General features: G+C 69.3%; 51 protein-coding genes and 4 pseudogenes (2 of these 55 running past the window's edge). 27 read left to right on the top strand and 28 right to left on the bottom strand.

Features of this window, described 5'->3' with window-relative positions; translation table 11 throughout:
• From AB0D34_RS34825 to AB0D34_RS34850, 6 genes and pseudogenes are all read right to left on the bottom strand, one after another.
• Positions 1-163: pseudogene (locus tag AB0D34_RS34825) on the bottom strand (transposase) (its annotated part extends 223 nt beyond the left edge of the window); the annotation flags it as partial.
• Complete coding sequence (locus AB0D34_RS34830; protein ID WP_362669044.1) at positions 126-437, bottom strand: hypothetical protein; 312 nt, start codon at positions 435-437, stop codon at positions 126-128. The pseudogene AB0D34_RS34825 and the gene AB0D34_RS34830, both read right to left, overlap by 38 nt.
• Positions 438-739: 302 nt before the next feature.
• Positions 740-2,365: a CocE/NonD family hydrolase gene (locus AB0D34_RS34835; RefSeq protein ID WP_362669245.1), complete on the bottom strand. Its 1,626-nt coding sequence runs from the start codon at positions 2,363-2,365 to the stop codon at positions 740-742.
• A gap of 70 nt (positions 2,366-2,435) precedes the next feature.
• The gene (locus tag AB0D34_RS34840; RefSeq protein WP_362669047.1) at positions 2,436-3,314 is read right to left on the bottom strand and encodes an alpha/beta hydrolase; all 879 of its coding nucleotides are present in this window, start codon (positions 3,312-3,314) and stop codon (positions 2,436-2,438) included.
• Positions 3,315-3,847: 533 nt separating this feature from the next.
• A pseudogene (locus AB0D34_RS34845) lies at positions 3,848-4,418 on the bottom strand (TetR/AcrR family transcriptional regulator).
• Between the two features lie 497 nt (positions 4,419-4,915).
• Positions 4,916-6,133 carry an acetyl-CoA C-acetyltransferase gene (locus AB0D34_RS34850; protein WP_362669050.1) on the bottom strand — a complete coding sequence of 406 codons (1,218 nt, stop codon included), beginning with the start codon at positions 6,131-6,133 and terminating at the stop codon, positions 4,916-4,918.
• 485 nt (positions 6,134-6,618) lie between these two features.
• Here AB0D34_RS34850 and AB0D34_RS34855 point away from each other — a divergent pair, with 485 nt between their 5' ends.
• Genes AB0D34_RS34855 through AB0D34_RS34870 form a run of 4 tightly spaced genes read left to right on the top strand, consistent with a single transcriptional unit; the run spans position 6,619 to position 9,982 of the window.
• On the top strand, positions 6,619-7,764 hold the full coding sequence (locus tag AB0D34_RS34855) for an acyl-CoA dehydrogenase family protein (protein WP_362669053.1): 1,146 nt from the start codon (positions 6,619-6,621) through the stop codon (positions 7,762-7,764).
• A 42-nt stretch (positions 7,765-7,806) separates the two neighbouring features.
• Positions 7,807-8,544, top strand: coding sequence for an SDR family oxidoreductase (locus AB0D34_RS34860; protein WP_362669056.1), 738 nt, complete (start codon positions 7,807-7,809; stop codon positions 8,542-8,544).
• Positions 8,545-8,561: 17 nt separating this feature from the next.
• Positions 8,562-9,320, top strand: coding sequence for a glucose 1-dehydrogenase (locus AB0D34_RS34865; protein ID WP_362669058.1), 759 nt, complete (start codon positions 8,562-8,564; stop codon positions 9,318-9,320).
• Between the two features lie 35 nt (positions 9,321-9,355).
• On the top strand, positions 9,356-9,982 hold the full coding sequence (locus AB0D34_RS34870; RefSeq protein ID WP_362669060.1) for a TetR family transcriptional regulator: 627 nt from the start codon (positions 9,356-9,358) through the stop codon (positions 9,980-9,982).
• Between the two features lie 458 nt (positions 9,983-10,440).
• Here the strand turns inward: AB0D34_RS34870 and AB0D34_RS34875 are convergent.
• The 7 genes and pseudogenes from AB0D34_RS34875 to AB0D34_RS34905 all read right to left on the bottom strand — a co-directional run.
• Positions 10,441-10,844: pseudogene (locus AB0D34_RS34875) on the bottom strand (MFS transporter); the annotation flags it as partial.
• 342 nt (positions 10,845-11,186) lie between these two features.
• Positions 11,187-12,653 carry an AMP-binding protein gene (locus AB0D34_RS34880; protein ID WP_362669062.1) on the bottom strand — a complete coding sequence of 489 codons (1,467 nt, stop codon included), beginning with the start codon at positions 12,651-12,653 and terminating at the stop codon, positions 11,187-11,189.
• Between the two features lie 74 nt (positions 12,654-12,727).
• On the bottom strand, positions 12,728-13,612 hold the full coding sequence (locus AB0D34_RS34885) for an MBL fold metallo-hydrolase (RefSeq protein ID WP_362669064.1): 885 nt from the start codon (positions 13,610-13,612) through the stop codon (positions 12,728-12,730).
• A 477-nt stretch (positions 13,613-14,089) separates the two neighbouring features.
• A complete protein-coding gene (locus AB0D34_RS34890) occupies positions 14,090-14,704 on the bottom strand; it encodes a hypothetical protein (protein WP_362669067.1) in 615 nt (204 codons plus the stop codon).
• 98 nt (positions 14,705-14,802) lie between these two features.
• The gene (locus AB0D34_RS34895; protein WP_362669069.1) at positions 14,803-15,243 is read right to left on the bottom strand and encodes a tautomerase family protein; all 441 of its coding nucleotides are present in this window, start codon (positions 15,241-15,243) and stop codon (positions 14,803-14,805) included.
• 67 nt (positions 15,244-15,310) lie between these two features.
• Positions 15,311-16,372 (bottom strand): alpha/beta hydrolase, encoded by a 1,062-nt coding sequence (locus AB0D34_RS34900; protein WP_362669073.1) that lies wholly within the window; start codon positions 16,370-16,372, stop codon positions 15,311-15,313.
• Positions 16,373-16,389: 17 nt separating this feature from the next.
• Positions 16,390-17,343: an AraC family transcriptional regulator gene (locus AB0D34_RS34905; RefSeq protein WP_362669076.1), complete on the bottom strand. Its 954-nt coding sequence runs from the start codon at positions 17,341-17,343 to the stop codon at positions 16,390-16,392.
• A gap of 100 nt (positions 17,344-17,443) precedes the next feature.
• On the opposite strand from AB0D34_RS34905, the gene AB0D34_RS34910 reads away from it, so the two are divergent.
• Positions 17,444-18,490 (top strand): AraC family transcriptional regulator, encoded by a 1,047-nt coding sequence (locus AB0D34_RS34910; protein WP_362669078.1) that lies wholly within the window; start codon positions 17,444-17,446, stop codon positions 18,488-18,490.
• Positions 18,491-18,536: 46 nt separating this feature from the next.
• Here the strand turns inward: AB0D34_RS34910 and AB0D34_RS34915 are convergent.
• Positions 18,537-19,370, bottom strand: a pseudogene (locus AB0D34_RS34915) (ATP-binding SpoIIE family protein phosphatase); the annotation flags it as partial.
• Here AB0D34_RS34915 and AB0D34_RS34920 point away from each other — a divergent pair.
• Positions 19,269-19,538 (top strand): hypothetical protein, encoded by a 270-nt coding sequence (locus AB0D34_RS34920; protein WP_362669249.1) that lies wholly within the window; start codon positions 19,269-19,271, stop codon positions 19,536-19,538. The pseudogene AB0D34_RS34915 and the gene AB0D34_RS34920 sit on opposite strands and share 102 nt — an antisense overlap.
• A gap of 348 nt (positions 19,539-19,886) precedes the next feature.
• Here AB0D34_RS34920 and AB0D34_RS34925 read toward each other — a convergent pair whose 3' ends face one another.
• The 4 genes from AB0D34_RS34925 to AB0D34_RS34940 form a co-directional block, all read right to left on the bottom strand.
• Positions 19,887-20,678 (bottom strand): ATP-binding cassette domain-containing protein, encoded by a 792-nt coding sequence (locus AB0D34_RS34925; protein WP_319178225.1) that lies wholly within the window; start codon positions 20,676-20,678, stop codon positions 19,887-19,889.
• A gap of 2 nt (positions 20,679-20,680) precedes the next feature.
• Entirely contained in the window at positions 20,681-21,742 is a 1,062-nt protein-coding gene (locus AB0D34_RS34930) for an ABC transporter permease (RefSeq protein ID WP_030044647.1), read from the bottom strand.
• Positions 21,743-21,838: 96 nt separating this feature from the next.
• Positions 21,839-22,930, bottom strand: coding sequence for a sugar ABC transporter substrate-binding protein (locus AB0D34_RS34935; protein ID WP_362669081.1), 1,092 nt, complete (start codon positions 22,928-22,930; stop codon positions 21,839-21,841).
• A 405-nt stretch (positions 22,931-23,335) separates the two neighbouring features.
• Entirely contained in the window at positions 23,336-24,373 is a 1,038-nt protein-coding gene (locus AB0D34_RS34940) for a LacI family DNA-binding transcriptional regulator (RefSeq protein WP_362669083.1), read from the bottom strand.
• A gap of 265 nt (positions 24,374-24,638) precedes the next feature.
• Here AB0D34_RS34940 and AB0D34_RS34945 point away from each other — a divergent pair, with 265 nt between their 5' ends.
• Positions 24,639-25,376, top strand: coding sequence for a hypothetical protein (locus tag AB0D34_RS34945; protein ID WP_362669086.1), 738 nt, complete (start codon positions 24,639-24,641; stop codon positions 25,374-25,376).
• Positions 25,377-25,412: 36 nt separating this feature from the next.
• On the opposite strand, the gene AB0D34_RS34950 is transcribed toward AB0D34_RS34945, so the two are convergent.
• On the bottom strand, positions 25,413-26,444 hold the full coding sequence (locus tag AB0D34_RS34950) for a LacI family DNA-binding transcriptional regulator (RefSeq protein WP_362669089.1): 1,032 nt from the start codon (positions 26,442-26,444) through the stop codon (positions 25,413-25,415).
• A gap of 284 nt (positions 26,445-26,728) precedes the next feature.
• Between AB0D34_RS34950 and AB0D34_RS34955 the strand changes: the two genes are divergently transcribed.
• The 12 genes from AB0D34_RS34955 (at position 26,729) to AB0D34_RS35010 (ending at position 40,784) form a co-directional block, all read left to right on the top strand.
• Positions 26,729-27,748 carry a sugar ABC transporter substrate-binding protein gene (locus AB0D34_RS34955; RefSeq protein WP_319178229.1) on the top strand — a complete coding sequence of 340 codons (1,020 nt, stop codon included), beginning with the start codon at positions 26,729-26,731 and terminating at the stop codon, positions 27,746-27,748.
• Positions 27,748-28,827, top strand: a complete 1,080-nt coding sequence (locus tag AB0D34_RS34960; RefSeq protein ID WP_362669091.1) for an ABC transporter permease — start codon at positions 27,748-27,750, stop codon at positions 28,825-28,827. Before AB0D34_RS34955 ends, AB0D34_RS34960 begins: the two co-directional genes overlap by 1 nt.
• Positions 28,828-28,835: 8 nt before the next feature.
• Positions 28,836-29,735, top strand: coding sequence for an ATP-binding cassette domain-containing protein (locus tag AB0D34_RS34965; protein WP_362669093.1), 900 nt, complete (start codon positions 28,836-28,838; stop codon positions 29,733-29,735).
• Positions 29,736-29,782: 47 nt separating this feature from the next.
• Positions 29,783-30,634, top strand: coding sequence for a sugar phosphate isomerase/epimerase (locus tag AB0D34_RS34970; protein WP_030044655.1), 852 nt, complete (start codon positions 29,783-29,785; stop codon positions 30,632-30,634).
• Between the two features lie 155 nt (positions 30,635-30,789).
• Entirely contained in the window at positions 30,790-31,794 is a 1,005-nt protein-coding gene (iolC, locus tag AB0D34_RS34975) for a 5-dehydro-2-deoxygluconokinase (RefSeq protein WP_053191773.1), read from the top strand.
• Between the two features lie 4 nt (positions 31,795-31,798).
• Positions 31,799-32,671: an aldolase gene (locus AB0D34_RS34980; protein WP_362669097.1), complete on the top strand. Its 873-nt coding sequence runs from the start codon at positions 31,799-31,801 to the stop codon at positions 32,669-32,671.
• Positions 32,668-33,549, top strand: coding sequence for a 5-deoxy-glucuronate isomerase (iolB, locus tag AB0D34_RS34985; protein WP_362669100.1), 882 nt, complete (start codon positions 32,668-32,670; stop codon positions 33,547-33,549). The genes AB0D34_RS34980 and iolB overlap by 4 nt, the downstream gene beginning before the upstream one ends.
• On the top strand, positions 33,549-35,432 hold the full coding sequence (gene iolD / locus AB0D34_RS34990; RefSeq protein WP_362669103.1) for a 3D-(3,5/4)-trihydroxycyclohexane-1,2-dione acylhydrolase (decyclizing): 1,884 nt from the start codon (positions 33,549-33,551) through the stop codon (positions 35,430-35,432). Before iolB ends, iolD begins: the two co-directional genes overlap by 1 nt.
• 29 nt (positions 35,433-35,461) lie before the next feature.
• Positions 35,462-36,958 (top strand): CoA-acylating methylmalonate-semialdehyde dehydrogenase, encoded by a 1,497-nt coding sequence (locus AB0D34_RS34995; protein ID WP_362669106.1) that lies wholly within the window; start codon positions 35,462-35,464, stop codon positions 36,956-36,958.
• A gap of 39 nt (positions 36,959-36,997) precedes the next feature.
• Entirely contained in the window at positions 36,998-38,440 is a 1,443-nt protein-coding gene (locus AB0D34_RS35000) for a sugar porter family MFS transporter (RefSeq protein WP_362669108.1), read from the top strand.
• A gap of 27 nt (positions 38,441-38,467) precedes the next feature.
• The gene (locus AB0D34_RS35005) at positions 38,468-39,664 is read left to right on the top strand and encodes a Gfo/Idh/MocA family oxidoreductase (protein ID WP_053191768.1); all 1,197 of its coding nucleotides are present in this window, start codon (positions 38,468-38,470) and stop codon (positions 39,662-39,664) included.
• 106 nt (positions 39,665-39,770) lie between these two features.
• On the top strand, positions 39,771-40,784 hold the full coding sequence (locus tag AB0D34_RS35010) for a sugar phosphate isomerase/epimerase (protein ID WP_030044662.1): 1,014 nt from the start codon (positions 39,771-39,773) through the stop codon (positions 40,782-40,784).
• Positions 40,785-42,080: 1,296 nt separating this feature from the next.
• On the opposite strand, the gene AB0D34_RS35015 is transcribed toward AB0D34_RS35010, so the two are convergent.
• Positions 42,081-43,046, bottom strand: a complete 966-nt coding sequence (locus tag AB0D34_RS35015; RefSeq protein ID WP_362669112.1) for a pirin family protein — start codon at positions 43,044-43,046, stop codon at positions 42,081-42,083.
• 177 nt (positions 43,047-43,223) lie between these two features.
• Between AB0D34_RS35015 and AB0D34_RS35020 the strand changes: the two genes are divergently transcribed.
• From AB0D34_RS35020 to AB0D34_RS35030, 3 genes are read left to right on the top strand one after another with little or no spacing between them, the layout of a single operon-like run.
• Positions 43,224-43,706, top strand: a complete 483-nt coding sequence (locus tag AB0D34_RS35020) for a MarR family transcriptional regulator (RefSeq protein WP_362669114.1) — start codon at positions 43,224-43,226, stop codon at positions 43,704-43,706.
• Complete coding sequence (locus AB0D34_RS35025; RefSeq protein WP_362669119.1) at positions 43,703-44,182, top strand: MarR family winged helix-turn-helix transcriptional regulator; 480 nt, start codon at positions 43,703-43,705, stop codon at positions 44,180-44,182. Before AB0D34_RS35020 ends, AB0D34_RS35025 begins: the two co-directional genes overlap by 4 nt.
• Before the next feature lie 55 nt (positions 44,183-44,237).
• Positions 44,238-44,579: a tetratricopeptide repeat protein gene (locus tag AB0D34_RS35030; protein WP_362669121.1), complete on the top strand. Its 342-nt coding sequence runs from the start codon at positions 44,238-44,240 to the stop codon at positions 44,577-44,579.
• A 54-nt stretch (positions 44,580-44,633) separates the two neighbouring features.
• Here the strand turns inward: AB0D34_RS35030 and AB0D34_RS35035 are convergent, their stop codons facing one another.
• Positions 44,634-46,028, bottom strand: a complete 1,395-nt coding sequence (locus tag AB0D34_RS35035; RefSeq protein ID WP_362669123.1) for a PepSY-associated TM helix domain-containing protein — start codon at positions 46,026-46,028, stop codon at positions 44,634-44,636.
• 121 nt (positions 46,029-46,149) lie between these two features.
• Here AB0D34_RS35035 and AB0D34_RS35040 point away from each other — a divergent pair, with 121 nt between their 5' ends.
• Complete coding sequence (locus AB0D34_RS35040; RefSeq protein ID WP_362669125.1) at positions 46,150-46,797, top strand: peptide deformylase; 648 nt, start codon at positions 46,150-46,152, stop codon at positions 46,795-46,797.
• On the opposite strand, the gene AB0D34_RS35045 is transcribed toward AB0D34_RS35040, so the two are convergent.
• Entirely contained in the window at positions 46,794-48,233 is a 1,440-nt protein-coding gene (locus AB0D34_RS35045) for an NAD(P)/FAD-dependent oxidoreductase (protein WP_362669127.1), read from the bottom strand. The genes AB0D34_RS35040 and AB0D34_RS35045 overlap by 4 nt on opposite strands.
• Before the next feature lie 130 nt (positions 48,234-48,363).
• On the opposite strand from AB0D34_RS35045, the gene trxA reads away from it, so the two are divergent.
• Positions 48,364-48,750 carry a thioredoxin gene (gene trxA, locus AB0D34_RS35050; protein WP_362669129.1) on the top strand — a complete coding sequence of 129 codons (387 nt, stop codon included), beginning with the start codon at positions 48,364-48,366 and terminating at the stop codon, positions 48,748-48,750.
• 3 nt (positions 48,751-48,753) lie between these two features.
• Here the strand turns inward: trxA and AB0D34_RS35055 are convergent, their stop codons facing one another.
• Genes AB0D34_RS35055 through AB0D34_RS35070 form a run of 4 tightly spaced genes read right to left on the bottom strand, consistent with a single transcriptional unit; the run spans position 48,754 to position 53,181 of the window.
• Positions 48,754-50,190 carry an aldehyde dehydrogenase family protein gene (locus AB0D34_RS35055; RefSeq protein ID WP_362669130.1) on the bottom strand — a complete coding sequence of 479 codons (1,437 nt, stop codon included), beginning with the start codon at positions 50,188-50,190 and terminating at the stop codon, positions 48,754-48,756.
• Between the two features lie 30 nt (positions 50,191-50,220).
• A complete protein-coding gene (locus AB0D34_RS35060) occupies positions 50,221-51,399 on the bottom strand; it encodes a 4-hydroxybenzoate 3-monooxygenase (RefSeq protein WP_362669132.1) in 1,179 nt (392 codons plus the stop codon).
• Between the two features lie 16 nt (positions 51,400-51,415).
• Positions 51,416-52,462 carry a LacI family DNA-binding transcriptional regulator gene (locus AB0D34_RS35065; RefSeq protein WP_362669134.1) on the bottom strand — a complete coding sequence of 349 codons (1,047 nt, stop codon included), beginning with the start codon at positions 52,460-52,462 and terminating at the stop codon, positions 51,416-51,418.
• A 47-nt stretch (positions 52,463-52,509) separates the two neighbouring features.
• A complete protein-coding gene (locus AB0D34_RS35070) occupies positions 52,510-53,181 on the bottom strand; it encodes a helix-turn-helix domain-containing protein (RefSeq protein ID WP_362669136.1) in 672 nt (223 codons plus the stop codon).
• A gap of 119 nt (positions 53,182-53,300) precedes the next feature.
• Between AB0D34_RS35070 and AB0D34_RS35075 the strand changes: the two genes are divergently transcribed.
• Complete coding sequence (locus AB0D34_RS35075; protein ID WP_362669138.1) at positions 53,301-53,864, top strand: NAD(P)H-dependent oxidoreductase; 564 nt, start codon at positions 53,301-53,303, stop codon at positions 53,862-53,864.
• Between the two features lie 97 nt (positions 53,865-53,961).
• Here AB0D34_RS35075 and AB0D34_RS35080 read toward each other — a convergent pair whose 3' ends face one another.
• Positions 53,962-54,843, bottom strand: coding sequence for an LLM class F420-dependent oxidoreductase (locus AB0D34_RS35080; protein ID WP_362669140.1), 882 nt, complete (start codon positions 54,841-54,843; stop codon positions 53,962-53,964).
• 90 nt (positions 54,844-54,933) lie between these two features.
• Positions 54,934-55,902: a TerC family protein gene (locus AB0D34_RS35085; RefSeq protein WP_362669143.1), complete on the bottom strand. Its 969-nt coding sequence runs from the start codon at positions 55,900-55,902 to the stop codon at positions 54,934-54,936.
• 248 nt (positions 55,903-56,150) lie between these two features.
• Between AB0D34_RS35085 and AB0D34_RS35090 the strand changes: the two genes are divergently transcribed.
• Together AB0D34_RS35090 and AB0D34_RS35095 are read left to right on the top strand one after the other, a co-directional pair.
• On the top strand, positions 56,151-57,128 hold the full coding sequence (locus AB0D34_RS35090; protein ID WP_362669146.1) for an alpha/beta hydrolase: 978 nt from the start codon (positions 56,151-56,153) through the stop codon (positions 57,126-57,128).
• Between the two features lie 119 nt (positions 57,129-57,247).
• Positions 57,248-57,402, top strand: the beginning of a protein-coding gene (locus AB0D34_RS35095) for a helix-turn-helix domain-containing protein (RefSeq protein WP_362669149.1). 835 nt of this gene lie beyond the right edge of the window; 155 of the gene's 990 nt are visible here — the first part of the coding sequence; its start codon is at positions 57,248-57,250; its stop codon lies beyond the right edge, outside the window.

Genomic DNA, 57,402 nt, shown 5'->3' on the forward strand with positions numbered 1-57,402 from the left:
CGCAGGGTCGTGTGGCGAGCAGCCCGCCGCGAGCATCACCAGCACGAGATCCCGCCCGGCCCGCCAACTCCTTCACCACAGCCTTGACTTACCTGGTCAGACGGGCCGCGCGTCGCTGGTTGCGCTCAAGCACTCCGGGCATCCGCTCGCGGAAGGTCTGCCGGCGGTCGAGGACGGCTGCCCGTCCGCTGCCTCTGCTCCAGGGCGTTGCGCCGCTCGGGGCGGTTGAGCAGCAGCCGCCGGACGGTGCCGCGTTGCTCGACGAGTAGAGGTTCCATGCCGACCAACGTGGCTCCGGGGTGGCGAGTGTCGGTGCGTCGGCGGTTGCGCAGCAGGTAGCGCTGGGTCTTGCCGCTCGGGGCTTGGGCAGGGTGTCGATGAAGTGGATCGTGGGCGGCGTAGCGGGTCTTGACCAGCATCTGGAATTCGGTGGCCAACCCTGGCATCAGATCGAACAGGCGGGTCGCTGGCCAACTTGGCCCAGGACCTCGGTGCCGTACTCGACCGGATGGCCTCCGCCTCCGGATCCGGCCTCGTCATCGCAGGCCGATAGAGCGGAACCTGGTCGGTCTGCTGACCGAGGAATCTTCACCGGGACGTTTGCCGAGGGGCAGGCGCCCGTGGGAGGTCGTCGCCTCCGCCGCAGGATGCCTGCCGACCTTCGACCGAGCCGACATGGCTGCTTCGGTGCCCTTGCCCACCGGAGCAACGGATCGGCGGGCTCTCCCGTCGCTTGCGGTCAGGCTGGAGGCATCACGGGCAGAATGATGCGGGAGGTCCGGGCGGGGTCGTGGAAGACCTGCTGCCGGGCCACTCGGACCGTGGTCGCGCTCTCCTCGGGTTCGCCCGTGTTGAGGTTGCGGTCCCAGCGGGGGAAGTTGCTGGAGGTGACCTGGACCCGTATCCGGTGACCCGCCCGGAAGACGATGCTGGTCGACCACAGGTCCACGACGTGCTCGGCCGCCTCGCCCAGTGTCGCTGCACGCACCCGCACGATGCCGTCGGCCACATTGCGGGAGACACCGTTCTCGTTGACGTCACACAGCCGTGCCACCCAGTCGGTCGAGGGCCCGTCCGTGGCGACGAAGAGCACCGCCCGGACCCGGCCGGTCACCTCCAGGTCCTCGGCGAGCGGTTCGGTGGTGAAGACGAGGACGTCCTCACGCGCCTCCACGGCCGTCTGGTCCAGCGGTCCGGGACGGAAGTCGTCGGTCATCAGGAGCGCGCCGCCGGTGGTGGGCACCGGATCCATCGGGTCGTAGGTGAACTCCTCGGCCTGCTCGGCGGTGGACGGCGGCTCCCGCGTCAGGCGTCCGCCCGCACGCAGGTGGAAGTCCGTGTCCACCGCCCGCGACAGCGGCCATTCCGTCTCCTCGCGCCACTGGTTGGCCCCCATCACGAACAGCAGCACCGTGCCCGTGTCCGGCTCCAGTGCCGCCCCCTCGCCGAGCGTGCGCGCGAACCAGTCGAACTGCAGGTCGTAAACGCGTCCCCGCATGCCCATGAATTCGGAGTGCGCGGCGAATCCGAAGTTGACGTCACCGACCACGTGCTGCCAGTTGGTATGGGTCCACGGGCCCATGATCAACGTGGCGGACCGGCCGGCGCGGCGCATGGCGGTGAAGTTGTCGAGCGTGCCCTGGGTGAAGATGTCGTACCAGCCGCCGAGTTGGAAGGTGGGCAGGTCGACCTCGTCGTGGCGGCCCGCGACAGTGCAGGACCGCGCCCACTCGGGCTCCCGCCGGGAACGCTCGTAGCCCAGCTCGAGAAGGTCGTGCCGGACGAACGCGGGGAACCGCCCGGCGGGCAGTTCGCCGTAGCCGCCATCGGCCAGGCCGTCGAGATCCCGCACGAGCCCGCCGAGACTGCCCACGAGCGCGCCGGGGTCGGTGCGGTGACGGCGCATCAGGGTGTCGGCGCCCTGCATCAGGGACCAGGGCACGGTGATGCCGAGCTCGATCGCACCGCCGCGCGAGAACAGCCCGTCATCCGGATCGGACCAGGTGATCAGCGGCGCGATGGCCTTCAGCTCCGGCGGCTTCGACAGCGCCGCCATCCACTGGGTGTTGCCGAAGTAGCTGCCGCCGATCATGCCGACGGAGCCGTTCGAGCCGGGCAGGGCGGCGGCCCACCGCACGGTGTCGTAACCGTCGCTCTCCTCGTACGTCCACGGCTCCCACTCCCCCCTCGGAGGCGAACCGGCCCCGCGTGTCCTGGAGAGACCACCATGAAACCGCGCCGGGCCGCCGCCAGAGGATCGAGTACGACGCCCATCATGGGCGCCTGCTTGCCATACGGCAGCCGGCTCAGCAGCAATCTGAATCTCTGCCGTGTGCCGCTCCTTTGCATACCACGACGCTGTCAGGCACGTGGTCGAACCTGGTCCCGGACCGCACTACACCCGAACGGGGGTGACCACGGCGCTCCCGGGCCGGTTAGGCCACCGCGTTCAGCAGGCCGGCCAGCACGTCGGGCCGTTCCAGGGCGATGAAGTGGCCTACTCCCGGCACCTGCGTGAAATCGGCGGCCGGCAGCAGGTCCTTGTTGGCCTGCCGGTCCGAGGGCCGCGACCAGTCCTTCTCGCCGTAGACGAGGTGGACGGGGGCCTTGACCTCCGGGTAGCGCGAGCGGGCGGCGATGAGACTGGGCATGCTCTGGTACACGGCCCGGGCAACGCCCGGGTAGCCGGGGCGGCCGCCCACCTGGAGGAGTTCGTCCAGGTAGTCCTCGCGCAGCGCGGTCTTGTCGACCAGCCCGCCCTTCAGGATCCTGCCGACGACGGGCTTGGGCTCCACCCCAGCGACCACCGGGCCCACCCCCGGAGTGAGGACACCGCCGACCACCACACGGGCGAGCAGACTGGACCGGGCGATCCCGCCGGGGAAGTCGTACGCGTTCACCGCGACGACGCGCCGGACCCGCTCCGGCAGATCGGCCGCGGCGGTCAGGGCGAGCACCGCCCCCATGGACTCCCCGACCAACGTCACGTCGTCGAGGTCGAGTTCGGTGAGGAGCCGTTCGACACCGGCACGCATCCCCGGTTCGTCGTACGACGCGCCGGGCACGATCTCGGAGTAGCCCATCCCCGGCAGATCGAGGGCGTACACGGTGTACTGGTCCGCGATCAACGGGATGAGGGAGCGGAAGTGCTCGGCCTGGGTGCGCACGGTGTGCAGCAGGACCAGCGGAGCACCGGTGCCCGCTCTGAGGTAGCGCAGGGTCCCCTCGCTGCTGTGGCGTCCTGTGCGCGGGGCGATGGTGTGGCTGGTGGTTCCCGGGATGTGAATCGTGGGACGTGACTCTGAGCTGGGCATCTCGCTGGCTTCCCTCTGTGTGAACTGCTGCGGACAGGTGATTCGGACAGGGCCCGCCCGAAGGGGGCGTGACCACGGAGCAGCCCTTGGATTCATTGAAAAACCGATCGGTTTCCACCATCGTAAACCGATCGGTTTCCTAGTGCAAGGCGGAGGTTGCCGCCCGTAGCCATAGGGTCAGTGCACAGGAGAGATGCGAGGATGCCATCCGCAGCGGTCGCCGATTCCGCACTCAAGGGCTCCCGCGCCACGCTTGAACACTCCAGCCGCAGGTATAGGGCTACACCGCCGTGACAGCCGCCGAGGCCAGACTGACGCGGCCTAGCGGTCCGGGCCGACCGGAGGAGGCCCTGGGGAACCGCGCACCCGCCGTTGGGTGCTGATGCCGACGAGACGACGGCCTTCCTGACGCGCGACACGTCCGTCAACACCCCTACGGCCACCGGACTCCCCTCGACTAAAGGGAATCAGGGGCGGGAGCCATCACAGCTTGGGGAGGGCACGGTCACGGCGCCTGCCCGAAAGGGGATGCGTCAGCGCATGCCCACCGCATCGAGCAGGGTGATCACGGTGGGCGTGACGAGCCCTGTCAGATTGTCGGCTCCGATCCCCGCGCGGGCGCTGGCCCCGTCAAAGACCAGGCCGAGCTGCCGGGCCAGCAGGCCGGGGTGGCTTGCCCCGCCCCCGTTCGGCCTCGGCACGGAAGAAGGCGGTCAGATTCTCTTTGACCCGGTGGGCCACCTGGCTCGCAGGGTGGCTCTGGTCTCTGAGCTCGATCTGGGCAGCCAGGTACCGACAGCCCTGGAAGTCGGGCGTACCCGCCTGCTCCTCCATCTGGTCGAAAACATGCAGGATCCGCTCGCGGGGTGAACGGCCGTCGTCCGCTGCCGGCAGGAGCCCGGCCGCGAAGGCGGCGGCGCGCTCCTCCAGGCTCGCCGCCAGCAGTTCATCCTTGCTCTCGAACAGCTGGTACATGGAACGCTTCGATACCCCCGCCGCCTTGCACAGCGCCTCGACGCCGATGCCGACACCGTCTCGATAGGTGAGCATGGCCGCCGCCTCCAGCAGCCGCTCCCTGGCACTTGGCTTCACTTCGGTGGTCAAGCCGCGAGGGTAACTTGATGTGGCCAAAATGAAAACCGATCGGTTTACATCCCTTTACCGGGGCGATCTTCGCGCCGCCCACGGGTCGAGCGGGCATGTGAGTACGGTTTCCGCTACGCCGGGACGCGGTCTTCTGAGGCTTCGTCCGGGCGGGGACGCGGTGCAGCCCCTGGCGGCCACCCGTCGCCCCCGAAGCCGGAGAGTGCGGCCGCGATCAGGCCGCCGGTCATCCTCACCCAGCCCCTGGCCAGGCCCGCGCCCACGGGGCGCCGTTGTAGAGAAACTCTGCCGCAAGCTCGTGCTCTGGCGCCGTCTCGAGACGTGCCCGGGCTCGGAAAGAGCCCCGTGACCGACCCCTACAGCGTGCCGTCCAGGGATTGCCAAAGGCTGCGCTGGCCCGCTTCGGCGAACGTTCGGCGTGAGGCGGCCGCGGTCGATCCGGCCGCTTCGTGCGACTGTATGGATCTCTGCGCGTGCCGGGACCGACAAGCTACGTCCTAGGCGAGCCGCTCGATCAGCATGGCCATGCCCTGCCCGCCGCCGACGCACATCGTCTCCAGGCCGATCTGTTTGTCGTGGGCCTGAAGGTTGTTGATGAGCGATCCGGTGATCCGCGCTCCGGTCATCCCATAGGGGTGCCCCAACGCGATGGCCCCACCCGAAACGTTGAGCTTGTCCTCGTCGATCTGCAGCGCCTGCGCAGAGCCGAGCACCTGCACAGCGAACGCCTCGTTGATCTCGACGAGGTCGACGTCACTCATGGTCAGGCCTGCGTGGTCGAGTGCCTGACGGGTGGCCTCGATGGGGCCGAGGCCCATGATCTCCGGCGAGAGAGCGGTCACGCCGGTGGAGATGATGCGGGCCAGCGGCTGCAGGCCCAGTTCACGCGCCCTGACATCGGACATGATGACGAGGGCCGCCGCTCCGTCGTTGAGCGGGCACGAGTTGCCGGCGGTGACGGAGCCCTTCTCACGGAAGACCGGTTTGAGCGCGGAGACCGCATCGAGCGTCGTCCCGGGCCGCGGGCAGTCGTCCTCGCTCACGATCGAGCCGTCGGGCAGCGTGATCGGGGTGATCTCCCTGCGGAAGTGGCCGCGCGCTATGGCCTCCTCGGCCCGGTGCTGCGAACGGACCGCCCACCGGTCCTGCTCTTCGCGACTGATGCCCGTGAGGGAGGCGACGTTCTCCGCGGTTTCACCCATGCTGATGTACACGTCGGGCACCAGTCCCGACTCACGAGGGTCGGTCCAGGCCTCGTGGCTCGCCTGCCTGGCGGCCGAGCGTGCCTGAGCGACGCCGAACGCGGGATTCTGCGTGTCCGGCCAGGAGTCCGAGTTGCCGTTGACATACCGGGACACAGCCTCGGCGCCCGCCGAGATGTAGGCCGAACCTTCGCCTGCCTTGATCGCGTGGAAGGCCATCCGCGTCGTTTGCAGCGACGATGAGCAGTAGCGGGTCACCGTGGTGCCCGGCAGGTTGTCGTAGCCCAGTTGGACCGCGACGTTGCGCGCCAAGTTGAAGCCTTGTTCGCCACCGGGCAGGCCGCAGCCGAGGATCAGGTCTCCGATCTCGTCGGGGTCGAGTCCCGGGACCTTGACGAGCGCCGCAGCGATCACCTGGGTGGCGAGATCGTCGCTGCGCATCTCCTTCAGCGACCCCTTGAACGCCCGACCGATCGGCGAGCGGGCGTAGGACACAATCACGGCTTCGGGCATCTGAGTGCTCTTCTCGGAGATCCGGTGGTGGGTTCTGTCCGGGCGAGCGGCTCTCAAGCTCCGGCAGAACAGGGATTACGTCAGCAACGTAGCCACCCGAAACAGGTACCCCGTAGGACGATCGCGCCTCGCCGTGGTACGTCCGCGCCAGACGGCCCCTGCCCGTTTCGTCTTGGTCGGGTACCACTGCGGAGCGAGCACGCCACCGATCCGCGCCGGCCTGCGGGCATGGCCGCCCACCACCCCGCTCCACCAGACCCGTCAACACGGTTGATGTGTTGGGAGTTGATGGGGAACCGCCAGCGGACTCCACTGCGCGCGATGGCGGACCCCCGTGGCGTACGTCATGTCCGCCTACCTCGCAGACGGGGTTGACGGAATCGACCCACCCAAGAAAACTAAGCACTCGCATAGTTACTATGCACTCGCTTACTTCCTATTCCTGCTTCTTACTTCCTCTTTCCGGCGAGCGACGAGGAGCTCCTGTGCGCCGTACTGTCTTCGATGCCGACCACGAGGCTTTCCGGACCTCCGTCCGGGCATTCGTGGAGCGCGAGCTGCGGCCGCGCCAGGAGGAGTTCATCCAGCAGCGGGCGATCGACCGCGCCGCGTGGAAGGCCGCTGGGCAGCAAGGACTGCTCGGGCTGCTGATACCGGAGCAGTACGGCGGCAGCGAGGCGGGCGACTATCGCTTCACCGCGGTTCTGCACGAGGAATTCGCCAGGCTGTCGGTGGCATTCGCCTCCTCGTTCACCATCCACTGCGAGGTCGTCGCCCCCTACCTGGTCGAGCTGACCACCGAGGAGCAGCGTGAGCGCTGGCTGCCGCGGTTCTGTGCGGGCGAGCTGGTCACCGCGATCGGTATGACCGAGCCCTCGGCAGGTTCCGATCTTGCGGCCCTGCGGACCACTGCCGTACGCGACGGGGAGAACTGGACCCTCAACGGCTCCAAGACCTTCATCACCAACGGCTTCGGCGCCGACCTGGTGGTCGTCGCCGCTCGCACCAGCCCGGAGAAGGGCGCCAGGGGCATCACGCTGTTCGCCGTGGAGACGGACATGCCCGGTTTCGAGCGCGGGCGCAAGCTGGACAAGGTCGGTCAGCACGAAGCCGACACCGCCGAGCTGTTCTTCCACGACGTGCGCGTCCCGGGCGCCAACGTCATCGGCGAAGTCGACCGCGGCTTCATCCACATGATGGAGCGGCTACCGCAGGAGCGGATCGGTGCCGCCGTGCTCAACCTGGCCCACGCCGCGCAGATCCTGGACGAGACGCTGGAGTATGTGAAGGAGCGGAAGGCCTTCGGCCAGTCCGTGGGCTCCTTCCAGTACAACAAGTTCCGGCTGGCCGAGATGGTCACCCAGATCGAGGTGACCCAGGCCTTCGTCGACCAGTGCGTCGCCGCCCACGTCACGGGCCGGCTCTCGGCGGTGGACGCGGCCAAGGCCAAGTGGTGGACCGCCCAGGTGCAGAACGAGGTCCTCGACGCCTGCGTCCAACTGCACGGCGGGTACGGCTACATGAACGAATACCGGGTCGCCCGAGCCTGGCAGGACGCCCGAGTCACCAAGATCTGGGCCGGCTCGAACGAGATCATGAAGGAACTCATCGGCCGCGACCTCGGCCTGTAAGGCCCATGGACACGGACACCACTATCCGGATGGGAGCGCCCGATGGGCAACCTCAGCTTCGATTTCACCGGCCACACCGTGATCATCACCGGTGCGGCCCGCGGCATCGGCGTCGAACTCGGTCGCCACCTGCGCACTTCAGGCGCGGACGTGGTCCTGGTCGACCGAGACGAGGACGAACTCCGCGCGGCGGCGAAGGAGTTGGACGCTCTATGGGTGGCCGCGGACGTCGCCTCCAGCACTGACGCGGAGCGTGTCGTCGCCACCGCGCTGGCCGAGACCGGCCGCGTCGACGTCCTGGTCAACAACGCCGGGATCCTGCGCGACGGCGTCCTGTGGAAGCTCACCGACGACGACTGGGACGCCGTACTGGCCGTTCACGCGGGCGGCGCCTTCCGGTTCACCCGGGCGTGCGTCCCCCACTTCCGCGCGCAGAGGTATGGCCGGGTCGTCAACGTCACCTCCTACTCCGGTCTGCACGGCAACATCGGCCAGTCCAACTACGCCACCGCCAAAGCCGGGATCATCGGATTCACCCGCACCGCCGCCAAAGAGCTCGCCCGCTTCGGCGTCACCGTGAACGCCATCTCCCCCAACGCGGAGACGCGCATGGTCTCTTCCGTCCCCGCCGAGAAGCGCGCCGAGCTGACTGCCGGCATCCCGATGGGCCGCTTCGGCGACCCGAGCGAGATGTGCGCGGCTGTCGCCTTCCTCGCCTCTGAGGAGGCCGGCTACATCACCGGTGCCGTGCTGCCCGTCGACGGCGGCCTGTCCATCTGACCTCTCTGGAGCCCCCTGTGAACATCCTCGACCGTTTCCGTCTCGACGACCGCGTCGCCATCGTCACCGGCGCTTCCTCCGGTCTCGGCGTCGCCTTCGCCCAGGCCCTCGCCGAAGCCGGGGCCGACGTCGTCCTGGCCGCCCGACGCACCGACCGGCTCGCCGACACCGCCCGCCTCGTCGAGGCCACGGGCCGCCGCGCCCTGTGCGTCAAGGCCGACGTCGCCTCGCCCGACGACTGTCATGCGGTCGCGGCGGCCGCCGCGGACTTCGGCCACGTCGGCGTCCTGGTCAACAACGCCGGCGTGGCCGCTGCGGTCCCGGCCAGCCGGGAGACACCGGAGCACTTCCGGCACATCATCGACATCAACCTCATGGGTGCCTACTGGATGGCCCGGGCGGCGGCCCAAGTGATGACCGGCGGCGGCTCCATCGTCAACATCGCCAGCGTCCTCGGCCTGGTCAACACCGGCCTGCCGCAGGCCGGTTACTCCTCCTCCAAGGCGGGCCTGCTCGGTCTCACCCGCGACCTGGCCGCCCAGTGGAGCCACCGCAAGAACATCCGTGTCAACGCCCTCGCCCCCGGCTACTTCGCCTCCGAAATGACCGCCCGTCAGGACGCCGGCAACATCGACGACATCGTCCGCCGCATCCCGCTTCCCCGCACCGGCGAACCCGAGGAACTCGCCGCCGCCGTGGTCTTCCTCGCCTCCGACGCCTCCAGCTATGTCACCGGCACCACCCTCACCGTCGACGGCGGCCTCATCATCAGCTGAGCAGACCGACAGACGTGATCCGCGAGAATGGGCGCGTGACAACCATCGCAACCGACGACCTGTGGGGCGAGGCCGGCCCCGGCTCCCGGCGCATCCTCGAGGCGGCGCTCACGGCCTTCGCCGCCCGCGGCTACCACGGCGCCTCCACCCGCGACATCGCCGCCGCCGCCGGGATGAGCCCGTCGGCCGTCTACGCACACCACCGCACGAAAGAAGACCTCCTCTACGCGATCAGCCTCGCCGGCCACCGCAGCGCACTGGCGGCAGTGGAACGCGCCCTGGCGGAGGAGGTGACGGCGGTCGGCCGGCTACGGGCGCTGGTTCACGACTACACCGCCTGGCACGCCCGCCACCACCAGCTGGCCCGCGTCGTCCAGTACGAGCTCGGCGCACTCGCGCCGGACCACCGTGACGAGATCCTCCGGCTCCGCCGCCGCACCGAGGAAGTGGTGCTCGACGAGATCGTGGCCGGCATCGCGTCCGGGGCGTTCCGCACCGAGGACCCGGGCGGTGTCGCGCTGGCGGTACTCTCCCTCGGCGTCGACGTCAGCCGCTGGTACGCCCCCGGCGGCCACCACACTCCCGTCAGCCTCGGCCGCCGCTACGCGACGCTGGTGCTGGCCATGCTGGGCACCGACCACCGGTCCGCGACCGCAGGCTGACGAACGACGTCGGTTCTGTCCCATCGCGGCTACGTCGTGCTCGGCCAGCCACGGGGCCCCTGTTTCCCGGAGAAGTCGCTTACCCAGATGTCGAGTTGGGGATGGTTGTGGCCTGTCAGACCTCCCTGGCGGCGCCTGCCTCGCTCCGGCAGTTCGAACCCACGCCTTCCGGCGGCGCTCGGCGCTCCGGTGCGCCATCGCTGTCGGCCCCGGATCGACACAGGTGACGATCTCGTGCACTGTGCCTACCGAGGGCTCGGCCGATCCCGCCGGGCCGCGACGTCGGATGCCTGCCGTTGGATCGCCGCTGTCGGGAGACCAGGCGTCCTCAAGGCCAGGCCCTCGATGAAACATCCAGGGCATCGAAGCGGACCGCGTGACAGGCAACCAGCCACCGCTGAGCGGCTCGGTACGGCACCTGCATCGCCGGCGGGGCCGCTGTGAGCGTCACCCGGTCGGGCGGGTGAGCACCCTGCTGCTCGGCACCCCCTGCAGGCACGCGCCGCGAAGAGCAGGCCGGGGCCCGCCGCGGTGCCGCCAGGGCGGACGCTGCCGCGAAGCCGACCAGGCCCACAAGGAAGGTCCGCTCGCGTCCGACCAGGTCGCGATCCGACCGCCCGCAAGCAGACTCCCGAACGCGAGCGTGTATGCGGTAATCACTCACTGGCGGCTGTCGTCTAACGCCCCCAATCCCCGCTGGGCCGAGGGCAGAACGATGTTCACGATCGTGGTGTCCAAGACACCATCGGCTGCGCGAGGGCGATCACGCCCAGGCCCACCACCGATCCGGATCAGGAGACAGCTCGTCCGATCGGGCGTCGGCGGTGGCAGACGTTTTGCCGGGGGTCTCACCGGCTCGCATGCGCTCAGTCCGGGTGAGCCGGCTCCTGACCGCCTCCGCGCCATCCCGTCGTGGGCGTCGCGATGGCCAATGTGCGCTGCCAAGATGCAGGCCGGGTAGTCGGTCGCGCAGGCCGTGGTGAGTTGCGGAGGTCGGACGCGGCGCGGGACATGGAACCGTTCGTCAGATGCTCGCCCCTTGCCTCTCGGTCGTCCATCCGCACGAGCATGCCCCTGAAGCGTCACGCCGGTCCCTCCAGCCAGTACCTTCGAAGGCGATCGGGTGGTGGGAGGGAATCTCGCCCCGCGGGCCACCCGGCCTTCGAAGATGGCGAGCCCTCGATGACCGAGCATCTGCTAGTGGTCAATGGGATGACAGGGTTGCAGCGTGAGCGGCCCGCAACGAGGGCTTGTCGATCTTGCCGACGGCGTTCTTGGGGAGGGCGTCGACCACGAAGAACGACGTCGGCCGCTTGTAGCCACTGAGGTGTTGCGCAGTCAGCGCTTCCAGAGCCGCAGGGTGGACGGTCGTACCAGGCCGCGGCTGGACGTAGGCGACCACCACCTCTCCCCACTTGTCGTCAGGCACACCGATGACAGCGGCCTCGAGAACACACGGGTCAGCCGTGAGGACGTCCTCGATCTCCTTGGGGTAGATGTTCTCGCCACCACGGATGATCATGTCCTTCGACCGCCCGACCAGGGTCAGGTAGCCGTCCGCGTCCAGGTGTCCCACGTCGCCTGTGTACAGCCAGCCGTCCACGATCGTCTTCGCCGTGTCTTCCGGCCGGCCGAGATAACCACGCATGACGTTGGGGCCGCGCACGATGACCTCACCATCCACGCCGGTCGCCAGCTCGTTACCCTGCTCGTCGACGATCCGGAGCTCCTGCCCCGGGACGGCAACCCCCACGGTGCCCGCGCGGCGCGGACCCGCGACGGGGTTGACGGTGGAGAAGCAGGTTCCTTCGGACAGCCCGTAACCCTCGATGATGGGGAAGCCGTACCGAGCCTCGAAACGGACCGGCAATTCGGCGGAGGCGGGTGCCGCACCGCACGTGCCGAAACGCAGCGAGGACGTGTCAGGTCGAACATCGGCCGGCAGCGCCTCGAGCATGTTGTAGATCGTGGGCACGGCACTGAAGTAGGTGGGCCGCTCCCGCTCGACGAGATCGAAGAAGGTCTTGGGGTCGAACCGGTCAGTGATGAAGACACTGCCGCCTGCCACCAGCGGCATCAGCACGCTGACCACGATGGCGTTGACATGGAAGAGCGGCAGGATCAGCAAGCAGCGGTCGGTCGGCCCGGCCTCGATCGCCCGGCACCCCATCGCCGCCATCGCGTCGATGTTGGAGTGGTCGAGCATCACGCCCTTCGGTACGCCCGTCGTTCCGCTGGTGTAGATCAAGAGTGCCGGCGCGGTCGAGTCCGGCTGCGGCGTCGGACCCGACCCCACCGCCTCTCCGTACAGGTCGTCGACGGCCAGCGTGGCGACGCCTGCAGCGGTCGTGCCGTCCTCGACAACCAGCACGCGTGCGCCCGAGTCGTGGAGCTGCCGCGCGACCTCACCCTCGGTCTGGCTCGGATTGACCGGGGTGATGGTCGCCCCGAGCCGCCAGGCCGCGAACAGCAGAAGCACGAACTCGACGCGGTTCCTCAGCTTGAGCGCCACGACATCGCCGGTACCCATCCCAAGGTCCTGAAGGTGATGAGCAGCAGCCCGGACACGGGTCAGGAACTGGGCATTGGTGAGCGACTGACGCCCGTCGGCAACCGCGGGCCCATCCGGAGTGGATGCGGCGCGACGGTCGGGCAGAGAGGCGAAATTCATGGTGAGGTCACCTATCGTGGTGTGACGCGTTTCGACGCGAATGCAACAGTGCGGGCTTCGGGTGACAGGCTCGGTCACTCAGCAGCATCGCGCTTCGCGATCGCCTCTCCGGCGGAGAACTGGAGCGTCCAGACGTTGCCGTGGTGCGGGTACTTCTCCACCATGGTGGCCACCAGCTCCTCGGCGTCCTTCGCGACCTCGGAGGCAGCCGCGAAGTCCTGGATGTAGGCGCGGGTCTGGGCGATCATGGTCTCGACCGCGTAGTCGTCGCCGTCGGGCCTGCGGTGTCCGGACACGATCATGCGCGGGCGGAGGCTCTCCACGGTGTCGACAGTCTCGAGCCAGTCCTGCCACTCGTCGGGCGTCGACAGGCCGAGCATCGGGTGGATCTCGTTGTAGATGGAGTCACCGGCCACGACGACGTCGATCTCGGGGATGTGCACGATGCTCGTGGGATGGATGTCGGCCTGCTTCACCTCGATGATGTGCAGGGGAGATCCGTCGACGTACAGCGTGTCGCCTTCGAGCGGCTCCGGAAGCGGCCCCGCCATGATGCAGGAGTCGCCGAACAGCATGCCCCACTGCTCGATCTGAAGCTGCATGGTCTGCTTCATGGACTCGACCACGTGGGGCAGCGCCACGGCCTTCGCCTCCGGGAACCGCTCCAGGAGCGGTCCGAAGCCCAGGTAGTGATCGGCGTGATCATGGGTGATGTAGATCGTCGTGAGCTTCTTGCCGGTGCGCTCGATCAGGTCACCGAGGTCGCGGACGTCGTCCTTGAGGTAGAGCGCGTCGATCAGGACCACCTCGGTGGCGCCGCTCACGAGCGTGGCCGTGGTGGGCGAGAAGGTGCCGTTCGGTACGCCGGGAAACTCCTCGGCCGGGACATTCGGCCAGCGACCGACGAAGACCGTGGCGCGGATGGGTGCGGCCGGCGAGGAGTGGGGGGCAGTGGTCACGAGGTACCTCCGGTTGCGGGGTTGTCGGCCGACGCGGCACTGGCACGTAGGCGGCGGAGTCACGTTATGAACGCACGCTCGGCGACTCATAGAACGAGTGCGCCGAGCGCTGGTATGCGAGCGCCACGTTGCTCTGAAGCACCACCGTGGCTGCTGGAGCGGTTGATACGGCTCACTGAAGGACAAGCAACCCTGCGGAGGCAGCGGCAGCGGCAGCGGCAGCGGCAGCGGCAGCGGCAGCGGCAGCGGCAGCGGCAGCGGCAGCGGCAGCGGCAGCGGCAGCGGCAGCGGCAGCGGCAGCGCAGAATGCCAGAGTGATCGCGACGGTCGGCGCGACGCGCCGTTCGCTCGGCAGGGAGCGGAAAAGTCCGGACAGCGTGATCATCGCTGCGACCGGTGGTGCGGCTCGCCAGAAATCTCGCAGGGCCCCGCGACCGGCAGCGGAGAGCGCGGTATCCGCATACGCCGTCATCCGCGTCAGTGCGCGTGTCGTCTGCCCCACATTCGTAGGCGAGGGTGCTCGGCCTGCGACGACGGCACGCAGCGCCTCCTCGAGCGGCTCCAGTCTGTTCGACCAAGTGCCCGGAACACAATGGTGCCTGAGGGGTCGATGATGTACGCCGAGCTGGGGCGCGTGCCGGACGCGCGGTGCACCGTGCCGTCGATGCCGTCGACGGCGACCTCGAAGCCGAAACGGTGGTGGCTCTTGAGAGCGCCCGCGTTACGCATCTTCTCGTCGATCATGCGTGGCTGCGGAGTGTCGGCGCCAGGGTGTGCCTCAGGAACGTTCACCACCACGAACCGGATCGCGTCACCGTACGTGTGGTGCAGGTCGAGCAGCCCCCGCCCCGCGCTCTCGGTTACCGGGCAGGCCAGTGAACCGAAGACGAGCAGGACGGGACGGCCGTCCGCGGCGTTACTTTCGCTGCTGAAGCGGCCTGCGTCAGTTGTCGGCAGATCGATGTGCGGAATCCTGTCCCCGGCTCCCAGATCGCTCCTCGGGATCCGCAGATCGCACATGATGTCCGCGAAGGTCGGCCGGTCGATGCGGTAGCGGGTGCCCTCGCCGCGGGTGGTACACGCTGTGGTCATCATGCGCTCCTCAGACGGATCCTCCGGAGATGGTTGAGGTCCCGGGGCCCGCACGGTGGACAGGACCCCCACGGTGCCTCGGGACCTCGGTCAGGGGGTCAGCCGGTCAGCTCGTAGGGGACGGGCCGGTTCTCCTTGGCCCAGAGCTTCTCGATGTCGGACTCCGGCGGAGGCGGAACAAGGCCCTGGACGCGCCACAGGTCCATGGGGGTCTCGTCGATGTGGACCTCCCAGTCGTAGCCGCGCTCCTTCACGAACGGCGCCAGCTTCTCCTCGATGACCTCCATGCACAGGAACCGCAGCTCGGGGTCGTCCATCTGCCGGGCGATGTGGTCCACGCGGATCCGTACGAAGTTGTTGTTCGCCTTACCACCGACGTACATGGTGTTCGCCGGCATGTCCTTGAACAGGACGACGACATAGAACTTCGGCAGGTCATAGGCGTAGTCCGTGTAGAGGGATGTGATCCTCTGGGACAGTTGTTCCTTGTCCTGCGGGGTGAAGGCGTTCTCGGGGGTGAAGATCTCCCAGTACGGCATTGCGGCTCCTTGATGGATGGATCGGTGACGGAAGGTGCGGCTCGTCGATGCGGCTCAGGAGGGGGGCTCAGCCCCGGAGATGCTTGACGAAGTGGTCCCGTGCGGCTGCGGAGAGCTCGTCGAAGCCGGGGCCGCTGTAGAAGTCGAAGTGGCCGCCCTGCTTGACGATGATCTGCTTCGGCTCCCGGGCCTCTTCGTACGCGTCGAGGGCCAACTCGAACGGTGCCACCCTGTCGTTGTCGGCCACGATCATCAGGAGCGGGGTCGGCGCGATGCGGCTGATGAAGGTACCCGGGGCGTACTCGGTCACCATTTCCATGCTTCGAGCCGTCAGCTCGTTCTTCCAGTTGGGCGCCCGGTCCGCCCACGTCTTGCTGAACCACTCGTAGGCGTCGGCCGCGGGCATCACGGCCTGCGCCGTGGGGTCGGCCGCAACGACCGGGAGCATAGCGGGCTCTCCGCCGGTGAACCGGTTGAGTCGGTCGCCCTCCTGGATCGCACGGAAGACCGGTATGAAGTCCGGCCGGATCGCCCGGCTCAGAGTGCGCGGACCGGTGATGAACGGCACCTGGGAGACGACGGCCTTCACCCTCTTGTCGATCGCCGCGACCATGAGGACGTGTCCACCGGAGAAGCTGGAGCCCCAGATGCCGATCTTCGACGCGTCCACCTCGGGGCGGGTGGTGGCGTAGGTGATCGCGTTCCGGAAATCCCGGTACTGCAGGACCGGGTCGACCTCCTGGCGGGGAGTTCCCTCACTGTCGCCGAAGTTCCGGTGATCGTAGGCGAGCACGTTGAGGCCGGCTTCGGAGAAGACCACGGCATAGTCGTCGAGGTGCATCTCCTTGACGCATGACAGCCCGTGCGCCAGGACCACGACCGGTGCCGGCGTGATGGTGTTCCTGGCCGGATAGAACCAGCCCCGGAGGGTGACGCCGTGCTCGCCCTGGAACTCGATGTCTTCTCGATTCATGGGATCTTCCGATTCGCTTGCGATGGTCCGTCGGTCGTATGGAGGTTCACTCGGAGTGATCCGACACTCGCGAGTAGTGGTGCCGGGCCCAGAATCCACGAATGCCCGTGAGGGCTCATAGAAGGATCGCGCCGCAGGCTGGTACGGGTGTGCCACGGCCTAGGAGGAGACGGTCAGGCCCATCCGTGGGCTTCCCGGTAGTCGCCGGGCGACAGCGAGAACTCCCGACGGAACTCCCGTCCGAAGTGGCTGGCATCGCAGAAGCCCCACCGGTGTGCGATCGCGGCAATGCAGAGGTTCGTGTTCACCAGGTCGCCTCTGGCCGCTGCCAGACGGTGCATGCGGATGACCGCCCCGACGGTGTCTCCGGTCGACGCGAAGGCCCGGTGGACCGTCCTCGGAGAAACGCTGTAGGCGGCGGCGAGGTCGGCGACTCTGACCGGTCCACCCGCGAGATGGTCGATGATCCAGTCTTCCAGCCGCCGTCGGAGCACATGCAGGAACTCGTCGTCGCCGATGTGAGGTCGACTCGCACGGATCATGCCGGCGATGAGGACGAGGAGGGCGTTGCGCGCTCCCTCGACCTCCGCCGCGGACATCCGCCCGATGTGACGGTCCATGCTCATGAGGAAGCCGTGGAGAAGGTTGGCCAAAGGGTTCTGAGCCGTCTCCTGGAGCAGGCAACCGGGTGCGCCGCCCCCCGCGTCGAACGGGGACAGGGCGCTCATGGGCACCCGGACCGTTCGTTTGGCCAGGTGATCCGGGATGACGAACCGCCCGGTGGTGCGGGTGCTCATGATGAGAACCGTTCCTGGTCGCAGGATGACGGTCTCGTCAGAAGTCTCGATGACCTGTTGGCCGGCGCTGGCGGCGAGGAGCAGCAGCGCGTCATCGTCCTGACGCACTGCGTTTCTGCCTCGGGTCCCTTCGACCTGCGGGCACACCCAGTCGGTGATGAGAAGGTCTCCGAGGTCCAGCTCCTCGGCAGATCCGAAGCGCTGGTCCGGCCCTGTGAGCTGCAGGTCCATGGAGACAAGGCGGTCGCGGACGGCGAGCCTCCAGCGGACGTCCAACTCTTCGGGTGTCAGCAGGTCGGCGGGGCTTAGCATGGATGGGGCGACAGTCACTTCGGCTCCAGCTCGGTAGAAGCTGTCCTCTCGGTCGTGACGTGTAGTTTGCTTCGTTGAAACATTCCGGTACTTGCCCTGAGGCGACAAGGATTTGTCCTTGCGTGACACCGATCTTCCTGTCCGGTGCTCGGCCCTGCAGGGGCTCTCCGCGCTCGTCACCGACATCGGCGGCTCGGGCCCCGAACTCCTCGCGGCATACGGCTTCGACGAGGCGAGGATCACCGACGGCAACTCGTTCGTGAGTCTTCGCCTGGTCGAGCGCGTTCTCGAGGAAACGGCCGGCCGATTCGCCCTTCCGGACCTCGGGTTGAGGATGGCGGCACAGCAGGATCTGCATGTGCTGGGACCGCTGGCGATCGCCATGGAGAACTCACGCACGATCGGCGAGGCCGTCGAGTGCGCGTGCCGGTACCTGTTCGTCTACAGCCCGGCCCTCTCACTCGAGGAAACCGACGATCCGCTGGGAAGTCCCGGTGTGGTCGGCCTTCGCTACACGACCACGGGCATCAACGCCTCACCACAGGCGATCGACTACGGCATCGGGATCGTCCACCGAGTCCTGACGCTGCTCCACGGCGACGCACCGTACGGACTCCGTTCGGTCCTGCTTCCACACGCTCGCCTGGTACAGGAAAGTTCCTACCGGAAGTACTTCGGGGCCGAGGTCAGATTCGACAGTCCGAGCGCGGTCCTGCGCGTCCCGAGCCACCTGTTCTCGACACCGGTCAGCGGCGGCGACGACCTGCTGCACGACATCGCGATGGACCATCTCGAAACGCACTTCGGCCACCAGCACGTGCCGATGTCGGACCTGGTCGCAGCGATTCTCAGCGAACAGCTCGGATCCAGCGGTCCGGACCTGTCGAAAGTCGCGCGCCTGCTGAGTCTCCACCCGCGTTCACTGCAGCGGTCCCTGTCCAAGGAGGGCACGACCTTCTCCGGCGTCGTCGATCGTGTACGCAGGAGTCAGGCCCTGGACTTGATCACGAGGACCGACCTGTCCTTCTCGCAGATCGCGGCCAGCCTGGGGATGCAGGAACAGTCCAGCCTCACTCGTGCGGTACGTCGGTGGTTCGACACGTCACCTTCCAGACTGCGACGCGAAGGACTGGTGCCGAAAGGTCAGTCCGCCCTCATCGACTGAGCGTGCTCCGCAAGCCCTGAGCCGGCCCCCGGGTGATCTCGTCTCTCTACGGTCTCAAGTCCGCCGTCACAGGTCTGAGTTCGGAGCTGCCTCTGCCCGGGAGGGCCTGTTCGGCCCAGATGACCTTGCCCTCACCGCTGTGCCGTGCGCCCCAGCGCTCGGTGAGCTGGGCGACCAGTAGCAGGCCGCGGCCGCCTTCGTCGAAGACCCGGGCATGGCGCGGGTGCGGGGCGGTGCTGCTGGCGTCGGAGACTTCGCACGTCAGAGTGGATTGGAGGATCATCCGCAGCTGTATGGGGGCTTTGCCGTAGCGGATGGCGTTGGTCACCAGTTCGCTGACCATGAGCTCCGTGGTGAAGGAAGGTTCTTCCAGGCCCCAGGCGACGAGTTGACCGGATGCGTAGGTGCGCGCGCCGGCCACGAGCGCCGGGTCGGAGGGGAGATCCGATGTGCCAGTGGCGACATGCCTGGCGTCAAGCGCTCGGGTTCGCGCCACGAGAAGAGCGATGTCATCGGTGGGGCGGCCGGGCAGAAGCGCGGACAGCAGGTCCTCGCAGGTCGCCTCCAACGAAGCGGGTGCTCGGGCAAGGACGGTGCGCAGCAGCGTGAGTGCGGTGTCCACGTCGCGAGCACGGCTTTGGATGAGGCCGTCGGTGAACAGGACCAGGAGACTGCCTTCCGGCAGTTGGAATTGGCCTGTTTCAAAGGGGAGGCCGCCCAGACCCAGAGGCGGGCCGATCGACGGTTCCGGGAAGCCGACCGCCCGGAGGGCTGGGCTGTGGCCGCCGGAGTCCAGGGGAGTGACGACGGCCGGTGGAACGTGTCCGGCGCTGGCCAGGGAGCACACGCGGGAGACCGGGTCGTAGACCGCGTACAGGCAGGGATGGAGCGGATCAACATCCACCGACGCGTCGTGCTCTCCGGCACGCTCGTCGACGGCCCCTGTACCCTGCGCGTCTGCGTGGTCTCCCACCGCGCCCATCACGACCGCATCACCGAGGCGCTGCAGATCATCACAGCCGAGGATGACGTCCTCACCTCCGCGTAGTCCGACGAGGAGATGTCGGGCCGGGCACCAGCGACGGCAGCACATCCGTTGCCGCGGCTATGGCCGGAGAAGCCCGGCCTGAGCTGTACGGATACCGTCCACGTCGCCTCATGGCACACGGCCTCCACGCGCCGCTCCGAGCACGCTCGTGCCCGTCCGCGCTGTCCTGTCCGCTGTGGTGCCGAGCGCCGTGAACGCCAACGGCACACCCGCCGGGCACCCGTACACAGCTGTCCAGGTCGTCGGCGGCCTGCTCGGCGCCGTGGATCGGCTTCGGTCAGGGGACGGCGGGGCGTCGCCACCGGACTTCGACGGTGACGACGCCCCGCGCACGGACAGCCGGGGTGGTCAGGCGTCGGCCTGGAGCTGGGCCAGTTCGGCTTCCAGGTCGGCCATGGCCTCGCCGCCGGCCATGAGGTCGGTGATCTCCTCGCGGGTGCGCTCGCCCTTGCGGAAGTCGTCGGCCTTCTGGCCGCGGATGAGGACGGCGAAGTGATCGCCGACCATCATCGCGTGGCGCACGTTGTGGGTGACGAGGATGACCGCGACGCCCTTGGCGCGGGCCTGCATGACGATCCGCAGGACGTGGGCGGCCTCCTTGACGCCGAGCGCGGCGGTGGGTTCGTCGAGGATGAGGACGTTGGCGCCGAAGTAGACGGCCCGCGCGATGGCGAGGGCCTGGCGCTCACCGCCGGACAGGCTGCCCACCAAGCGGCTGCCGTCGGTGACCCGGGTGATGCCGAGGGACTGCATCTCCCGGACCGCGATCTCACCGGCCAGCTTCTTGTCGAACAGCCTGAACGGGCCGAAGCCCTTGGTGGGTTCAGCGCCGACGAAGAAGCAGCGGCCGACGCCCATGAGCGGGAAGGTGCCGCCGAACTGGTGGACGGTGGCGATGCCCCGGGAGCTGGCGTCCCGGGGACTGTCGAAGACGACCGGGGCACCGTTGATCTCGATGGTGCCGGTGGTCGGCTTGTGGAAGCCGGCGAGGATCTTGATCAGGGTGGACTTGCCTGCGCCGTTGTCGCCGAGCAGGCACAGCACCTTCCCGGCGTGCACTTCGAGGGAGATGTCCTGCAGCGCGTTGGTGCCGAGGAAGGACTTGCTGACGCCGTCCAGGCGAAGGAGGGGTGCGGTCATGATCAGGCCTTCTTCGTGCGGGGCTTGTAGGACAGGGCGAGGCGGCGGAAGGTGTTGTTCATCAGGACCGCGGCGAGGATGAGGATGCCGAGGATCAGGCTGGCCCAGTCGGAGTTCCAACCGGTGTAGTAGATGCCCTGGTTGACGATGGCGAACGTCAGGGTGCCCAGCACGACGCCGACCACGGAGCCGTAGCCGCCGGTGAGCAGCACACCGCCGATGACCACGGCGATGATGGAGTTGAAGACGAAGGACTGGCCGTTGGCGACCTGGGCGCCGTTGTAGAGGATCGTCTGGATCACCCCGACCAGGGCGGCACCGAAGCCGCTGGCCATGTACAGGGCGATCTTCACCCTGTTGACCGGGATGCCGGTGGCGCGGGCGCTCTCCTTGTCACCGCCGATGGCGAAGATCCAGTTGCCGTACTTCATCCCCTGCAGCACCACGGTGACCACCGCGGCCAGGCCCAGCCACCAGAAGATCGCGACCTCGAACTGCCCGGCGATCAGCTTCCCGAACAGCGCCTTCGACAGCGGGTCGGGGCTGACCGGCACGCTGGTGGTGCCGGTCGTGACCCGGGACAGGCCGAGGGTGAGCCCGGCCAGGCCGGACAGCGTGGCCAGCGTGACGACCAGGGAGTGCACGTTGGTGCGGGTGACGAGGATGCCGTTGAGCAGGCCGGTCAGCAGGCCGAGGCCGAGTGCGCACAGGATGCCGACGATCATCGGGGCGCCCCAGTACCCGGAGACGATGGCCAGCGTCATGGAACTGCCGGCCAGTACCGACCCCACGGAGACGTCGAGTTCGCCGGCGATCATCAGCAGGCCGACCGGGATGGCGATGATGCCGAGTTCCGCGGCGATGTTGAGCCAGCTCGCCGCGCCGCCGGTCGCGAGGAACTTCTCGCCGCCGAAGATCGCGAAGAAGACGAAGACGCTGATCGTTCCGATGAGCGCGCCGACCTCGGGACGATGGCGCAGCTGCCCCAGCGGGCTCTCGGTCTGCTTCGGGGGTGCGGCGGCGGTCTCTTTCTCGGCCGTCGTGTCGGGAGTTGAGGTTGTCATCGGAGTGGTGTCACCTTCGTGGATCAGGATGCGGTGCGAGGGAGGAACTCAAGGAGTGGTGCCGGGCCCGCGCAGGGCCCGGCACCTGCGGGCGGATCAGCGCACGCCGGCCTTGGTACCGGCGATCGCCGCGGCGACGTTGTCCTTGGTGACCAGCAGCGGTCCGGTCAGGATCGGGTTCTGCGGCGGGAGGACGCCGTAGGACAGGTACTGGTCGGCGATCGAGACGACGTAGAAGCCCTGGAGGTAGGGCTGTTGGTCGATGGCGAAGAGCTGGGAGCCGTCCTTGATCCGGTCCAGCTGGCTCTGCGAGAGGTCGAAGGTGCCGAGCTTCACCTTGTCGCCGACCTTGGCCTGCTTGATCGCGGAGGCGGCGCTGTCCGCGTCCGCCACACCGATGGTGACCACGGCGTCGATGCTGGAGTCCTTCAGCAACGCGCCCTTGATGGCCTGGGTGACCGCGGACGGGTTGCCGAAGTTCGAGGAGGGCAGCGGGAGTTGCTTGGAGGAGGAGCCCTTGCTGACGGCGCCGTCCTTGATGCCCTTGCAGCGGGCCTCCTGGTTGGCCGAGCCGGGCACAGTGTTGACGCACAGGACGTTCTTGGCGCCCTCTTCGGCGAACTTGGCGCCGCCGGCCTTGCCCGCCTCGTAGTCGTCCGACCCGACGTACTTCACGGCGCCGACGTTCTCGGCCGCCTCGGTGCCGCCCGCGTTGTACGTGAGCACCAGGATGCCCTTGGCCACGGCCTGCTTGATGGCGGCGTCCTGGTTCTCGGGCACCCAGTCCGGGACCAGGATCGCCGACGGGTTCTGCGAGATGGCGGTCAGCGTCAGCTTGGCGACGTCCGGGCCGAGGTTGTCGTAGTTCTGCGGGCCGAGGTAAGTGACGCTGCCACCACCGGACTTCACAAGCTTGGCGGCGTCGTCGACACCGCGCTTGACGGTGGACCAGAACGGGTCGTCGGACTTTCCGCCGATGACGTAGATGTTGTTCTTGCCACTGCTCTTGGTGCCGGACGCCGTCCCGCCCCCGGCCGACGCCGTCGCCTGATCCGCGTCGCCGCCGGTGGCCTTGCCGCTGGCGCATCCGGTCAGCGCGGCCGCCGTCAGTGCGAGCAGGCTCACCGCTGTCATGGTTCTTCCGGAGAGGCGGCGACCGAGCGGTCTGCCGGGCTGCTTGCGTTCCATGTGCTGGGTACTCCTTCGTGCGATGCCAAGGTGGCGTGGGGAGCGTGGCGCCGACAGTGTCGGTGCGGTGGTGATGCGGTACGACGGACGTGCCGGGGCGCGGCCGGGCAGGGGAGGTGGGCCGCGCCCCGGGGACGGGGCACCTTCGGCAACGGGTGGGGCGGGGTCGGTGGTGCCGTCGGCCGTCCGTGCGGCGGGCCTGCTGTGCGGCCCGAATTGTTACGCCGGAATAACTTTCCGGGCGTGCCCCGGAAACCGCTTGCGGCAATGGGGAGCCATTCGTTCCGCAATGTCTTTAAATCGCTTTAAGCGGTGCGGCAGAGCATGCTTGCGTTTCGGGAAGGTGTCAAGGGTTCGGTCCGAAATACACAGCTCGGCCACGCGCGCCCCGCGTCCCTGCGGCGGTCAGCGCGCCAGGGCCGTCGTCCCGCGCACGACGAGAGTGGGCGCGAGGACGATCTCTCGAGGCTCGGTGCGGCCGCGCTCCAGGCGTTCCATGGCCGCGGCCACCGCCTGCCGCGCCTGCTCCTCGGCGTTCTGGCTCACGGTGGTCAGGTCGAAGCAGGCCAGCCGGGACAGGGCGTCATCGTCGTAGCCGACGACGGAGACGGCGCCGGGGACCTCGACTCCCGCCCGCCGCAGGGCGGTGAGCAGACCGATGGCGCACTGGTCGTTGTAGGCGACGACGGCGGTCGGAAGATCCCCTCCGCCCAGGAGCTGGCGACCGGCCCGCTCGCCCGCCGCCTCGGTGCGGTCGCCGTGCAGCACCCTGATGTGCTCGTCGAGCCCGTGGCGGCGCATGGCGTCCCGGTAGCCGCGGCTGCGGTCGGTGGCGATGACACCCACGCCGCCCTCGACGTAGGCGATGGACCGGTGCCCCAGGCCCGCCAAGTGGTCGACGATCTGTCCGACCCCGTCGTCGTCGGCGGTCCGTACGACATCGAGATCGGCCTCGGCCGTCCGGCTCCCGACGGAGATGACGGGCGCCTGGCGGCCGAGCGCCGCGAGCACGGGGGTGGGTGACACCGAGCCGAGGAGGATCAGCGCCTCGCAACGGAAGGCCAGCAGCGTCTCGACAGCCGTGCCCTCGGCGCGGGTGCGGGTCAGGGCGCTCAGGACGAGGGCGTAGCCGACCTCCTCGGCGGCCGTGTGCAGGTGCTCGACCAGTTCCGCGTGGAAGGGACTGTGGATGTCGACCACGACACCGAGCAGCCGGCTGCGTCTGCTGGCCAGGGCGCTGGCCGTACGGTCGGGGCGGTAGCCGAGGTCGGCGGCGGCCCTCAGGACGCGCCGGCGGGTGCGCTCGCTGGGGCCGGCCGCGTTGCGCAGCACCAGGGACACCGACGCCGTGGACAGGCCGACGCGCGCGGCGACATCCTCCAGCCGGGGACGCGGAGTCGCACTGTCGCCACCTGCCGGGCCAGCAGGGTTGAGGTCGTCCATTTGGTCTCCCGTCGCTTTACGGCAACACCCTTGACATGCCCCTGCGCGGCCGTTGATAGTAACAGCGTTTAAATCGCTTTAAGCAGTTCGCTGATCACATCGTGGGATCATTCCGTAGGAGCATTGGGCTTTCAGACCCATGAGGGCTTGCCCCTCGCCCTCATCGACGCGACCTCGCGAAGCCCCTGCCTCCAGCAGCCCCCTGCACTCACTTCGGCCGACGGCTGATGTCGACGGCAGGGCGACGGCGAAGAATTCCAGCCCGGTGGCCGGGCTGTTCCTGGTCGTCGCGGGTGCGGCCTACGCTCAGGTCCGCGACTGGCGGCGGGCCGCCGTGCTCACGGTTCCGCCGTTCCTGGTCGTCAGGGCGACCACGCTGCTGTTTCCGTTCGACGGCGAACAGCCGATGGCGGCGGGGCGGATGCTGTGGCCCGTCGTGCTGGGTGTCGCGGTGGCGGTGTGCGCTCCGCGTCGCTGGCGGGTCGTCCGGCTGGGCGACGCCGTGTACGCGGCGGGCGTCGTCCTCACCTACTTCACCCCCTCCCCCATCGGCTCGAACCGCGTCGGCAACCGGCATCGGACGGCAGACTGCCGACCGCGAACTCCGCCGAACGTGGAGCGTCTGGCACTGCTGTTCGCTCCCGCCGTGCTGCTGGCCGGCCTGCTCAGCGTGGAGCGGCCTGCCCGGTATCAGCGCGGCGGCCTCGCGCCGGCGTTGGCCGGTTCCCTGTTCTGGCTGGGGTCGGGCACACCCGCCTCCTTTCTGAAGGACTCGGACGCGGTCCCGGCATGGGCCGCCGACACCCACGGGCTCGTCCACCAGCTCGACGCGAACCGCACCCGGGTCGAGGTCGTCCCGGCCCACGACCACCGCGAGGCCGCCCTGCTCTCCTCCCACGTCAACATGGCCCGCGGCTGGAACATGGATGTTCGTCCAAGTGCCAGGGCGGCCCGGAAGGCAGCACCAGGGACGGTGCCGCGACGCGTCGGCGACGCCGGTTGACGGTGGGAGACCTCAGCCGCCGCGGGAGAACGGGGTTCAGACAGCCTGGCCCGTGGTGCCGCGCACGATCAGGCGCGGGGTGAGGACGACCTCTCGGGGTTCGGTGCGGTCCTGGTCGAGGCGTTCGACGGCCGCGGTCACCGCGTGCCGGGCCTGTTCGCGGGCGCTCTGGCTGACGGTGGTGAGGTTGAAGCAGCTCAGCCGGGAGAGCGTGTCGTCGTCGTAGCCGACCACGGAGATCCGGCCGGGGACGGAGACACCGGCCCGGGTGAAGGCGGCGAGGACGCCGATGGCGCACTGGTCGTTGAACGCGACGACCGCGGTGGGGAGTTCGGGGCCGTCGAGGAGGTGGCGGGCAGCGCGTTCACCGGCCGCTTCGGTGTTGTCCCCGGCGAGGACCCGGATGTGGTCGCCCAGTCCGTGGCGTCGCATGGCGGTGCGGTAGCCGCGGCGGCGGTCGGTGGCGATGACACCCTTGCCGCCGTCGACGTAGACGATCTCTCGATGACCGAGTCCGACCAGGTGGTCGACGATCTGCCCCACACCTTCGTCGTCCGCCGTCCGTACGACGTCCAGCGCGGCGTCGGCGATCCGGCGGCCGACGGTGATGACGGGCGCCTTGTTGTCCAGGACGGCGAGCACGTCCGCGGGCGAGGTCGGGCCGAGGAGGATCAGCGCCTCGCTGCGGAAGGCCAGCAGCGTCTCCACGGCGGTCTGCTCGTCCCGGGTGCGGGTCAGCGTGGACAGGACGAGGTCGTAGCCGACCTCCTCGGCCGCAGTGTGCAGATGTTCGACCAGCTCGGCGTGGAAGGGGCTGTGGATGTCGACCATGACGCCGAGCAGCCGACTGCGCCTGCTGGCCAGGGTGCTTGCGGTGCGGTCCACCTGGTAGCCGAGGTCGGCGGCCGCCTTGAGGACCCGCTGGCGGGTCCGCTCGCTCGGGCCGGCCACTCCACGCAGTACCAGTGACACCGAGGCCGTGGACAGGCCCACCCTTGCGGCCACGTCCTCCAACCTGGGACGTTTGTGCGCGCCGTTGCGGTGACGTGCCGTACCGCCATCGTCCACCTGTGCCTCCCCGCGGCAAATCTCCTCGAGCAACACCCTTGACACGCTCACGAAACAAGGTTGATAGTACCAGAACTTAAAGCGTTTTAAATTGTCCTGTTGTTCCGACGAAGCCAGCTCGAGAGCAACGACGCGGGCGCTCGGCGCGGCAGCCACCCCCACTGCCCGCGACACTCCGCCTCCAGACACTCCGCACTCCCGGAGCACACCCCGTGGCTGGCGCATAATCCCGGTCCCCCAGACGCTTTTCCGACCCCCTTCCAGCTGCACAGTGAGGTGCACGCATGAACCGCACAGCGCGTTCCCGTTCCCGCAAGATCGCACCCGCCGTGGCCGTGGCCGCCGCGGCCACCTTGATCCTCGCGGGCTGTTCCAGCAGTTCCGGCGGCAAGAAGGCCGAGGAGGAAGCGGGCGACATCTCTGCGGGCAAGGCCGACACCCCCCGTATGACGGTCGCGATGATCACCCACGCGCCCTCCGGTGACACCTTCTGGGACACCATCCGCAAGGGCGCCGAGGCCGCCGCGGCCAAGGACAACATCAAGCTCATCTACTCCAACGACGAGAGCGCCGCCGACCAGGCTGCCCTGGTCCAGAACGCCATCGACCAGAAGGTCGACGGCATCGCGGTCACCCTCGCCAAGCCGGACGCCATGAAGGAAGTCGTCGCCAAGGCCGTCAAGGCGGGTATCCCCGTCGTCGGCCTCAACGCCGGCATGTCCGACTGGAAGGAGCAGGGCCTGCTCTCCTTCTTCGGCCAGGACGAGGCCGTCTCCGGCCAGGCACTCGGCACCAAGCTCAACTCCACCGGCGCCCAGCACGCCCTGTGCGTGGTGCAGGTCCAGGGTGCGGTCAACCTCGAACAGCGCTGTGCCGGCGTGGAGAAGAACTTCAAGGGCAAGACCACCAAGCTCTACGTCAACGGCGCCGACATGCCGTCGGTGAAGTCGACGATCACCGCCAAGCTCAAGCAGGACTCCTCCATCGACGAGGTGGTCACGCTCGCCGCCCCGATCGCACTGACCGCCGCGCAGTCGGTCGACGAGACGGGCAGCAAGGCGAAGATCGCCACCTTCGACCTCAACAAGGAGCTCATCTCCGCCATCAAGGGCGGCTCCATCGAGTTCGCGGTCGACCAGCAGCCCTACCTCCAGGGCTACCTGTCCGTCGACTCGCTGTGGCTCTACAAGAACAACGGCAACTACAGCGGCGGCGGCGAGGCGCCGATCCTGACGGGCCCGGCGTTCGTCGACAAGGCCAACGTCGACACCGTGGCCGCGTTCGCCGCGAAGGGCACCCGGTGATGAGCACGACCCAGCAGGCTGCGCCGGCGGTGACTACACCGCCGGCCCCCGGCCCCGGCACGGAGAAGGACGGGCGGACCATCGAACGCCCCCTTGCCATACGGCTGTTGGCCCGACCCGAGATCGGTGTCTTCCTCGGCGCCGTCGCGGTATGGGTGTTCTTCCTGATATCCGCCCCGCCGGTGCGCGACGGCGGCTCGATGGCGAACATCCTCTACCAGTCGTCCACCATCGGGATCATGGCGCTGCCGGTCGCGCTGCTGATGATCGGCGGCGAGTTCGACCTCTCGGCCGGTGTAGGCGTGATCGCCTCGGCGCTCACCGCCAGCATGGTCGCCTACCAGCTGAGCATGAACGTCTGGGTGGGCGTGATCGTCGCGCTCGTCGTGTCGCTGGGCATCGGGTTCCTCAACGGCTGGCTGCTGATGAGGACCGGCCTGCCCTCCTTCCTCGTCACGCTGGGCACGTTCCTGATCCTCCAGGGTGTCAATCTGGCCGTCACCAAGCTGATCACCGGCAATGTGGCGACCGACGACATCAGCGACATGGACGGCTTCAGCCAGGCGAAGGCACGGTTCTCCTCGTCCTTCGACGTCGGCGGCGTCCAGGTCAAGATCACCGTCGTGTGGTGGCTGGCCTTCGCCGCACTGGCCACCTGGGTGCTGCTCCGTACCAAGTACGGCAACTGGATCTTCGCGGTCGGCGGCAACAAGGACTCCGCCCGGGCCGTCGGTGTCCCGGTGACCTTCACGAAGATCTCCCTGTTCATGCTGGTCGGCTTCGGCGCCTGGTTCGTCGGCATGCACCAGCTCTTCGCCTTCAACACCGTCCAGTCCGGCGAGGGCGTCGGCCAGGAGCTCATCTACATCGCCGCGGCCGTCATCGGCGGCTGTCTCCTCACCGGCGGCTCCGGCAGCGCGATCGGGCCCGTCTTCGGTGCCTTCATGTTCGGCATGGTGCAGCAGGGCATCGTCTACGCCGGCTGGAACCCGGACTGGTTCAAGGCCTTCCTCGGCGTGATGCTCCTCGGCGCCACGCTCATCAATCTGTGGGTCAGCCGCGCGGCGACCCGGAGGTGACCCATCCCATGACAACCACCATAGAGACCCAGCCCGCCGAGACGGTGCCCGAGGACGGCAAGCCGGTCGTCGAACTCAAGGCCACCGCCAAGTCCTACGGCAACATCCGCGCCCTGCACGGCGTGAGCCTGTCCGTCCACCCCGGCAAGGTGACCTGCGTCCTCGGCGACAACGGCGCCGGCAAGTCCACCCTGATCAAAATCATCTCCGGGCTGCACCAGCACACCGAGGGCGAGCTCCTCGTCGACGGGCGGCCGGTGCACTTCTCCACTCCGCGCGAGGCCCTCGACGCGGGTATTGCCACCGTCTACCAGGACCTCGCCGTCGTCCCGCTGATGCCGGTGTGGCGCAACTTCTTCCTCGGCTCCGAGATGACCAAGGGCCCCTGGCCGCTGCGTCGCCTCGACATCGAGACGATGAAGAAGACCGCCGACGAGGAACTGCGCAACATGGGCATCGTCCTCGACGACCTGGAACAGCCCATCGGGACACTGTCGGGCGGCCAGCGCCAGTGCGTCGCGATCGCCCGCGCCGTCTACTTCGGCGCCCGCGTCCTCATCCTCGACGAGCCGACCGCCGCCCTCGGCGTCAAGCAGTCCGGCGTGGTCCTGAAGTACATCGCCATGGCCCGCGACCGCGGCCTCGGCGTCATCTTCATCACCCACAACCCCCACCACGCCTACATGGTCGGCGACCACTTCAGCGTCCTGCGCCTGGGCACCCTGGAACTGTCCGCCTCCCGCGACGAGGTCAGCCTCGAAGAGCTCACCAACCACATGGCCGGTGGCGCCGAACTCGCCGCACTCAAGCACGAGTTGGCACAGGTCAGCGGTGTCGACACCGCGGAGCTCCCGGAAGAGGGCAATGTGACCACCCCCGCGGCGACCGCACCGGACGGGTCAGCCTGACTCCCACGAATGATCCACCCTTCCTCCCGACCCGAAGGCAAACGCCCATGAAGATCGCCCTCGACCCCTACATGATCCGCAACGTCCCGCTGCTCGAACTGCCAGGCGTGGTGGCCGAGTTGGGCTACGAGTGGATCGAGCTGTCCCCCCGCGAGGACTTCATCCCCTTCTTCCGTCACCCCCGCGTGGACGACGCAACGGTCCGCAAGTTCCGTAAGGCGCTGGACTCGGCGGGCGTCGGCATCTCCTCCCTGCTGCCGCTGTTCCGCTGGTCGGGACCGGACGAGGACGCCCGTCAGGCCGCCGTACGGTACTGGAAGCGCTCCATCCAGATCGCCGCCGACCTCGGCGTGGACAGCATGATCTCGGAGTTCAACGGCCGCCCCGAGGACCCCGACCGCAGCGAGGCGCAGTTCTGGAAGTCCCTGGACGAGCTGCTGCCGGTCTTCGAGCGTGAGGGCATCAAGCTCACCCTGGAGCCGCACCCGGACGACTTCATCGAGAACGGCTACGACGCGATCAATCTGATCAGGGGCATCAACCACCCCAACGTCACCTTCCTCTACTGCGCCCCGCACACCTTCCACATCGGCAACGACGCCCCCGGCATCATCGAGTACGCGGGTGATCTGCTCACCCACGTCCACCTGGCCGACGCCTTCGACCACACCGCCTCCTCGGGCAACCGCTACATCCTCAACCCGCCCGGCACCACGGCCCGTATCCACCAGCACCTGGACATGGGCGAGGGCGAGGTCGACTTCGACGAGCTCTTCCGCGAGCTGCGCACCCACGGGTTCGACGGCACGCTGACCGCCTGCGTCTTCGCGTGGGAGGAACGGGCCAAGGAGTCCTCGGTGCTCATGCGCGAAAAGATCGCGGAGTACCTGGCGCGCTGACCTCCGTGAGAGCTCTGCCTCCCGTCGGCGAACTCTCGTCGTAACAACCTATTGACATGACATTTAAGTGAGGGCAAGGTTCTCCACAAGGCGCTTTTAAAGCGCTTTAAGCCCTCACTCCACCTGCTGATTCCTCCGAAACGAAGGAAAGAACGATGCCGTTCGAAGTGCTCACCCTTGGCCGCGTCGGGGTGGATGTGTATCCGCTCCAGACAGGCGTGGGACTGGCGGAGGTCACCTCGTTCGGCAAGTACCTAGGCGGCAGTCCGACGAACGTGGCGGTGGCCGCCGCCCGCTACGGGCGCTCCGCGGCCGTGATCACGAAGACCGGCCGGGACCCGTTCGGCGACTTCGTACGGACGGCCCTGAACGGATATGGGGTGGACAGTCGGTACGTCGGTACGTCGGACATCGCGCCGACGCCGGTGACGTTCTGCGAGATCTTCCCGCCGGACGACTTCCCGCTGTACTTCTACCGACTGCCGAAGGCACCCGACCTGGACATCCAGGCAGCTGAGCTGGACCTGGACGCGGTGCGGGACGCGCGGATCTTCTGGTTCACCGGCACCGGGCTGAGCGAGGAGCCGAGCCGGTCGGCCACGCTGGCCGCGCTGGCTCACCGGGCCAAGGCCGGGGCGACAGTCTTCGACCTCGACTGGCGTCCCATGTTCTGGAGCGACCCCGCTGAGGCGCGTTCCTACTACGCCGAAGCCCTGCGGCACACCACGGTCGCGGTCGGCAACCTCGACGAGTGCGAGGTCGCCACCGGCGAGCGTGAGCCGTACGCGGCCGCGAAGGCACTGCTGGCCGCCGGTGTGGAACTGGCCGTCGTGAAGCAGGGCCCGAAGGGGGTCCTGGCCATGGACCGGGACGGCACCACCGCCGAGATCCCGCCGGTGCCGGTAGACGTCGTCAACGGCCTGGGGGCCGGTGATGCCTTCGGCGGGGCGCTGTGCCACGGGCTGCTGTCCGGGTGGGACTCCGCACGCACGGTGTCCTTCGCCAACGCCGCCGGCGCGATCGTCGCGGGCAGGCTGTCCTGCTCCGACGCGATGCCGACCAAGGCCGAAGTCGACGCCAAGCTTCAGGAGGCCTCTCTCGCCTCCGCCGAAGCCGCCACCGAAGCCTCCGCCGAGGCGTCCACCGAACGAAAGGCGTGACGACGTGCTGTCCGACAACGTGAGCCGGATCGTGGCCGCCCGAGTGAGCGACCCGGGCGCTATCGCGGCCGCCGCCGCCCGCCGTATCAAGGCCACCTCGCTGTTCGGCGAGCACGGCAAGACCATGATCATCGCCGCCGACCACCCCGCCCGCGGCGCCAACGGCGTCGGCGGCGACCCCAACGCGATGGCCGACCGCGCCGAGCTGCTGGACCGGCTGTGCATCGCCCTGGACCGGCCCGGCGTGACCGGTGTGCTGGGCACCGCCGACATCCTCGAAGACCTGCTGCTGCTCGGCGTCCTCGACGGCAAGAGCGTCTTCGGTTCCATGAACCGGGGCGGGCTGGCCGGTTCGGTGTTCGAGATCGACGACCGGTTCACCGGCTACGACGCCGAGACGATCGCGGCGATGGGCTTCGACGGCGGCAAGACGCTGACCCGAATCGCTCTGGAGGACCGGGCGACCCCGTCGGTCCTGGAGAACACCGCCCGCGCGGTCAACGAGCTCAATGACCGTCAACTCATCGCCATGGTCGAGCCGTTCCTGTCGGTCTGGCAGGACGGGAAGATCCGCAACGACCTGTCCACCGACGCCGTCATCAAGTCGGTCACCATCGCCTCCGGCCTGGGCCGCCGTACCGCCTACACCTGGCTGAAGCTGCCCGTCGTGCCCGACATGGAGCGTGTACTGGCCGCCTCGACGCTGCCCGCCGTGTTGCTGGGCGGCGAGGTCAAGGACGCCGAGGCCGCGTTCGCCTCCTGGGGCAAGGCCCTCAAGCTCCCCACCGCGCAGGGGCTGGTCGTCGGGCGCTCGCTGCTCTATCCCGCGGGCGGCGACGTCGCCGGCGCGGTCGACAAGGCGGTGAGCCTGCTGTGACCGCTGCGAGCAAGTACCACCTGCCCAAGGGGACTTCGGCCGACGGCCCCTACGACCTCCTGGTCACGCCCGAGTCGGCGGGCTGGGGATACTCCGGCCTCAGGATCCTGACCCTGAAGCCGGGCGAGGCGCACGCCCTGTCCACCGAGGACTCCGAGTTCCTGGTCCTGCCGCTGACGGGGTCCTGCACCGTCACCACGGACGGCAAGGCTTTCGAGCTCGAGGGCCGGACAGGCGTGTTCGCCTCGGTCACCGATTTCGCGTATCTCCCCCGCGAGTCGGAGGCCTTGATCAGCAGCGCGACCGGTGGAACGTTCGCGCTGCCCTCCGCCCGTACCGAGCAAGGGGGTCACTCGGCTCGGTACGGGCGCAAGGAGGACGTTCCCGTCGAACTGCGAGGCGCGGGCGCCTGCTCGCGCCAGGTCAACAACTACTGCCTGCCCGGGACGTTCGAGGCCGAGCAGTTGCTCGTGTGCGAGGTGCTCACACCCGGCGGCAACTGGTCCTCGTACCCGCCGCACAAGCACGACGAGGCCCGTCCGGGCGTGGAGTCGGAGCTAGAGGAGATCTACTACTTCGAGGTCTCCGGCGGCGAGGACGGCTTCGGCTACCAGCGGGTCTACGGCACCCCCGAGCGGCCCATCGAGGTGCTCGCCGAGATCCGCTCCGGCGACACCGTGCTGATCCCGCACGGCTGGCACGGCCCCTCGATCGCCGCGCCTGGCTACGACCTCTACTACCTCAACGTCATGGCCGGCCCCGGCCAGGACCGTGCCTGGCTGATCTGCGACGACCCCGCCCACGGCTGGGTCCGCGCCACCTGGGACACGCAAGACATCGATGACCGGCTGCCGTTCGGGGCCGAGGAGAAGCACTGATGGAAACGATCCGGCTCACCACCGCGCAGGCCGTGGTCCGCTTCCTCGCCGCCCAGTACAGCGAGCGCGACGGCCAGGAACAGCGCCTGATCCCCGGGGTGTGGGGCATCTTCGGGCACGGCAACGTCGCCGGCATCGGCCAGGCACTGCTGCAGGCCGCGGTCACCGAAGAGGCGGACCTGCCCTACTATCTGGCCCGTAACGAGCAGGGCATGGTCCACGCGTCGGTGGCGTACGCCAAGATGCGCGACCGGTTGGCCGCCTTCGCCTGCACCGCCTCCACCGGTCCCGGTTCGACGAACATGATCACGGGTGCGGCACTGGCCACCACGAACCGCATCCCGGTCCTTCTGCTCCCCTCGGACATGTTCGCGACCCGGGCCGCCGACCCCGTACTCCAGCAATTGGAGGACACCCGGGGCGGGGACGTCACCGTCAACGACGCCTTCCGCGCCGTGTCCAAGTACTTCGACCGCATCCAGCGACCCGAGCAGCTCATCCCGGCCGCGCTGGCGGCGATGCGGGTGCTCACCGACCCGGTGGAGACCGGCGCTGTCACTCTGGCCCTGCCGCAGGATGTGCAGGCGGAGGCCTACGACTGGCCGGTGGACTTCTTCCGGCGGCGGGTGTGGCACGTCGGCCGGCCGGTGCCGGAGCCCGCCGCCGTCGAGCGGGCGGCCGCGCTGCTTCGCAACGCGAAGAAGCCCCTGATCGTGGCCGGTGGCGGGGCCGTGTACTCCGGCGCCGAAACGGCCCTGCGGGCCTTCGCCGAGGGCACCGGCATCCCGGTCGCCGACACCCACGCGGGCAAGGGCGCGGTGCCCTGGGACCACCCCTGCGCCGTCGGCGGTGTCGGGTCCACCGGCGCCTACGCGGCGAACGAGCTGGCTCGCGACGCCGATGTCGTGCTCGGCATCGGCACCCGCTACTCCGACTTCACCACCGCCAGCCACACCGTGTTCGGCAACCCGGACGTCGCCTTCGTCAACCTCAACGTCGCCCGCCTCGACGCCGTCAAGCACTCGGCGGAGCCACTGGTCGCCGACGCCCGGCTAGGTGTCCAGGCACTCGCCGGCGCACTCACGGACTGGCAGGTCGACGAGGAGTACCGGGAGCGCACCCGCCAACTCATCGCCCACACACGGGAGATCGAGGAGGAGTGCTTCGCCCCCGACCGCAACACCGGCGAGCTGCCTGCCCAGACGCAGATCCTGGGCGCCCTCAACGACACCCTGGACGACCGGGCCGTGGTCATCAACGCCGCCGGGTCCATGCCCGGCGACCTCCAACAGCTGTGGCGGGCCCGCGACCCCAAGGCCTACCACGTCGAATACGCCTACTCCTGCATGGGCTACGAAGTCGCCGCCGGCGTCGGCACCAAGATGGCCGACCCGACGCGTGAAGTCGTCGTCCTCGTCGGCGACGGCTCCTACCTGATGATGGCCCAGGAGATCGTCACCATGATCTCCGAGGGACTGAAGGTCATCATCGTCCTCGTCCAGAACCATGGCTTCGCCTCCATCGGCGCCCTGTCCGAATCACTCGGCTCCCAGCGCTTCGGCACCAAATACCGCTTCCGCGACGACCGTTCGGGCCACTTGGACGGCGGCATCCTGCCCGTCGACCTCGCCGCCAACGCCTCCTCGCTCGGCGCCGACGTCCTGCACGCCACGTCGGTGGACGAGTTCCGTACGGCGATGGAGAAGGCCAAGGCCGCCAGGCGCACCACGGTCGTCCACGTCGAGGCCGACCTGTACGGTCCGAACCCGCCCGGCCACGGCTGGTGGGACGTCCCCGTCAGCCAGGTCTCCGCCCTCGACTCCACCCAGGCGGCGTACGAGACCTACGCCGCGAACAAGCGCGCCCAGCGGCACTACCTGTAAGTCCCGTCCCCGCAAAGGAAACCCGCACCGTGAAGACCATCCAGCACTGGATCGACGGCTCACCCACCCAGGGCTCCACCTCGGACACCCAGCCGGTGTTCAACCCGGCCACCGGCGCCGAGCAGGCCCAGGTCGTCCTCGGCGGCACCGCCGACGTGGACACCGCCGTCGCGGCCGCCGCGAAGGCGTTCGAGACCTGGTCAGAGTCCTCCCTCTCCCAGCGCACCCAGGTGATGTTCAACTTCCGTCAGCTGCTCGTGGAGCACGAGGAGGAGCTGGGCCGGATCATCTCCGCCGAACACGGCAAGACTGTCGACGACGCCCGCGGCGAGATCACCCGCGGCCGGGAGGTCGTGGAGTACGTCTGCGGTCTCGGCGACGTACTCAAGGGATCCTTCTCCGACCAGGTCTCCCGCGGCATCGACGTCCACAACTTCCGCCAGCCCCTCGGCGTCGTCGCCGGCATCACCCCCTTCAACTTCCCCGCCATGGTGCCCCTGTGGATGCACCCCGTCGCCATCGCCACCGGCAACACGTTCATCCTCAAGCCCAGCGAGCGCGACCCCTCCGCCGCCAACTTCGTCGCCGACCTCTACAAGAAGGCCGGCCTCCCGGACGGCGTCTTCAACGTCGTGCACGGTGGCAAGGACGCGGTCGACGCGATCCTGACCCACCCCGGCATCGAAGCGGTGTCGTTCGTCGGGTCGACGCCGATCGCCAAGTACGTCCACGAGCAGGCCACTTCGCACGGCAAACGCGTCCAGGCCCTCGGCGGCGCCAAGAACCACGCCGTCGTCCTCCCCGACGCGGACCTGGAGTTCGCCGCCAACCACATCACCGCCGGCGCCTACGGCTCCGCGGGCGAGCGCTGCATGGCCGTCTCCGTGGCCGTTGCCGTCGGCGACGCGGCCGACGCCCTGGCCGAGATCCTGGAGCGCAAGGCCCGCGAGGTGAAGGTCGGGCCTGGTGACAAGCCGGGTGTGGAGATGGGGCCGTTGGTCACCAAGGCCGCTCAGGAGCGCGTGGAGAACGCCGTCGGCACGGCCGCCACGCAGGGCGCCACCGTCGTAGTCGACGGCCGTGGCCTCAAGATCGACGGGCATGAGGAGGGCTTCTTCACAGGTCCGTCCCTGCTCGACCACGTGACGGCGGAGATGGACGCCTACAAGGAGGAGCTCTTCGGCCCGGTCCTCGCCATCGTCCGCGCCGACAGCCTGGACGAGGCGATCGACCTGATCAACGCCAACCCCTACGGCAACGGCACCGCCCTGTTCACCGCCTCCGGCGAAGCCGCCCGCCGATTCCAGCGCAACATCAAGGTCGGCATGATCGGCATCAATGTCCCGGTCCCGGTCCCGATGTCGTACTACTCCTTCGGCGGCTGGAAGGACTCCCTCATCGGCGACAACCCCATCCACGGCCCCGAAGGCATCCGCTTCTACACCCGGCCGAAGGTCGTCACCACGCGTTGGCCCCAGCAGTCCCAGCAGGTCGCCGCGGGCTTCAACTTCCCCACCTCCAGCTGACCCCTGTCCCCCACACGCTTCGACTCACAGGAGGTGGCCATGGACGTCAGGGACGACACGACACCGGCCCCCACCACCGACGCGGCCGACACGGGACAGGCCTCGCCCGAGGTCTACCGGCGGCTGCGGACCATCACCGTCATCGCCACGTTCGGCGGGCTGCTCTTCGGTTACGACACCGGTGTCATCTCCGGTGCGCTCCCCTTCATGTCACGCTCGCCCGACGAGGGCGGGCTGGGGCTCACCGCGCTGACCGAGGGGGTCGTCGCCTCGTCGCTCGTGCTCGGCGCCGCCTTCGGTGCCCTGTTCGGTGGTCGGCTCGCCGACCGGCACGGGCGCAGGCGGACGATTCTCGGGCTCGCGGTGCTGTTCTTCGTCGGTGCGCTGGGAACCGCGCTCGCGCCGGAACTCTGGACGATGGTGCTGTTCCGGGTGCTGCTCGGGCTGGCCGTCGGTGGCGCGTCGGCCACGGTTCCCGTGTTCATCGCCGAGCTGGCCCCGGCCGACCGTCGTGGCCGGCTGGTGACCCAGAACGAACTGATGATCGTCACCGGGCAGTTGCTCGCGTACACCTCGAACGCGGTCATCGCCCGGACCGTGGGCGAGGGGGGTGTGTGGCGCTGGATGCTCGCGATCGCCACGATCCCCGCCGTGCTGCTGTGGATCGGGATGCTCTTCGTGCCCGAGTCCCCCCGCTGGCTGGCCTCACGCGGCCGGTTCGAGGACGCCGAGCGCACCTTGGGCCTGATCCGCGACGCACGGCACGTCGACGAGGAGTTCGCCGAGATCAAGCGGCGGGTCACGGCGGATGCCGGGGAGCCGCGCGCGGGGTGGCATGACCTCGGCACGCCGTGGGTGCGGCGCATCGTGGTCTTCGGCTTCGGGCTCGCGTCCCTGACCCAGCTCACCGGCGTCAACTCGATCATGTACTTCGCACCGACGATCCTGCTGGACACCGGCCTCGGCACCCAGGCGGCCCTGACCGCCACCATCGCCAACGGCGTCGTGGCCGTGCTCGCCGTCTCGACCGGCATGTGGCTGCTGGGCCGGTACGGCCGGCGCCCGATGCTGCTGACCGGGCAGGTCGGCGTCACGTTCTCGCTGCTGCTGATCGCGTTCTTCTTCATGGTGCTGCCCGAGTCGACCGCCCGCAGCTATCTGGTGCTCGGGGCCATGCTGACCTTCCTGCTGTTCATGCAGGGCTGCATCGCGACCGTGTTCTGGCTGATGCTCTCGGAGATCTTCCCGCTCCGGCTGCGCGGCTTCGCGATGGGCACGGCCGTCTTCGGCACCTGGATGGCCAACTTCGTGGTCACTCTGGTCTTCCCGCCGCTCATCGACGCGGTCGGCGGAACCACGTTCCTGCTCTTCGCCGCGGTCAACGCCGCCACGTTCGTCTACTACCTCCGTGCCGTCCCCGAGACCAAGGGCCGCTCCATGGAAGCCATCGAGTCCTACTTCCGTCGGCAATACGCCGCCTGATCACTCTTCCTTTTGAAAGGCACCGCCATGACCTCGTCCAGCAAGCCGATCTCCGTCGCGGTGATCGGGGCCGGTATGGCCGGCCGCAGCCACGCCGCCGGATACCGCAACGTCAACACCGTTTTCGGGGCCGGTCTGCCGCCGGTCCGACTGGCCGCGATAGCCGACGCCAACACGGCCCTCGGCGAGGACGCCGCCCGCCGGTACGGCTTCGAGAAGGCGCTCCCGAGCTGGGAGGCCGTCGCCGAGGACCCGACGATCGACGCCGTCAGCATCGTCGTAGGAAATGCTCTGCACCGCCCGATCGCGGAGGCGCTGGTCGCCGCCGGAAAGCACGTGCTGTGCGAGAAGCCACTGGCCGGGTCGCTCGAAGACGCCCGCGCCATGGCCGAGTTGGAGCGCACCGCCGACGTCGTGACCGCCGTCGGCTACACCTTCCGCCGCTCCCCCGGCATCGCCGCGATCCGCGAGCATGTCCAGCGCGCCGAGCTCGGTGACCTCACGCTCTTCAGCGGCCGCTACTGGTGCGACTACGCCACCGACCCCAACGGGCCGCTGAGCTGGCGGTTCAAGGGCGGCCCGGGTTCGGGTGCGCTCGGCGACGTCGGCTCGCACGTCATCGACGCCGCCGAGTACGTCGCCGGACCCATCGTCTCCGTCTCCGGTGCCGTGCTGTCGACGCAGATCACCAAGCGGCCCCTGCCGCTGGGCGCGGTCATCGGACACAACGCGGCCCCGGTCTCGGACGAGTTCGGCGAGGTCGAGAACGAGGACACCGCCTCCTTCACCGCCCGCTTCGAGTCCGGCCTGGTCGGCACCTTCTCCGTCACCCGCACCGGCTTCGGGCTGCCCAACGGGCTCGCCTTCGACGTCCTGGGCGTCGGCGGCCGGGCCGCATTCGACCAGCACCGGCCCGCCGAGTACCTCTTCGACGACGCCCAGCCCGACGCCCGTACCCGCGGCGCCCGGCAGATCATCGCCGGCCCGCAGATGCCGTACTTCGCGGGCGGTGTCCCGATGGAGGCACCCGGTGTCGGCGCCAGCAACGGCGACAACTTCACCTACCAGGCCCGAGCCTTCCTCGACCAGGTCGCGGGGGTCACCGAGCCGCTGCCGCCCTGCGCCACCTTCGCCGACGGCCTGCGGACCATGGAGATCATCCGGGCCGTCGTCGACTCCTCCCTCAACGACGGCGCCGTCACCGCCGTCCCGCCCGTCGCCTGAACCCACCCGTACCCAGACGGAACACGCACGTCCGGCGCCGGCTCCCCACCGGCGCCCCCCCTGCCGCCGACGCCACCGGCCCCGAGAAGGACTGAGGAAACACACCATGAAGCTCGGCCTCTACAACGCGGTCCTGCACGACCGCCCACTGCCGGAAGCGATCAAAGTCGTCGCCGACCTGGGCCTGACCGGCCTTGAACTCAACACCGGTGGCTTCCTGCCGGCGGTCCACGTGCAGACGTTCGACGACATCCTCGTCAGCGACACCGCACGCGACGACTTCCTCGGCCTCTTCGAGGGCACCGGCGTCTCCATCGCGGGACTGAACGCCAACGGCAACCCGCTGCACCCGAACCCCGTCATCGGCGACAAGCATGCCGAGGACATCCGCCGCTCCATCCGGCTGGCCGAGCGGCTCGGACAGAACCGCCTCGTGACCATGTCAGGACTGCCCGGCGGCGAACCCGGCGCGACCCGCCCCAACTGGATCGTCAACGCCTGGAACTCCGCGGCCCTGGACGTCCTCGACCACCAGTGGAAGATCGCCGCGGACTTCTGGCGCGAGACCGACCGCCTCGCCCGCGACCACGGCGTCAAGGTCGCCCTCGAACTGCACCCGCAGAACCTCGTGTTCAACTCCGCCGACGTGCACAAGCTCATCGACCTCACCGGCGCCACCCATGTCGGCGTCGAGCTCGACGCCTCCCACCTGTTCTGGCAGCAGATGGACCCCGTCGCGGTCGTGCGCCACCTCGGCGAGCTCGTCTTCCACGCCGCCGCCAAGGACGTCCGCATCAACCCCGAGTACGCCGCCCTCAACGGCGTCCTCGACAACAGCTTCCGCCGCCTGTCGCCCGACGAGCCCCGCACCAACCTCGGCGGCGACGAGTGGGCCAACGAGTGGCCCAAGCAGTCCGCGTGGGACTTCGTCGCCCTCGGCAAGGGCCACGACGTCTCCTACTGGACCGAGTTCCTGCGCGCCCTGCACGAGGTCGACCCGGACATCCTCGTCAACATCGAACACGAGGACACCGAACTCGACCGCGTCGAGGGCGTCGCCGTGGCCGCCGAGGTACTCAAGGCGGCCGACGCGGCACTCCAGGAGTCCCTGCGATCGTGACCGCCAAGGCCCCCTGCAAGAGCCTGCCCGGCGCAGCAGCCGGACCGTAGTCCGGCCGCGCTGTACGGCCTCCCGCCCAATGTCGGGGCGCGAGGCCGTACCCGTCCTTGAAGCGCTCCGGGTCTGATGGAGGCTCCGGGCTGTCACGGACCGGTTCGGGTGTGCGCGTGCACCAGGTTTTATCGTGCGCGGGGCCCATTTCGCCGTGGGGTCGAGGGCCGCTGTCGATACTTCGGTTCGTCGCGGCTGCACGCCCGATCACGATCGGCTAGGTCAGATAGAGCGGGATCAGGCTACGCATGAGCTGTTCGCCGCGCGTGGTCAGGGCCGTGAAGTCCGCTTGGTTCATCGCCTTGAAGTTGGTCGGGTACGTGGCGACACGTTCTCGCGGTACGAGGTCAACGGGAGGGGGCAGGCAGCCTGTGGTCGTTCATACCCAGGTACGCGAGAGTGAATCCGTCGATGCGGCCGGTGGCGCCCCACTCGTGGAGGCGAGCACGGCCGGCGTGACGACGCGCTGCACCGGCAGATCGGCACGAGCAGCTCCGCTCTCGCCATGGACGACCTGCCCGCGCCCGTACGACTCCGGTCGGTGCTCCGGGAGTTGCTGACGCTCCTGTAAAGAGACCAGCTGGCGCCGCTCCGGAGACTCGATCCCTCGAATCGAGTCTCCGGGGCGCGCGACGCGGCTGTAGCCCGGCGCGGTTGACCTCGCAGCGCCAGGCACACACCCACCGCCGGGATGACACGAGCACGACCGGCCCCATACCGAACACCACCGCCAGCCAACGGCATTCAAGCCACGCATTCACACTGGTCAAGGACACATCGACGCTGTACCACCAGCAGGCGAAGAAACGACTGGCAGCCGTCCTACAGAACACAGCCCTATTCACCCCAAAGCGGGTGGACCAACAGGCAGCGGCAATGTCCAGCCTTGTCGACTCTCCACAAAGCGTCAGCATGAACCTCCAATCGGCACCAGTGCACGATCGACCACGCGTCAGACCAGCACGGTCCCGAACGCCACCTCATACCCTCACAACGCTGCGCAACCAGTTGGACTTGGCAAGGACCTTCACCACTTCATCTGACGGTCGATCAGTGAAGTCAGCAAAAGTCAGCAAGAGCTCTGCCACAGCCACCCACAGCCAGCCACACACTGGAACCGTCAGACGCCTCGAAGCAGGGCGCCTCCCCCGACCGGCCGCCGTCCGGTAGGCCGTACCGCACGAGCAGCGCCACCTAGACGCCCGCCGCCCGACAGCACAGCCCACGCTCAGGCCTTTCTGCAGGTCAACGCACTCGTCCGCGCGGCTTCAACGGCAGGGGCGGCAGTTCCGGAGCGGGCAGCGGAGCTCCGTCGTAGCCCTTCACCTCACCGAAGCGGGACCCGGTCATCCAGTCCTCACGCGCCTGCACGATCTCCTCCTGGGACCGCCCGATCCAGTTCCAGAACATGACGAGCTCCTCCTCGAACGGCTCGCCGCCCAGGAGCATCAGCCCCGCGTCCGACTCGGCGCGCAGCGGGAGTTCGGTGCGGCCGCAGCCCAGGTAGAGCATCGAGCCGGGCAGGACCGGCACCCCGTCCACGTGGGCCTCGCCGGACATGGACAGGACGGCGTACTCGAAGTCCGGTTCCAGCGGCAGGCGTACGTCCGCGCCGCGGGCCAGGGCGAGGTCGGCACCGACGATGGGGGTGTACGCCGTTCCCGGTGACCGCGCGCCGTCGAGGTCGCCCAGGATGAGCGTGGCCGTCACACCGGGGGCCGTGACCTGCGGCAGCTCCGCGTGGTGTTCGAAGCGTGGGTCGGTGTGGCGGTGGCTGTCCGGGAGGGCGACCCAGAGCTGGGCGCCGTGCAGGAAGCGGGCGTGGGACTTCGGGCTCTCCTCGGAGTGGCTGATCGCGCGGCCGGAGGTCATCAGGCCCAGCTCACGGGGGCGGATCGTCTGGAGGCTGCCGGTGGAGTCGCGGTGCAGCACCTCGCCCTGGTGCAGCCAGCTCACGGTCTGCAGGCCCATGTGCGGGTGCGGCGGAACCTGCATGCCCGGCTCGTCGGCGATGTCGTCGGGGCCGTAGTGATCGACGAAACACCAGGCGCCGACCATGCGGCGACCCAGGTTGGGCAGCAGCCGGCGCACCTCGCTGGACTCGCCGAGCTTGACGCGGCGGGGGCTGAGGAGTTCACGCACGGGTTCCGCCACCACGAAGCCACGGCCGCCGCACAGGGCGGGAACCGCCTCGCGATCAAGATTGCTCATGGCGCCCAACCTAGACCTGTGAAGCGTTTCCCGTCAGCTCGTCCCAGGGGCTCCACGGCAGGTGACCCAAGGGTGGTGGGCGGGCGGCCCGAGGGCGGGTAGGCGTCGGCGGAGGGCAGGCAGACGGCCGCGCGAATATAGTAGCCATAGACATAGTAGCCATGTACTGTATCGACCATGAGTGCGGTATCCGAGGGCGCGACGCCCGGTTTCCTGGTCTGGCGACTGTCGATGAAGTGGCGGGTCGCGGTCGACCGTGCGGTGGCGCCGCTCGGCCTGACCCACGCCCAGTACTCGCTGGTGGCGTCGCTGTACGGGATGCAGCGCACCGGCGAGCGGCCCAGCCAGCGGCGCCTCGCCGATCAGACCGGCCTCGAACCGCTCTATGTCTCCAAGCTGGCGCGCTCCCTGGAGAGCGCCGGGCTCCTGGAGCGCGCCCGCGACCCGCGCGACCCGCGCGCGGTGCAACTGGCGCTGACCGAGGAGGGGCAGGAGCGGACACTCCAGGCCGTCAAAGTCGTCCAGCGGCTCCTGGAGCAGCTGCTCGCGCCCCTCGGCGGCCTGGACAGCGCGCGCACACGGGACTTCAAGCACGAACTGGCGACGCTGCTCGACGCACCTCTCGACCCGACGAACGAGAACCCCAAGGAGCAGCCATGACCACCAGCACTCCCGTCCTCAATTCTCCCGTCCTCAATTCCCGAGTCATAGGCCTGGCCCACTACGCCGCCCGCGCGCTCCTCGAGAGTGTCCTGGCCCGCCACGGCGCGACCTTCCAGCAGTCGGTCACCCTCCGGCTGGTCGCCGTCGCCGACGGACCGGTCGAGACGGAGCAGCTCGTCGAGAGCGTCGTCGACTCCCTCAAGATCGACGCGAAGGAGGCGCACTCCGTGGTCGACGAGCTACTCGCCGCGGGACTGCTGGCCTCCCAAAAGCCCTCCCGGGTGCGGATCACGGATGGCGGACGGGAGCTGTTCGAGACGACGTCCGCCGAGACCGCGCCGATCAGCGCCCGGGTCTACGCCGGCATCCCCGCGGAGGACCTCGCGGTCGCCGGACGGGTGCTGAGCCTCATCACCGAGCGGGCCAACGGGGAACTCGCCACAGTCGCCACCCAACCCACCCCCGCCAAGTAGTGGAATATTGAACCACCCGGCTCCGTTATCGGCCTCGAAAGCGAAGGAGGCCCGAGTGGAGACCACGTACTACGACCACGGAACACCGGCGGAGCGCTGGGAGCGCGCGCAGTTGTTCTTCGACGCGAAGGAATACGCCACGGCGGCGCGGGTCCTGGGCGGGCTGGTCGAGGAGGTGCCGGAGCAGACCGGACCCCGGCTGCTGCTGGCGCGTGCCTACTACCACTCGGCCCAACTGCGCCGCGCCGAGACCGAGTTGCGGCTGATCGTCGAGCGCGACCCGGTCGAGCAGTACGCCCGGCTGATGCTCGGGCGCACGCTCCAGCGGCAGGGGCGGCACGACGAGGCCGAGTCGCATCTGCGTCTGGCGTCGGCGCTGGCGGGCGACTTCGAGTAGGCCCCGAACAGCACATGGGCCCGGTTCCGCACAGGAACCGGGCCCACGTACGTCTCAGGCCGCCGCGGCCTTCTTGCCGCGCCGGTGGGCGATCTCGCCGAGGATCACGTCGGCGACGACGAACCCGGCCAGCGGTATGCCGAGCAGCGGTACGAAGTAGCCGAGGACGGCGACGACCACCACGCCGGGCACCAGGATCTGCGGCGGGACCTGCTGCCAGGCCCCGCGCGGGATCGGCCGGCCGAAGGAGGAACCCCGGCCGCGCTGCCACCACATGCGGTAGCCCCACACGATCAGCAGCACCAGCGACAATGCCAGGAGCATCAGGGCGATCTGGTTGACCAGGCCGAAGAGGACGCCGGTGTGCAGGTCGATGCCCCAGCGGGTGAGCTTGGCGAGGAACGGGTAGTCGGCGAACCGCAGGGTGTCGGCCACCTCGCCGCTGGTCGGGTCGACGGCGACCGCGTCCTGCTTCTCGGGCCAGCTGCGCTGCACCTGCCGTACGACATAGGCCGACGACTCGTCGGCGGGCGGGACGATCTCGACGGGGTCGCCGAGCCCTTCGGCGCGAGCGGCGGCCAGCACCTTGTCCAGGCCCACGCCGTGCTCGGCGTCCCCGGCCGAGGTGGAGGCGCCGTGGCCCGAGTGGTCGCCGCCCGAGGCCGAGGAGACCGACGGGGTGGACTGGCCCAGGGAGGTGCGCAGTTCGTCGATGTTGGCGCCGGCGTACGTCGACCAGGTCAGACCAGTCGCGGACAGGAAGAAGAACCCGGCCGCGGCCCATACGCCGATGTTGCCGTGCAGTCCGAGGGTGCGGCGGCGCCCGTTGGTGCCGCGGAGCTTACGCAGAGCGCGGCGGCGGGAGAACCACAGCACGATGCCGCCGCCCGCGATCACCCACAGCCAGCTCGCGGCGAACTCGCTGTAGAGGCGGCCGTTCTCGCCGAGGTGGAGGTCTCGGTGGAACTCGTCGATCCAGGTGCGCAGCGGCAGCGCCCCGGTGGAGCCGTACTGCTCCAGCGCGCCGCGGACCTTGCCGGTGTACGGGTCGACGAACACCGCGAGGGTGTGGGTCGGGTCGACTCCCTTCACCCCGGACAGCATCACCCTCGTCGTCGCGTCGCCCTCGGGGGAAGGCCGTACGGCCGAGACGGTGCCCTCGGGATGGGCCTTGCGGGCGGCGGCGACCTGCTCGGAGATGGGCAGCTTGGTGTCGCCGACGGCGGCGACGGTCAACTCGTGCCGGTAGACGATCTTCTCGGCCTGGAACGCACCGGCGTACAGGAAACCGGTGACGGCGGCCACGAGCAGGAAGGGCGCGACGAACACACCGGCGTAGAAGTGGAGTCGCAGGACGACCGGACGCAGCGAGGCCCAACTGCTGGGGGTCGGCGCCGGGGCGGCCGGTTTCGAGGCCTCGTCCGTGGAGGTGGAGGGAGCTATGGACATCGGCGGCTTCTCCGAGGGCTGGGGACGGTAGCGGTCCAGTAGTCGGAGGCACGAGCCGTCGAGTTCCCGGCACCTCCAGTGACCTGCGTCACAGCAGCGCGTCTCATGGCATCCTGGCGCGATGGCAACTCCGAGTCAGCGCACGCCCCTTGTCGAACTGGTCGAGGAACTCCTGGCCACGGACGGCCCGCTGCCGATCGTGGCAGCCGGCGAACCGGTCCTCAGGCGCGGCACCGAGCGCTACGACGGCCAGCTGGACGCCGTACTCCTGTCCCGTCTCGTCGAGGCCCTGCGCGTCACGATGCACGCGGCGCCCGGCGTGGGGCTGGCCGCCCCGCAGGTGGGTGTGCCGCTGCGGATCGCGGTGATCGAGGATCCGGCGCCCGTGCCGGACGAGGTGCGGGAGGCGCGCGGGCGGGTCCCGCAGCCCTTCCGGGTTCTGGTCAATCCGTCGTACGAGCCGGTCGGCGACGAGCGGGCCGCGTTCTTCGAGGGCTGTCTGAGCGTGCCGGGCTGGCAGGCCGTGGTGGCGCGGGCCGCCCAGGTCCGGCTGATGTGTGAGGACGAGAACGGCCGCCCGGTGGACGAGGTGTTCACGGGCTGGCCCGCGCGGATCGTCCAGCACGAGACGGACCACCTCGACGGCATGCTCTACCTCGACCGCGCGGAGCTGCGTTCGCTGTCCTCGAACCAGGCGATGGCCGGGCGGTGGACGCAGCCGACGCCGGAGCGGGCGGCCGCGTCCCTCGGGTTCGAGCTGCCCTCCTAGTTGTCCCGGTAGGTCTCCAGCAGGCGCAGCCACACCTCGCTGATCGTCGGGTACGACGGGACCGCGTGCCACAGCCTGCTGATCGGGACCTGGCCGGCGACCGCGATCGTGGCGGAGTGGATCAGTTCACCGACGCCGGGGCCGACGAAGGTGACACCGAGGAGGATCTCGCGTTCCAGGTCGACGACCATGCGGGCGCGGCCCCGGTAGCCGTCGGCGTAGAGGCCGGCGCCCGACACCGAAGCGAGGTCGTAGTCGACCGCGCGGACCCGGTGGCCCGCCTGTTCCGCCTCCGCCAGGGAGAGGCCCACGGAGGCCGCCTCCGGGTCGGTGAAGACGACCTGGGGCACGGCGGCATGGTCGGCGGTCGCCGCGTGGGCGCCCCACGCGTCGGCCTGGACCGCGGAGCCCGAGGCGCGGGCGGCGATGGCGGCGCCCGCGATGCGGGCCTGGTACTTGCCCTGGTGGGTGAGGAGCGCGCGGTGGTTGACGTCGCCGACCGCGTAGAGCCACTCGCTGCCGGTGACGCGGAGGCTGTCGTCGACCTCCAGCCAGCTGCCGGGCTCCCGGCCGATCGTGTCGAGGCCGACGTCGTCGGTGCGCGGGGCCCGTCCGGTGGCGAAGAGGATCTCGTCGGCCTCGATGCGGTCGCCGGTGTCGGTGCCGACCACGACCGTGCCGTTCTCGCGGGTGACCGAGCGGGCCGAGGTGCCGGTGCGGACGTCCACGCCGGCCTCGGTGAGCGCCTCGGCCACGAGTTCGCCCGCGAAGGGTTCCATGCGGTTGAGCAGGCCCTTCCCTCGCACCAGGAGGGTGACCTGCGAGCCGAGGGCCTGCCAGGCCGTGGCCATCTCGGTGGCGACCACTCCCCCGCCGACCACGACCAGTCGTCCGGGCGCCGCCTTTGCGCTGGTCGCCTCACGGCTGGTCCACGGCTTGACCTCGTCGAGGCCCGGCAGGTCGGGCAGGACGGCTCGGGTGCCGGTGCAGACGGCCACGGCGTGCCGGGCGGTCAGCACCTTCCGGGTGCCGTCGGGGGCGGTGACCGTCACCGTGCGCTCCCCGGTGAGGCGTCCGTGGCCGCGGTGGAGGTCGGCGCCGACGCTCTCCAGCCAGCCGACCTGGCCGTCGTCCTTCCAGTTCGAGGTGAAGTAGTCCCGGCGGGCGAGGACCGCGGCCGTGTCGAGGGAGCCCTGAACCGAGGCGCTCAGCCCCGGCAGTCGGCGCGCGTCCGCCTGTGCGATCACCGGCCGCAGCAGGGCCTTGCTGGGCATACAGGCCCAGTAGGAGCACTCTCCGCCCACCAGTTCGCTCTCCACGACCGCGGTGGACAGGCCGGCCGCGCGGGTGCGGTCGGCCACGTTCTCCCCCACGGGTCCGGCACCGAGCACCACTACGTCGTAGGTGCTGTGGTCGATGTTTTCCGTTTCCGTCATGGGCCCAGTCTGGTGGGTGGTGTGCGCTGGGGCCACATGGGTACGCGCGCCGCATCACGCATGGAATACGTGCCCGACCGGGCGTGTTGTGCCGACGGATTCCCCCGATACCAGGAAGAGGGTTCGCTCAATGAGCAGCACCGTGGAGCTCACCAAAGAGAACTTCGACGCGACGGTCACGGACAACGAGTTCGTCCTGATCGACTTCTGGGCGTCATGGTGCGGACCGTGCCGCCAGTTCGCGCCGGTCTACGAGAAGGCCGCCGAGGACAACCCCGACCTGGTGTTCGGCAAGGTGGACACCGAGGCGCAGCCGGAGCTGGCCGCCGCCTTCGGTATCCAGTCGATCCCGACGCTGATGATCGTCCGCGACCAGGTCGCCGTGTTCGCCCAGCCCGGGGCGCTGCCCGAGGCCGCCCTGACGGACGTCATCGGGCAGGCCCGCAAGCTGGACATGGAGGAGGTCCGCAAGGCCGTGGCCGAGCAGCAGGCCCAGGCCGAGCAGAACGGCCAGTAACCCCTAGAACGGGTACTGCGCCACGTCCGCGCGCACCGTCGTCCAGCGCACGTCGGTGAAGGCCTCCATATTGGCCTCACCGCCGAAGCGGGCGCCGGTGCCGGACGCGGCGATGCCGCCGAAGGGCGCCACGGCCTCGTCGTTCACCGTCTGGTCGTTGATGTGCACGATTCCGGTCGGGATCCGCTCCGCCAGATCGAGGCCGCGGGCCGCGTCCCCGGTGACGATGCCGAGCGAGAGGCCGTACGGCCCCGCGGCGGCCAGGGCGGCGGCTTCGTCGACGGTGCTGAAGGACCGTACCGGCGCGACGGGTCCGAAGACCTCCTCCGCGTAGGCGGGCGTGCTGTCGTCGAGGCCCGCGAGGACCGTCGGCCGGTAGAAGAGCTTGTCGTGCGTGCCGCCCGCGGCCAGCTTGGCGCCCTGCGCGGTGCTCGCGTCGACCAGGCCGCGCACCTTGGCGAGCTGGTTGTCGTCGATGATCGGACCCAGGTGGACCTGCTCCAGGTTCGGGTCGCCGACGGCGAGCGAGTCGGCCTTCGCCGCCAGTCGCTCGACGTACTCCTCGTAGAGCGAGGCGTGGACGAGGTGGCGGCCCGTCGTCATGCAGATCTGGCCCTGGTGGAAGAAGGAGCCCCAGGCGGCCGTGGAGATCACGGCCTCGATGTCGGCGTCCTCCAGGACGATCATGGCGGAGTTGCCGCCGAGTTCGAGGTGCGCGCGCTTGAGGTGACGTCCGGCGGCCTCGCCCACGGCACGGCCCGCGGCGGTCGACCCGGTGAAGGAGATGACGGGCACGCGCGGGTCGGCGACCAGGGCCTGGCCGACGTCCGGGCCGCCCGGCAGGACATGGAACAGCCCCTCGGGCAGCCCGGCCTCGGCGAAGACCGCGGCGAGCGAGAGTCCGCCGCAGACCGCGGTGCGCGGGTCCGGCTTGAGGATCACCGCGTTGCCGAGGGCGAGGGCCGGGGCGACGGAGCGGATCGACAGGATCAGCGGGGCGTTGAAGGGCGAGATCACGCCGACGACGCCGACCGGGACCCGGCGGGTGTACGACAGCCTCGGGGCCTCGCTGGGCAGGACCTGGCCCGCGGGGCGGGAGGCGAGGGCGGCGGCCTCGTAGCACTCCTGGGCGGCCACGTGCAGTTCGAAGTCCGCCTTGCCGGGGATGGACCCGGACTCGCGGACGAGCCAGCCGCGCAGTTCGTCGGCGTGCGCGGCGAACAGGTCACCGGCCTTGCGGAGCACCCCGGCCCGGACGAAGTGCGGGAGCCGGGCCCACTCGGCCTGGGCGGCGCGGGCGGCCGCGGCGGAGCGCTCCACGTCCTCGCCGCCGGCGAGGGTGACCGTGGCGAGGGTGTCGCCGGTGGCGGGTTCGGTGACGGCGTACTCAGGTCCCGAAAGGGGGTGGGGCTGCCAGCTCTTGGGGTCGAGCAACGACATGACGGCTCTCCGTTCGATCACCGGTGGGACTCACACGGGGAGCGGTAGTCCCGTGTAGTTCGCGGCCAGTTCGGCGGCCGCAGGGCGGGATGCGGTGATACGGCGCAGCCGCGCGAGCTGCAGCCGGTCCTCGAACGCATCCCCGTTTGGTTGAGCGTGCAACATCCTAGTCATGTCGTACGAGAACCGGGTGGCCTGCCACACACGAGAAAGACACAACTCCGAATATCTGTCGAGTGGTTGTGTCGATCCCGTGCGGTGCGACTCGGTCAGGGCCCGGGCGAGGACGGACACGTCCGACACGGCGAGGTTGAGGCCCTTGGCCCCGGTGGGCGGCACTATGTGCGCGGCGTCACCGGCGAGCAGGAGCCGACCGTGGCGCATCGGCTCGTGGACGTAACTGCGCATCGGCGTCACGGACTTGGCGGTGATCGGGCCTCTGGCCAGGGTCCAGTCGGCGTCGATCGCGAAGCGGGCGGCGAGCTCGTCCCAGATCCGCTCGTCGGACCAGTCGTCGGGGACAGTGCCGTTGGGGACCTGCAGGTAGAGCCGGGACACGGCGGGCGAGCGCATGCTGTGCAGGGCGAAGCCGCGCTCGCCGCGGGCGTAGATCAACTCCTCGCAGGACGGCGGGACATCGGCGAGGATCCCGAGCCAGGAGTACGGGTAGTCGTGCTCGTACGTCCGGCTGGTCGCCGCCGGGAAGGCCGCCCGGGAGATGCCGTGGAAGCCGTCGCAGCCGGCGATCCACTCGCAGCTCAGCGTCTGTTCGCGGCCCTCGTGCAGGAACCGCACCACGGGCGCCTCGCTCTCCGCCTTCTCCACCGCGAGGGCCTCCGCCTCGAACAACAGCGGTGGCCCCTCGGCGAGTTGGAGGGCGACGAGGTCCTTCACGATCTCGGTCTGGGCGTAGATCGTGACCGTACGGCCGCCAGTGAGGGCCGGGAAGTCGATGTGGTGCCGCTCCCCCGCGAACCGCAGCTCGATGCCCTGGTGGACCAGGCCCTCGGCCTCCAGGCGTTCGGCGGCCCCGCACGCGCGCAGGGCGTCGACCGTGCCCTGCTCCAGCATGCCCGCGCGCTGGCGGTGTTCGACGTACTCGCGCGTCCTGCTCTCCAGGACCACGCAGTCGATGCCGGCGAGGTGCAGCAGGCGGGCGAGGAGGAGTCCGGCGGGGCCGCCGCCGATGATCCCGACCGTGGTGCGCATGGCAGGCCTCCCTGCGTCAGCTGGAGTCGCGGTGCACCACCGTGGCGCCCAGTACGGTGTGCGTCTCGGGCGCGGCGCCCGGCTCGCGCACCGCGCGGTCGACCAGTTCGGCGAGGTCACGGCCGGACGGCAGCTCGATGTGGACCGTGCTCAGCCGGGGCCGCAGCAGCCGGCCGAGGAGCAGGTCGTCGGCTCCGATCACCGCCGTGTCCTCCGGGATGCGCACACCCTTGTCCTGGAGTGCGCGCATTAACAGCATCGCGTACTCGTCGTTGTACGCGAACACGGCGTCCAGGTCGAGGTCGCGCCAGCGGGTGGCGAGCTTGACCGCGGCCTGCTCCTCGAAGGCGAGGGGCAGTTCGGTGAGTGTGGCGTCCGTGTCCCGCAGGGCCCGGCGCGCACCTGCCAGGCGGGGCCGCGAGAAGTCCTCCAGGCCCGCCTCCTCGGGCACCACGACACCGATGCGGCGCCGGCCGCGGGCGTAGAGGTGGGCGGCGGCGCTGTGACCGACGCCCGCGTGGTCCATGAGCAGGGCGTGGGCCCCCTCGACCGCCTCGGGACCGAGGGTGACCACCGCCCGGGCTCCGGAGCGCCGGAGCAGGGACACGCCCTGCGGGCCGAGTCCGGCGCCGGGCACGAGGACGGCGACCGGGCGCAGCTCGGCCCAGGCGCGGGCGGCTTCGTCGCCCCGGAGGCCGACACTGCCGTACTGCACGACGGTGTAGTCCAACCGGCCCAGGGCCCACTGGAGTTCGCTGATGAACTGGCTGTAGAGCGGGCCCACCGGGATGGACGGGGCGGGCATCAGGACCATGCGGCTGTGGCCGGCACGCAGACTGCGGGCGGCCGCGTGCGGGACGTACCCCAGTTCCTTCGCGGCGTCGTGGACGCGGCGGCGGGTGGGTTCGCTGATCCGGACGGCGCTGGTGTTGTTGAGGACGTAGGAGACGGTCGCTCGGGAGACGCCGGCCAGGCGGGCCACATCGGCGCTCGTGGGAACCGAGCGCGTCGCCGGGGAGACGGGCGCGGGCGTGTTCTGTATCTGCACCATGACGGTCGTCATCTTTGCAGAACCTGTGACGGTGTAGCGGACCGGGGCGCGGCCGGGGCTCACTGTGGAGGATCGGTGCAGGTGAGCCGGGCCACGAGGTCGTCCCAGCCCTTCTCCAGGCGTTCCAACGGCATGTGGCACCTCCGGGTGAGGTGATGGACGGTGGCGGGGTCGAGGTAGCCCATGAGGGCGTGGGCGAGCAGTTCGCAGTCCGCGTCCGGGAGGGCCTGGCGCAGCAGCAGGGTCACATGGCTGTGGTGCACCCGGCGGGGGGCGGGGGTGAAGCGGCGGTCCGGGCTCGGCTCGGCGGCCAGCTGCAGGTCCAACTCGTCGACGGACCGACGCAGGGTGGCGCGGCCGAAGGCACGCAGCCGGTCGACGGGCGGAGCGCCGGGACCGAGCGGGGCGGGGCCGCTGAGGAAGGCCGCCTGGAAGTTGCGCTCGGAGTGGTCGAGGAGCGCCGTCAGCAGGCCGGTGCGGTCGCCGAAGCGGCGGAAGACGGTGCCCTTGCCGACCGAGGCGGCCGCGGCCACCGCCTCCATCGTGACCCCGGCCGCCCCGTGCTCCGCGACCAGGCGGGCGGCGGCCTCCAGGAGCCGGGCCCGGTTGCGCGCGGCGTCGGCGCGCAGGCAGGGCTCGTCCTCGGGGGCGCCGAGTTGAAGCAGTTCCGGCTCCCCGTTGGAATCCGGCGGGGTCGGCAGTGGCGGCAGGGGTGGCAGGACGGCGGACATGAAATAAGCGTAAAGCAGCGGGAAGAAAACTGGACCGGGGTCCGGTTAAGGGGGTACAACTTTAAGCGGACCCCGGTCCGCATCATTGCGGCAATGTTTCACCCCCCTTGGAGATTCGCATGTCTGTTCGCATTCTCGCGCTCGTCGGAAGCCTCCGCGCCGGTTCGCACAACCGCCAGCTCGCCGAGGCGGCCGTCAAGCACGCCCCCGAGGGCGCGGAGATCGTGCTCTACGAGGGCCTGGCCGAGATCCCGTTCTACAACGAGGACATCGACGTGGAGGGCGACGTCCCCGCGGCCGCCGCCAAGCTGCGGGAGGCCGCGCAGGCCTCCGACGCCTTCCTGTTCTTCTCGCCCGAGTACAACGGCACCATCCCGGCCGTGCTGAAGAACGCCATCGACTGGCTGTCGCGTCCGTACGGCGCGGGCGCCTTCGCCGGGAAGCCGGTCGCCGTGGTCGGTACCGCGTTCGGTCAGTTCGGCGGCGTGTGGGCGCAGGACGAGACCCGCAAGGCCGTGGGCATCGCCGGCGGCAAGGTGCTCGAGGACGTCAAGCTGTCCATTCCGGGGTCCGTGGTGCGGTTCGCGGAGACGCACCCGGCGGACGACGCCGAGGTCGCCGCGCAGCTGGCGGAGGTCGTGGCCCAGCTGCACAGCAACGCGGGTGAGGTCGCCGCGGCCTGATCCTGCGGCGCGGAACGGAGGTCGGGGTCTTGTACTCCGGCCCCTTTTCGTTTGGGGGCGGTTGTCCGGTCCACCCGAAAGCCCCGAACGAAACCGCCTAGTCCAGTTCCGCGCACCGCTGCACGGCGGGTGCCGCGAAGGTCTCGATCCACGCGGCGGGGGCGCCGGTGCGCGGGGCGAGGATGACCGTGTCGATGCCGAGCTTGGTGTAGGCGGTGATGTCCCGGCTGAAGGCGTCCAGGTCGCCTTCCTCGGACGGGTCGGCCGAGTAGGTCATGGTCTTGCGGATCTCGTCGTAGTCCCGGCCCTCGGTGTCGCAGTGGCCGCGCAGCACGTCGAGCTTGTGCGAGACCTCCTCCCGCGAGGTGGCGAAGAGGTTGCAGGCGTCGCCGTGGCGGGCGACCAGGCGCAGGGTCTTCTTCTCGCCACTGCCGCCGATCATGATCTCGGGGCGCGGGCTGCTGACCGGGGCCGGTACGCACAGGGTCTCGGCGAGCCGGTAGTGCGTGCCCTCGAAGGGACCGTTCTCCGCCGGGTCCCACATCTGGAGGCAGATCCGCAGGGCCTCCTCCAGCCGCTCGAAGCGCTCCGCGAGCGGCGGGAAGGGCACGCCGAGCCCTTCGTGCTCCCGGTCGTACCAGGCGGCTCCGATGCCCAAAGTGGCCCGGCCGCCGGAGAGCACGTCGAGCGTGGTCGCGATCTTGGCGAGCAGTCCCGGGTGGCGGTACGTCACCCCGGTCACCAGCGCGCCCAGCTGGACCGTCTCGGTGTGGGCGGCGAGGAAGCTCAGCGTGCTGTAGGCCTCCAGCATGGGGTCTTCGGCGCCGCCGTTGAACTCCATCTGGAAGTAGTGGTCCATCACCGACAGCCAGCTCACCCCGGCCGCCTCCGCCGCTGCGCCCGCGGCGGCGAGCTCGGCCCCGAGAGCGGGACCGCCCGCGGGATGGTCGAACCGGTTGATGTGCACGCCCACGCGCATGTCCGTCTCCGTTCACGGGACCCTGACCGTCGTGACGACGCTAGAACTTGAAGTGCTCTCGAAGTCAAGTACGGCCGCTGCCAACGCCTTTCAGGACACCTGGCTCACTTCCGCCCGCTCCTGCTTCTTCGAGGCCCGCAGGCTGGTCAGCGTGGTGATCGTCAGGACGAGGACGATGAAGCCGAGGGAGAAGGGGATGCTGATCTCGGGGACGTGGACCCCGGACTCGTGCAGGGCGTGCAGCACCAGCTTGACGCCGATGAAGCCCAGGATGATCGACAGGCCGTAGCTGAGGTGGACCAGCTTCTTCAGCAGACCGCCGATGAGGAAGTACAGCTGCCGCAGGCCCATCAGGGCGAAGGCGTTGGCCGTGAAGACGATGTACGGGTCCTGGGTGAGGCCGTAGATGGCGGGGATGGAGTCCAGCGCGAAGAGCACGTCGGTGGAACCGATGGCGAGCATCACGACCAGCATCGGGGTCATGACCCGCTTGCCGTTCTCCTCGATCCACAGCTTCGTGCCGTGGTACCGGTCGGCCACGCCGAAACGCTTCTCCACCATCTTCAGCAGCTTGTTCTCCTCGTACTCCTCCTCATGCCCACCCTTGCGGGCGTCCTGCACGAGCTTCCACGCCGTCCAGATCAGGAAGGCGCCGAAGATGTAGAACACCCAGGAGAACGCGGAGATGATCGCCGCTCCGGCCGCGATGAACCCGGCGCGCAGCACGAGCGCCATGATCACGCCGACCATCAGCACCCGCTGCTGGTACTGGGAGGGCACCGCGAACTTCCCCATGATCAGGACGAAGACGAAGAGGTTGTCCACGCTCAGGGACTTCTCCGTGATGTATCCCGCGAAGAACTCACCCGTGGGTTTCGCACCGCCGAACACCAACAGCGCGAGCCCGAACAGACAGGCAAGGACGACCCAGACGACGGTCCAGATGCCGGCTTCCCTGACCGACACGTCGTGGGGTTTGCGGCCGATGAAGAAGTCGGCGCCGACCAGCGCGCACAGGGCGGCGATGGTCAGCAGCCAGACGGTGAGAGAGACGTTCACTGGTTCTCCTGATACATGGGGGGGGCATCGACAGCGTTGTCACAACCGGGAATGCCTTCCACCTACGGAAGGTGAACAACAGGTCATGCGATGGCAAGGACCCGCAGGTCATGCCGGACATGGCTGATTGCCGCCGGCCGTCACCCGCCGTACGGCGGGCAGCTTCCGCCGTACGGCGGCGCCCCGGACGGACGCCGTTGCCCCGATCATGACGCCACGAGCCGCCGCGCCCCGCGTGAGGAGAAGCCATGACGCATGTGCCGCCCCCGTTCGATCCCGAACTCGCCGCCGCCCTCGACGTGATCAAGGAGATGATCTCGCCGGGCATGACCCTGGACGACATCGACCTCGTCCGCCAGGGACCGGGCATCCAGATGCTGGCCGACATGGACCTCAGCCTCGGCGGGTTCTTCGAGGTGGAGGACCGGTCGGTGCCAGGGCCCGAGGGCGCCCCGGAGATCTCGCTGCTGATCTGCCGTCCCGCCGCTCCCGCCGCCCCGGGGATCGGGCGTCCGGTGATCTACCACGTCCACGGCGGCGGCATGGTCCTCGGCAACAACCGGGTCGGGGTGGACGCTCCGCTGGCCTGGGCGAAGGAGCTGGACGCGGTCGTGGTGTCGGTGGAGTACCGGCTGGCGCCCGAGCACCCGCATCCGGCGCCGGTCGAGGACGTGTACGCCGGGTTCGTGTGGACCGCGGAGCACGCCGAGGAGATCGGCGGTGACCCGGAGCGGATCGTCATCGCGGGCGCGAGCGCGGGGGGCGGGCTGTCGGCGGCGCTTGCGCTGCTGGCCCGGGACCGCAAGGGGCCGCGGGCGATCGGACAGCTGCTGATGTGCCCGATGCTCGACGACCGCAACGACAGCCCGTCGACCTATCAGATGGCAGGGCTGGGGGTCTGGGACCGTACGGCCAACGAGACAGGGTGGACGGCGTTGCTGGGTGAGCTGCGGGGTGGGCCGGATGTTCCGGCGTACGCGGCGGCGGCTCGGGCGGAGGATCTCTCCGGGTTGCCGCCCGCGTTTCTCGACGTGGGGTCCGCGGAGACGTTCCGGGACGAAGTCGTGGCGTACGCGTCGCGGATCTGGCAGGCCGGTGGGGTTGCCGAGCTGCATGTGTGGCCTGGTGGGTTCCACGGGTTCGACGGGTTCGCTCCGCAGGCCGCGTTGTCGCAGGCGGCGCGGGGGGCTCATCTGGCGTGGCTTCGTAGGTTGCTGGGGAGTTAGACGGCGTGCGGGGTGCCACGTCGGGTCGCCTGCCGTCTGCTGCGCCATCGTGGTTTCTCGCGCAGTTCCCCGCGCCCCTTTAGGGGCGCTTCCGTGGTCCCATGCCTCACCATGGGCCTATGAAAGAGCTGGCCGGGCGTCTTACCGCTCTCGATCCGGATGCGGGTGCCGCCGTCCGGGTGATCGCCTACTTCGATCGGCTGTCGGAGTCCCGCGCGGGGTTGGAAGCTCTCGTGCGGGGGGCCGCCGTGCTGGCCGGGGTGCCTGCGCGGCT

Source organism: Streptomyces sp. NPDC048420 (assembly GCF_040651535.1).
Lineage (GTDB): Bacteria > Actinomycetota > Actinomycetes > Streptomycetales > Streptomycetaceae > Streptomyces.

Coding starts and splice junctions, on each gene's coding strand:
- AB0D34_RS35065 (WP_362669134.1), bottom strand. CDS start 52,462: ATGACGACCGTCATGGTGCAGATACAGAACACGCCCGCGCCCGTCTCC.
- trxA (WP_362669129.1), top strand. CDS start 48,364: ATGAGCAGCACCGTGGAGCTCACCAAAGAGAACTTCGACGCGACGGTC.
- AB0D34_RS35025 (WP_362669119.1), top strand. CDS start 43,703: ATGACCACCAGCACTCCCGTCCTCAATTCTCCCGTCCTCAATTCCCGA.
- AB0D34_RS34955 (WP_319178229.1), top strand. CDS start 26,729: ATGAACCGCACAGCGCGTTCCCGTTCCCGCAAGATCGCACCCGCCGTG.
- AB0D34_RS35045 (WP_362669127.1), bottom strand. CDS start 48,233: ATGACGGAAACGGAAAACATCGACCACAGCACCTACGACGTAGTGGTG.
- AB0D34_RS34860 (WP_362669056.1), top strand. CDS start 7,807: ATGGGCAACCTCAGCTTCGATTTCACCGGCCACACCGTGATCATCACC.
- AB0D34_RS35000 (WP_362669108.1), top strand. CDS start 36,998: ATGGACGTCAGGGACGACACGACACCGGCCCCCACCACCGACGCGGCC.
- AB0D34_RS35060 (WP_362669132.1), bottom strand. CDS start 51,399: ATGCGCACCACGGTCGGGATCATCGGCGGCGGCCCCGCCGGACTCCTC.
- AB0D34_RS34850 (WP_362669050.1), bottom strand. CDS start 6,133: ATGCCCGAAGCCGTGATTGTGTCCTACGCCCGCTCGCCGATCGGTCGG.
- AB0D34_RS35040 (WP_362669125.1), top strand. CDS start 46,150: ATGGCAACTCCGAGTCAGCGCACGCCCCTTGTCGAACTGGTCGAGGAA.
- AB0D34_RS35005 (WP_053191768.1), top strand. CDS start 38,468: ATGACCTCGTCCAGCAAGCCGATCTCCGTCGCGGTGATCGGGGCCGGT.
- AB0D34_RS34935 (WP_362669081.1), bottom strand. CDS start 22,930: ATGGAACGCAAGCAGCCCGGCAGACCGCTCGGTCGCCGCCTCTCCGGA.
- AB0D34_RS35015 (WP_362669112.1), bottom strand. CDS start 43,046: ATGAGCAATCTTGATCGCGAGGCGGTTCCCGCCCTGTGCGGCGGCCGT.
- AB0D34_RS34970 (WP_030044655.1), top strand. CDS start 29,783: ATGAAGATCGCCCTCGACCCCTACATGATCCGCAACGTCCCGCTGCTC.
- AB0D34_RS35055 (WP_362669130.1), bottom strand. CDS start 50,190: ATGTCGTTGCTCGACCCCAAGAGCTGGCAGCCCCACCCCCTTTCGGGA.
- AB0D34_RS34890 (WP_362669067.1), bottom strand. CDS start 14,704: ATGACCACAGCGTGTACCACCCGCGGCGAGGGCACCCGCTACCGCATC.
- iolC (WP_053191773.1), top strand. CDS start 30,790: ATGCCGTTCGAAGTGCTCACCCTTGGCCGCGTCGGGGTGGATGTGTAT.
- AB0D34_RS34895 (WP_362669069.1), bottom strand. CDS start 15,243: ATGCCGTACTGGGAGATCTTCACCCCCGAGAACGCCTTCACCCCGCAG.
- AB0D34_RS35075 (WP_362669138.1), top strand. CDS start 53,301: ATGTCTGTTCGCATTCTCGCGCTCGTCGGAAGCCTCCGCGCCGGTTCG.
- AB0D34_RS35080 (WP_362669140.1), bottom strand. CDS start 54,843: ATGCGCGTGGGCGTGCACATCAACCGGTTCGACCATCCCGCGGGCGGT.
- AB0D34_RS35010 (WP_030044662.1), top strand. CDS start 39,771: ATGAAGCTCGGCCTCTACAACGCGGTCCTGCACGACCGCCCACTGCCG.
- AB0D34_RS35035 (WP_362669123.1), bottom strand. CDS start 46,028: ATGTCCATAGCTCCCTCCACCTCCACGGACGAGGCCTCGAAACCGGCC.
- AB0D34_RS34930 (WP_030044647.1), bottom strand. CDS start 21,742: ATGACAACCTCAACTCCCGACACGACGGCCGAGAAAGAGACCGCCGCC.
- AB0D34_RS34840 (WP_362669047.1), bottom strand. CDS start 3,314: ATGCCCAGCTCAGAGTCACGTCCCACGATTCACATCCCGGGAACCACC.
- AB0D34_RS34960 (WP_362669091.1), top strand. CDS start 27,748: ATGAGCACGACCCAGCAGGCTGCGCCGGCGGTGACTACACCGCCGGCC.
- iolD (WP_362669103.1), top strand. CDS start 33,549: ATGGAAACGATCCGGCTCACCACCGCGCAGGCCGTGGTCCGCTTCCTC.
- AB0D34_RS34940 (WP_362669083.1), bottom strand. CDS start 24,373: ATGGACGACCTCAACCCTGCTGGCCCGGCAGGTGGCGACAGTGCGACT.
- AB0D34_RS35020 (WP_362669114.1), top strand. CDS start 43,224: ATGAGTGCGGTATCCGAGGGCGCGACGCCCGGTTTCCTGGTCTGGCGA.
- AB0D34_RS34965 (WP_362669093.1), top strand. CDS start 28,836: ATGACAACCACCATAGAGACCCAGCCCGCCGAGACGGTGCCCGAGGAC.
- AB0D34_RS34925 (WP_319178225.1), bottom strand. CDS start 20,678: ATGACCGCACCCCTCCTTCGCCTGGACGGCGTCAGCAAGTCCTTCCTC.
- AB0D34_RS35090 (WP_362669146.1), top strand. CDS start 56,151: ATGACGCATGTGCCGCCCCCGTTCGATCCCGAACTCGCCGCCGCCCTC.
- AB0D34_RS35070 (WP_362669136.1), bottom strand. CDS start 53,181: ATGTCCGCCGTCCTGCCACCCCTGCCGCCACTGCCGACCCCGCCGGAT.
- AB0D34_RS34880 (WP_362669062.1), bottom strand. CDS start 12,653: ATGAATTTCGCCTCTCTGCCCGACCGTCGCGCCGCATCCACTCCGGAT.